At 38.5% G+C, this 48,875-nt stretch carries 43 protein-coding genes; 35 read left to right on the forward strand and 8 right to left on the reverse strand.

Features of this window, described 5'->3' with window-relative positions; all coding sequences use genetic code 11:
* Nucleotides 1-181: 181 nt before the first annotated feature.
* Nucleotides 182-814: a deoxynucleoside kinase gene (locus ACVRZH_RS04515; RefSeq protein WP_447454170.1), complete on the reverse strand. Its 633-nt coding sequence runs from the start codon at nt 812-814 to the stop codon at nt 182-184.
* 248 nt (nt 815-1,062) lie between these two features.
* Nucleotides 1,063-1,974, reverse strand: a complete 912-nt coding sequence (locus tag ACVRZH_RS04520; protein ID WP_447454171.1) for a LysR family transcriptional regulator — start codon at nt 1,972-1,974, stop codon at nt 1,063-1,065.
* A gap of 135 nt (nt 1,975-2,109) precedes the next feature.
* On the opposite strand from ACVRZH_RS04520, the gene ACVRZH_RS04525 reads away from it, so the two are divergent.
* The 12 genes from ACVRZH_RS04525 (at nt 2,110) to ACVRZH_RS04580 (ending at nt 13,654) form a co-directional block, all read left to right on the forward strand.
* Nucleotides 2,110-3,306, forward strand: a complete 1,197-nt coding sequence (locus ACVRZH_RS04525) for an acetyl-CoA C-acetyltransferase (protein ID WP_447454131.1) — start codon at nt 2,110-2,112, stop codon at nt 3,304-3,306.
* A gap of 1 nt (nt 3,307) precedes the next feature.
* Nucleotides 3,308-3,967: a CoA transferase subunit A gene (locus ACVRZH_RS04530; protein ID WP_447454132.1), complete on the forward strand. Its 660-nt coding sequence runs from the start codon at nt 3,308-3,310 to the stop codon at nt 3,965-3,967.
* Nucleotides 3,968-3,969: 2 nt separating this feature from the next.
* Nucleotides 3,970-4,611, forward strand: a complete 642-nt coding sequence (locus ACVRZH_RS04535) for a 3-oxoacid CoA-transferase subunit B (RefSeq protein WP_447454133.1) — start codon at nt 3,970-3,972, stop codon at nt 4,609-4,611.
* A 316-nt stretch (nt 4,612-4,927) separates the two neighbouring features.
* Nucleotides 4,928-5,251, forward strand: coding sequence for a hypothetical protein (locus ACVRZH_RS04540; RefSeq protein ID WP_447454134.1), 324 nt, complete (start codon nt 4,928-4,930; stop codon nt 5,249-5,251).
* Nucleotides 5,241-7,217: a V-type ATP synthase subunit I gene (locus ACVRZH_RS04545; protein ID WP_447454135.1), complete on the forward strand. Its 1,977-nt coding sequence runs from the start codon at nt 5,241-5,243 to the stop codon at nt 7,215-7,217. Before ACVRZH_RS04540 ends, ACVRZH_RS04545 begins: the two co-directional genes overlap by 11 nt.
* A gap of 1 nt (nt 7,218) precedes the next feature.
* Nucleotides 7,219-7,698 carry a V-type ATP synthase subunit K gene (locus ACVRZH_RS04550; protein ID WP_447454136.1) on the forward strand — a complete coding sequence of 160 codons (480 nt, stop codon included), beginning with the start codon at nt 7,219-7,221 and terminating at the stop codon, nt 7,696-7,698.
* 98 nt (nt 7,699-7,796) lie between these two features.
* Entirely contained in the window at nt 7,797-8,372 is a 576-nt protein-coding gene (locus tag ACVRZH_RS04555; RefSeq protein WP_447454172.1) for a hypothetical protein, read from the forward strand.
* A gap of 9 nt (nt 8,373-8,381) precedes the next feature.
* Nucleotides 8,382-9,392 carry a V-type ATPase subunit gene (locus tag ACVRZH_RS04560; protein ID WP_447454137.1) on the forward strand — a complete coding sequence of 337 codons (1,011 nt, stop codon included), beginning with the start codon at nt 8,382-8,384 and terminating at the stop codon, nt 9,390-9,392.
* Nucleotides 9,382-9,702 (forward strand): V-type ATP synthase subunit F, encoded by a 321-nt coding sequence (locus ACVRZH_RS04565; RefSeq protein WP_447454138.1) that lies wholly within the window; start codon nt 9,382-9,384, stop codon nt 9,700-9,702. The genes ACVRZH_RS04560 and ACVRZH_RS04565 overlap by 11 nt, the downstream gene beginning before the upstream one ends.
* An 86-nt stretch (nt 9,703-9,788) precedes the next feature.
* Entirely contained in the window at nt 9,789-11,579 is a 1,791-nt protein-coding gene (locus ACVRZH_RS04570; RefSeq protein WP_447454139.1) for a V-type ATP synthase subunit A, read from the forward strand.
* Nucleotides 11,566-12,951, forward strand: a complete 1,386-nt coding sequence (locus ACVRZH_RS04575) for a V-type ATP synthase subunit B (protein WP_447454140.1) — start codon at nt 11,566-11,568, stop codon at nt 12,949-12,951. The genes ACVRZH_RS04570 and ACVRZH_RS04575 overlap by 14 nt, the downstream gene beginning before the upstream one ends.
* Nucleotides 12,952-13,024: 73 nt before the next feature.
* Nucleotides 13,025-13,654 carry a V-type ATP synthase subunit D gene (locus tag ACVRZH_RS04580; RefSeq protein WP_447454141.1) on the forward strand — a complete coding sequence of 210 codons (630 nt, stop codon included), beginning with the start codon at nt 13,025-13,027 and terminating at the stop codon, nt 13,652-13,654.
* A 73-nt stretch (nt 13,655-13,727) separates the two neighbouring features.
* Here ACVRZH_RS04580 and ACVRZH_RS04585 read toward each other — a convergent pair whose 3' ends face one another.
* Entirely contained in the window at nt 13,728-14,009 is a 282-nt protein-coding gene (locus ACVRZH_RS04585; RefSeq protein WP_447454142.1) for a hypothetical protein, read from the reverse strand.
* A 15-nt stretch (nt 14,010-14,024) separates the two neighbouring features.
* Nucleotides 14,025-14,309, reverse strand: a complete 285-nt coding sequence (locus tag ACVRZH_RS04590) for a hypothetical protein (protein WP_447454143.1) — start codon at nt 14,307-14,309, stop codon at nt 14,025-14,027.
* Between the two features lie 202 nt (nt 14,310-14,511).
* On the opposite strand from ACVRZH_RS04590, the gene ACVRZH_RS04595 reads away from it, so the two are divergent.
* The 10 genes from ACVRZH_RS04595 (at nt 14,512) to ACVRZH_RS04640 (ending at nt 26,501) form a co-directional block, all read left to right on the forward strand.
* Nucleotides 14,512-16,416, forward strand: a complete 1,905-nt coding sequence (locus tag ACVRZH_RS04595; protein ID WP_447454144.1) for an ABC-F family ATP-binding cassette domain-containing protein — start codon at nt 14,512-14,514, stop codon at nt 16,414-16,416.
* Between the two features lie 145 nt (nt 16,417-16,561).
* The gene (locus ACVRZH_RS04600; protein ID WP_447454145.1) at nt 16,562-17,026 is read left to right on the forward strand and encodes an 8-oxo-dGTP diphosphatase; all 465 of its coding nucleotides are present in this window, start codon (nt 16,562-16,564) and stop codon (nt 17,024-17,026) included.
* Between the two features lie 11 nt (nt 17,027-17,037).
* Complete coding sequence (locus tag ACVRZH_RS04605; protein WP_447454146.1) at nt 17,038-17,787, forward strand: elongation factor Tu; 750 nt, start codon at nt 17,038-17,040, stop codon at nt 17,785-17,787.
* A 203-nt stretch (nt 17,788-17,990) separates the two neighbouring features.
* Nucleotides 17,991-19,823 (forward strand): translation elongation factor 4, encoded by a 1,833-nt coding sequence (lepA, locus tag ACVRZH_RS04610; RefSeq protein WP_447454147.1) that lies wholly within the window; start codon nt 17,991-17,993, stop codon nt 19,821-19,823.
* Nucleotides 19,824-19,856: 33 nt separating this feature from the next.
* Complete coding sequence (ldcB, locus tag ACVRZH_RS04615; protein ID WP_447454148.1) at nt 19,857-20,582, forward strand: LD-carboxypeptidase LdcB/DacB; 726 nt, start codon at nt 19,857-19,859, stop codon at nt 20,580-20,582.
* A gap of 17 nt (nt 20,583-20,599) precedes the next feature.
* A complete protein-coding gene (gene msrB / locus ACVRZH_RS04620) occupies nt 20,600-21,034 on the forward strand; it encodes a peptide-methionine (R)-S-oxide reductase MsrB (RefSeq protein WP_447454149.1) in 435 nt (144 codons plus the stop codon).
* Nucleotides 21,035-21,236: 202 nt separating this feature from the next.
* The gene (locus ACVRZH_RS04625) at nt 21,237-22,898 is read left to right on the forward strand and encodes a ribonuclease J (RefSeq protein ID WP_447454150.1); all 1,662 of its coding nucleotides are present in this window, start codon (nt 21,237-21,239) and stop codon (nt 22,896-22,898) included.
* A 145-nt stretch (nt 22,899-23,043) separates the two neighbouring features.
* The gene (locus tag ACVRZH_RS04630) at nt 23,044-24,117 is read left to right on the forward strand and encodes an ArsR/SmtB family transcription factor (protein WP_447454151.1); all 1,074 of its coding nucleotides are present in this window, start codon (nt 23,044-23,046) and stop codon (nt 24,115-24,117) included.
* Between the two features lie 32 nt (nt 24,118-24,149).
* Complete coding sequence (locus ACVRZH_RS04635) at nt 24,150-25,373, forward strand: MFS transporter (protein ID WP_447454152.1); 1,224 nt, start codon at nt 24,150-24,152, stop codon at nt 25,371-25,373.
* A gap of 300 nt (nt 25,374-25,673) precedes the next feature.
* The gene (locus ACVRZH_RS04640; protein WP_447454153.1) at nt 25,674-26,501 is read left to right on the forward strand and encodes a hypothetical protein; all 828 of its coding nucleotides are present in this window, start codon (nt 25,674-25,676) and stop codon (nt 26,499-26,501) included.
* 105 nt (nt 26,502-26,606) lie between these two features.
* Here ACVRZH_RS04640 and mscL read toward each other — a convergent pair whose 3' ends face one another.
* Nucleotides 26,607-26,972 carry a large conductance mechanosensitive channel protein MscL gene (gene mscL, locus ACVRZH_RS04645; protein WP_447454154.1) on the reverse strand — a complete coding sequence of 122 codons (366 nt, stop codon included), beginning with the start codon at nt 26,970-26,972 and terminating at the stop codon, nt 26,607-26,609.
* Nucleotides 26,973-27,270: 298 nt separating this feature from the next.
* Between mscL and dnaG the strand changes: the two genes are divergently transcribed.
* The 9 genes from dnaG to ACVRZH_RS04690 all read left to right on the forward strand — a co-directional run bounded on the left by dnaG (nt 27,271) and on the right by ACVRZH_RS04690 (nt 41,211).
* Nucleotides 27,271-29,049, forward strand: coding sequence for a DNA primase (gene dnaG, locus ACVRZH_RS04650; RefSeq protein WP_447454155.1), 1,779 nt, complete (start codon nt 27,271-27,273; stop codon nt 29,047-29,049).
* A 72-nt stretch (nt 29,050-29,121) separates the two neighbouring features.
* The gene (gene rpoD / locus ACVRZH_RS04655) at nt 29,122-30,231 is read left to right on the forward strand and encodes an RNA polymerase sigma factor RpoD (protein WP_447454156.1); all 1,110 of its coding nucleotides are present in this window, start codon (nt 29,122-29,124) and stop codon (nt 30,229-30,231) included.
* Between the two features lie 18 nt (nt 30,232-30,249).
* Nucleotides 30,250-30,585: a metal-sulfur cluster assembly factor gene (locus ACVRZH_RS04660; RefSeq protein ID WP_447454157.1), complete on the forward strand. Its 336-nt coding sequence runs from the start codon at nt 30,250-30,252 to the stop codon at nt 30,583-30,585.
* Nucleotides 30,586-30,603: 18 nt separating this feature from the next.
* Nucleotides 30,604-31,458 carry a dTDP-4-dehydrorhamnose reductase gene (gene rfbD / locus ACVRZH_RS04665; RefSeq protein WP_447454158.1) on the forward strand — a complete coding sequence of 285 codons (855 nt, stop codon included), beginning with the start codon at nt 30,604-30,606 and terminating at the stop codon, nt 31,456-31,458.
* 178 nt (nt 31,459-31,636) lie between these two features.
* Nucleotides 31,637-34,873, forward strand: coding sequence for an ATP-dependent nuclease subunit B (rexB, locus tag ACVRZH_RS04670; protein ID WP_447454159.1), 3,237 nt, complete (start codon nt 31,637-31,639; stop codon nt 34,871-34,873).
* Nucleotides 34,870-38,481: a helicase-exonuclease AddAB subunit AddA gene (gene addA, locus ACVRZH_RS04675; protein WP_447454160.1), complete on the forward strand. Its 3,612-nt coding sequence runs from the start codon at nt 34,870-34,872 to the stop codon at nt 38,479-38,481. Before rexB ends, addA begins: the two co-directional genes overlap by 4 nt.
* Nucleotides 38,471-39,133: a DNA alkylation repair protein gene (locus ACVRZH_RS04680; RefSeq protein ID WP_447454161.1), complete on the forward strand. Its 663-nt coding sequence runs from the start codon at nt 38,471-38,473 to the stop codon at nt 39,131-39,133. The genes addA and ACVRZH_RS04680 overlap by 11 nt, the downstream gene beginning before the upstream one ends.
* Nucleotide 39,134: 1 nt before the next feature.
* On the forward strand, nt 39,135-39,884 hold the full coding sequence (locus ACVRZH_RS04685; RefSeq protein WP_447454173.1) for a PHP domain-containing protein: 750 nt from the start codon (nt 39,135-39,137) through the stop codon (nt 39,882-39,884).
* A 307-nt stretch (nt 39,885-40,191) separates the two neighbouring features.
* Complete coding sequence (locus ACVRZH_RS04690) at nt 40,192-41,211, forward strand: serine hydrolase (RefSeq protein WP_447454162.1); 1,020 nt, start codon at nt 40,192-40,194, stop codon at nt 41,209-41,211.
* Nucleotides 41,212-41,356: 145 nt separating this feature from the next.
* Here the strand turns inward: ACVRZH_RS04690 and ACVRZH_RS04695 are convergent, their stop codons facing one another.
* Together ACVRZH_RS04695 and queA are read right to left on the reverse strand one after the other, a co-directional pair.
* Nucleotides 41,357-42,421: a YdcF family protein gene (locus tag ACVRZH_RS04695; protein ID WP_447454163.1), complete on the reverse strand. Its 1,065-nt coding sequence runs from the start codon at nt 42,419-42,421 to the stop codon at nt 41,357-41,359.
* A 17-nt stretch (nt 42,422-42,438) separates the two neighbouring features.
* Nucleotides 42,439-43,467, reverse strand: a complete 1,029-nt coding sequence (gene queA / locus ACVRZH_RS04700) for a tRNA preQ1(34) S-adenosylmethionine ribosyltransferase-isomerase QueA (protein ID WP_447454164.1) — start codon at nt 43,465-43,467, stop codon at nt 42,439-42,441.
* Nucleotides 43,468-43,691: 224 nt separating this feature from the next.
* Between queA and nagB the strand changes: the two genes are divergently transcribed.
* Nucleotides 43,692-44,399 (forward strand): glucosamine-6-phosphate deaminase, encoded by a 708-nt coding sequence (gene nagB / locus ACVRZH_RS04705; protein ID WP_447454165.1) that lies wholly within the window; start codon nt 43,692-43,694, stop codon nt 44,397-44,399.
* A 121-nt stretch (nt 44,400-44,520) separates the two neighbouring features.
* Here nagB and ACVRZH_RS04710 read toward each other — a convergent pair whose 3' ends face one another.
* Nucleotides 44,521-45,069 (reverse strand): glutathione peroxidase, encoded by a 549-nt coding sequence (locus ACVRZH_RS04710; RefSeq protein ID WP_447454166.1) that lies wholly within the window; start codon nt 45,067-45,069, stop codon nt 44,521-44,523.
* A gap of 74 nt (nt 45,070-45,143) precedes the next feature.
* Between ACVRZH_RS04710 and ACVRZH_RS04715 the strand changes: the two genes are divergently transcribed.
* The 3 genes from ACVRZH_RS04715 to pepF all read left to right on the forward strand — a co-directional run bounded on the left by ACVRZH_RS04715 (nt 45,144) and on the right by pepF (nt 48,750).
* Nucleotides 45,144-45,863 carry a pseudouridine synthase gene (locus tag ACVRZH_RS04715; RefSeq protein ID WP_447454167.1) on the forward strand — a complete coding sequence of 240 codons (720 nt, stop codon included), beginning with the start codon at nt 45,144-45,146 and terminating at the stop codon, nt 45,861-45,863.
* A 38-nt stretch (nt 45,864-45,901) separates the two neighbouring features.
* Complete coding sequence (locus ACVRZH_RS04720; protein ID WP_447454168.1) at nt 45,902-46,843, forward strand: competence protein CoiA; 942 nt, start codon at nt 45,902-45,904, stop codon at nt 46,841-46,843.
* Between the two features lie 101 nt (nt 46,844-46,944).
* Nucleotides 46,945-48,750 carry an oligoendopeptidase F gene (gene pepF, locus ACVRZH_RS04725; RefSeq protein WP_447454169.1) on the forward strand — a complete coding sequence of 602 codons (1,806 nt, stop codon included), beginning with the start codon at nt 46,945-46,947 and terminating at the stop codon, nt 48,748-48,750.
* The last annotated feature ends 125 nt before the right edge of the window (nt 48,751-48,875 follow it).

Genomic DNA, 48,875 nt, shown 5'->3' on the forward strand with positions numbered 1-48,875 from the left:
TCCATATGAGTCTTTCTAATGATGGTTTGCTTGCTTTTCATTATAGGTCATATGGGACTTTTTGATACTCAAAAGGCCCTATAATCTCTATGGTGGAGTTACCCACTACAGAAATTATAGAGCCTTTTTAATTATTCTTTTTGACTTTTAAGTCATGTGAACTGAAGTCAGATGAGCTTGTCTAAATATTTGCTAAGGCGTCTTCTATTTGGCTTAAAATCATAGTAAGGTGATTTTTATCATTAACAAAATCGAGGTTTGTTCCATCGATTTTAAGTTTAGGACTCTTATCATAATTTTCAAACCATTTTGGATAAGCTGCATGCACCTGTTTGTAGTAGGCTAAGAGTTCAGGGTTATTTTCCACTTGTTCATAATCTCTACCACGATCTTTAATACGCTTAAGCATAGTGTCAAAGTCAACATCAATGTAGATCAATAAATCTGGAGCTTTTTTGGGCATTCCTTCAAGCTCTTCTAGCATGTTTTCTAATAGCTCATGATAGACATCATGTTCTTGTTTAGTGACGTTTCCATTTTGATAATTAATATCTAAAAACAAAGCATCTTCAAAAATTGATCTATCAAGAATATTATTGTTATGTGTATAGGCTTCTTTAATACTTTTAAAGCGCTTGTTCAAAAAATAGATTTGTAATAAGAAAGCATATTTTTCAGGATTATTATAATATAAATCCAAGACAGGATTGTCGTCTACTGATTCATAGAAGACTGATGTTCCAAAATGTGCTCCAAGAGCTTCAGCGAGAGAAGATTTTCCTGCACCTATTGTACCAGCTAATACTATCAAAATAAAGCATTCCTCAACTTTCTAAAGGTCAACTCCTCAAATGTCATATGTTTAAATAGAATGTTAAACGTTCCTCACTCTTTTGGGAAACTCCATAAGTGATTGGAAGTAAACTATGTTTGATGAGAAGACATGTGGTTAACTATGCCGTTTTGTATATTCTACGGCAACTATATTGTAGTACTAAATTTGTTTATCGTCAATGCTTCTTTTTAGGCTATCATTTCATATTAGTCTATGATTAGGAATAGTTAAAAGCGTTGGTTAGAAAAGTAATCTAAAATTGTATTCTTGAGATAAGTTTTCAAGTGACTGACTTTATCTTTCTTTAATGAAGTGAGAACGACTTCCCATTTTGGACGTTCAGCTAGTTTAATTTCAACAAGACCTTCCATGTTAGCAAACTGGGTGATAGGTCTAGGTAAAATCGTTACATAAGATGAATAGCGGGTACTGTTTAGTAAAAAGTCCCAAGAAGCTGAGTAAACCTTGATAGTAGGACATATTCTTGCTTGTGTAAAAAGATTTTTTAGCTGGTGATTGATCATAAATGACTTATCAAAGGTGACTAAATTTTCACGATGCAAGTCCTGAAGAGAGAGATTTTTATTGCTATTGAATTTTTCTTTAAATGTTTCCTCACTCATATATAAGCAGAGTTGGTCGCGTAATAAAATATCTATATCAGCAATGCTCGAATCCAAGGAAGTAGGTGTTAAGAGGATAGCAAAATCGACTTCGTTTAAAATTAGTTTATTTTGAAGATCATAAGCACCTATCTCGATGATGTTAAATTTGACATCAGGATTTTCTTCGATAAGCTTTGGGATGAGTTCAGAGAAGATAACACCGGAAATGAGTTGAGGAATGCCGATAGTGATTTCTCCTTTATATTTACGCGATTCGTTACGTAAGTCAGCCATCAGTTGCTCATGGGCAGAAATGACTGATTTAGCATTTTCATAAAAACGCTCGCCTACCGAAGTCAGGCCTGTCAGACGTCCCTTTTCCCTTGTAAACAAGACAACATTCTCGTCTTGCTCCATGGATTTGATATAGCTACTTAATGCAGGTTGGGAGATATGTCTTTTTTGAGCAGCTTTTGTTAGGTTAAAATCACAGTTAACGATTTCTATAAAATAAATAAGATTTGAAAGCTTCATAGTTCCTCGTATAGTATAATAAATTTCTATATCATATATAAAAAAATCATATTTGTTTTTTATGGAATTCATTATACAATAAAACTGTAAGCGTTTCAATATCAAATCAATTTATTTTTAAATAAGGAGAAAAAAATGACAAAAGAAGTTGTTATCACAGCAGCCTATAGAACTCCAATTGGTAATTTTGGAGGAGCTTTTAAAAACGTATCAGCAGTTGATTTAGGAGTGACAGTTGTTAAAAAAATATTAGAAGAAACTAAAGTCCCTAAAGAAGCGATTGATGAAGTTATTTTTGGTAATGTCCTTCATGCAGGTCTTGGTCAGAATGTCGCTCGTCAGATTAGTATTAACTCAGGTCTACCACAAGAAGTACCAGCATTTACGATTGATATGGTATGTGGTTCTGGGCTAAAAACAGTAGAGCTTGGTGCTCAAAAAATTCAATCAGGTAATGCTGATATTGTTTTAGTTGGTGGTGCAGAAAATATGAGTCAAGCGGCATATGTGCTGCAAAATCAACGATGGGGTTCTCGTATGGGGGATACCAAAGTTGTGGACACTATGATTAGAGATGGTCTAAGTGATGCCTTTGCTGGCTATCATATGGGGATTACGGCAGAAAACATTGCAAGCAAGTATAACCTTAGCAGAGAAGAACAAGATGCTTTTGCGGCAAATAGTCAACAAAAAGCTCAAAAAGCTATCGAAGAAAATAAATTCAAAGAAGAAATTGTGCCAGTTTATGTACCACAGCGAAAAGGTGAACCTATTGTTGTGGATGCTGATGAATACCCAAAACTTGATACAACAGTTGAAAAACTTGCTAAATTAAGACCTGCATTTGTCAAAGAAAATGGAACCGTGACAGCTGGTAATGCTTCTGGTATCAATGATGGTGCAGCAGTGATTTTATTGATGAGCAGAGAAAAAGCAGAAGAACTTGGTTTGAACATCATAGCTTCAGTTGTTAGCTTTGCCAGTGCAGGTGTTGATCCAAGTATTATGGGGTGTGGTCCAATTCCTGCAACTCAAAAAGCTTTGGCAAAAGCGAATTTGACGATGTCAGATTTGGATTTGATTGAGGCTAATGAAGCTTTTGCGGCACAAGCTTTAGCAGTTGCAAGAGATTTAGGATTTGATGATGACAAAGTAAATGTCAATGGTGGTGCGATTGCTTTAGGACATCCAATAGGAGCATCTGGTGCACGTATCCTTGTAACTCTATTATCTGAAATGACTAAGCGCCATAGCACATATGGATTAGCGACATTATGTATCGGTGGTGGACAAGGACAAAGCCTTATCGTGAAGAGACAGGAGGAAGAATAAAATGAAGACAAATAAGTTGATTTCAATTGCTGAGGCTGTTGCTCAGATTCATGACGGTGCTACCATCATGGTCGGTGGTTTTATGACCAACGGTACCCCAGAAGCGCTAATTGATGCTCTTGTTGAAAAAGGTGTCAAAAATCTGACGCTCATCTGTAACGATGCCGGCTTTATCGATAAAGGTGTTGGTAAGATGGTTGCAGGTCACCAATTTAAGAAAATCTATGCGTCACATATTGGCTTAAATAAGGAAGCAGGTCGTCAAATGACAGCTGGTGAAACCGAAATTGAGTTGATTCCTCAAGGGACATTAGCAGAGCGCATTCGTATTGGTGCTTATGGTATCGGAGGTTTTTACACCCCAACTGGTGTAGGTACCCTAGTTGAAGAAGGTAAAGAAAAGAAAGTCATTGATGGTGTAACCTATCTTTTGGAATATCCTTTGAAAGCAGACTTCGCCTTGATTTTTGCTAATAAAGCAGATGAACTCGGAAATTTACAGTATAGCGGTTCTGAAAATAATTTTAACCACATTATGGCAGCTTGTGCAGATACTACCATCGTTCAAGCGAGAGAAATAGTACCTGTTGGTAGTTTGCAAGCAGAGTTTATTCATACCCCGCATATCTTTGTTGATTATCTTGTTAAAGAGGAGGCGTAATCATGGCTATTGAATTGAGTAAAGAAGAAGTTCAAAATAGAATTGCACAGCGCGTGGCTCAGGAATTGGAAGATGGGACATTAGTTAATTTGGGTATTGGTTTACCTACCAAAGTAGCTAATTTTGTTCCAGATGATATTATGGTTTATTTCCAATCAGAAAATGGTTTTGTAGGTTTGGGACCTAAGTCTGATGATACTGAATCAACGATTGTCAATGCTGGTGGCCAACCAGTGACTGTTTACCCAGGTGCAGCTTTCTTTAATAGTGCTGATTCATTTGGGATTATAAGAGGTGGTCATGTTGCCTTAACTGTTTTGGGTGCTTTGGAAGTGGCAGAAAATGGAGATATCGCCAACTATTTGATACCAGGAAAAATGGTTCCTGGTATGGGTGGAGCAATGGATTTGTTGGTTGGTGCTAAAAAAGTTATTGTAGCGATGGAACATACCAATAAAGGACGTCATAAAATTTTACCTAAATGTAGCTTACCTTTGACAGCTAAAGGTGTTGTTGATTTAATCATCACAGAAATGGGTGTCTTTAAAGTAACTGAAGAAGGAATCAAGGTTCTAGAAATCAGCGAAGGCTTCACTTTTGAGGAAGTTCAAGAAGCTACTGGTGTTCCTCTTATTCAATTGTGATATGATGAGCTAAATATGTCTAATAAAAGGTGATGCTAACATTAAAAATATAATCATCATTAGTTAACAAAATAGTACCTTTAGGCTGAGACTAAGGTCCTTGCCTAAAGGTATTTTTTCAACAAATAGATAAACTAGTTGTAAAGTTTCTAGTGAAAAGTAAAAAAATTTTTCAGGATATAGTAAATAGGAAGAAATCATTGCAAGTGAGCTAGAAACGGTTGATTCTACGGATTTTGCATGGAAAAGTCTATTCTTGTATGGTATAATTTAAGTTATATTGGGCATTTTAAAATGCTAGAAGGAGGTAGTGAAAATGGCAAATGCAACCTTAGAAGTAATGCAAGATATTGAATTTGCAGCGACATCTGTGTTAGCAGAGTATGATGATAAGATTGCAAAACTTCGTTCTCAATTGCAAGCCGAGTTAGATCGCAAGGTAAGGTCATATGAAGATGGCACGAACAGACAAGTTCAAGAGCTATCTGAAAAAGGACAACAGCACTTGGCAGATCTAAAAGAAGCTTTGGCTCTGACGATTAAGGAAAATGATGCTAAGGTTAGACGTGCCTTGACGGATAAGAAAGATGATTTGGTTCAGCAAATTGTAGACAAGGTGGTAGCACAATATGGCAATTAGTCAAATGCGAAAACTGGCTCTTGTCTTTCCGAAAGATGCTTCGGATGATGTATTGCTTAGTTTGCAGAAAACACATGGTGTTGAAATCCGCCATTTGACAGAAATGCCAGATTGGCAAACAGCTTTAGCTAGTGATGCAGTCCAGTCAGTAGGCTTATCCACAGAAGACCTATCTGACATGCAGGCTTATCAGAAGGAACTTGAGACTGTCATTAAGCAGTTGCAAAGGCATTTACCTACTCAAAGTATGTTTAAACGCTTGAAAACGCCTAAACAAAGTTTATCTTTTGAAGAGTTAGAGTTTTTTGGAGAGCATGGGCAGGGGCATGTCACTTTAACAAATGTTAGAGAGCGATTACAAACTTTAGAACGTTTGGAAGAGCAGATAGCGGATATTAATGATAAGATTGACAGCTTATTACCTTGGCAAACGCTAGAGCTTATACCTAATCAGTTAAAGACCTTTTCTCATATCAAAGCTCTTGTTGGTACAATTCCTAGTTCCAATGAAGATCGTTTTTTCAAGGCAATGCAGTCTAATCCAGACCTCGCGTTTGAGAAAATCTATAATACAGAATCAGAGTATGGTTTGGTTGTCTTTGCTTCGAGTGAGATTGTTGATTTGGAAGGTTATTTGTCTGAAACCTATGAGTTTAAGCGTTTGACTTATACTCAGTCAGTTCCGCCAGCTACTTATTTGAAGGACCTACTTGCTCAACAGGAAACTTTTGATGTTAATAGGCGTGCGCTTTTGAAAGACTTATCGCAAAGTTTTGAAGGTTTAGAGGCTTTACAATTGCAATTAGACTATCACTTGAATCATCAAGCACGTCAAATGACTAAGGAGCAATTGCTTAGCACTGCCAATCTGACAGCCTTAGAAGGTTGGGTACAGAGTGATGATGTTAGCCATCTTGAACAGCAATTGCAAAAGGATTTAGGTAATCAGGTTTTCATTAGACTTATGGATGTTGAAGAAGAGGATTGGGACGATGTTCCTATCCAATTGAAGAACAACGCCTTTGTGGCACCTTTCGAGTTGGTTACAGAAATGTATGCTCTACCTAAATATTATGAAAAAGACCCAACACCGTTTTTAGCACCCTTCTATTTCACTTTCTTTGGGATGATGGTTGCTGACTTGGGATATGGCTTAGTCTTGTTCTTAGCTACTTTAGTGGCTTTGAAAGCATTCCATTTAGACAAGGCTAGTGAGCGGTTTATCAAGTTCTTTAACTTGCTGGGGATTTCGGTCTCTTTATGGGGTCTCATTTATGGGTCATTCTTTGGCTATAATTTACCGTTCCACCTGTTAAGCACAACCAATGATGTGTTAGCTATTTTAGGCTTGTCAGTGGTATTTGGTTTTATCACTCTGATTTTTGGTCTCATTTTGGGTGGTTTACAGCACATCAGGATGAAAGCCTATGCTCAAGCCTACCATTCAGGCTTTGCTTGGGTGATGATTTTGTCAGGAATAGCCCTTTTAGCTGTTGGAAAAATACTACCAGATATGGCTATTTTAGCAACGATTGGTTCTAGTTTGGCTATTATCAATGCTCTGGGTATTTTAGTTGTCTCAGTCATTGAAAGTAAAGGGTTAGGCGGGTTAGGTTCAGGTCTCTTTAATCTGTATAATATTAGTTCCTATGCTGGAGACCTAGTTAGTTTCACACGTTTGATGGCTTTGGGCTTATCGGGAGCAAGTATTGGTTCAGCCTTTAATTTGATTGTCGATATTTTCCCGATTTGGGCAAAATTTTCGATTGGCATCTTGGTATTTATTATACTACATGCCGTCAATTTATTTCTATCACTGTTGTCAGGTTATGTGCATGGTGCACGTCTGATGTTTGTTGAGTTTTTTGGTAAGTTTTACGAGGGTGGCGGTCGTGCCTTTAACCCTTTGAAGCCTGCTGAGAAATACGTTACTATAAAAAAAGAAGTTCATTTGGAGGACAAATAAAATGGAACAGTTATCATCTTACTTTTCAACTCATGGGGGAGTTTTCTTCGCTGCTTTAGCTATCGTTTGTGCGGTAGCCTTTAGTGGTATGGGGTCAGCCCTTGGTGTTGGTAAAGCAGGTCAATCTGCAGCAGCTCTTTTAAAAGAGCAACCTGAAAAATTTGCTCAAGCACTTATCTTAGAATTGCTGCCAGGTACACAAGGACTTTATGGTTTTGTTATTGGTATGTTGATTTGGCTTAATTTAACACCAGATATGTCAGTGGAAAAAGGATTAGCTTATTTATTTACTTCTCTTCCAATTGCGATTGTCGGCTATTTCTCAGCCAAACATCAAGGAAATGTAGCAGTAGCAGGTATGCAAATCTTAGCGAAACGCCCTGAAGACTTTATGAAGGGTGCTATCTTAGCAGCCATGGTTGAGACATACGCTATCTTGGCATTCGTTGTGTCATTCCTTCTATTGACAAAAGTTGGTTAATGATTGCACGTCGCATGACGATTAAGGCGAGAAGAAGGAATTTGGTTCCTTTTGAAAGCTAATGAAGAATGTTAAATAAGGAGGCCACTGTGTCTGATATGGAACAATTAAAAGCCTCAGTCATTGCACATGCTCACGAGAAGGGACAAGCCCTTCTTGCTGAGGCTGAAGAACGTATAGCAACAGAATTTGCACTCAAGGAAAAACAGGTTCTGCAGGAAAAAGCAGCTTTGAGAGAGAAAAAGTTGCAAACGGTCAAGCGCCATTTGCAACGTGAAGAACAGCAACTTCAAAACCAAGAGAGACAGTCAACCTTGGTGACAAAAAATACTGTTTTAAAAGAATTATTTAGAGGTGCTCAAGAAAAGATGAGCTCTTGGGATGGTCAACAACAAGTTGCATTTTTATCTGCTATTCTTAACCGTTATGATAAGCAAGATATTCAAGTTCAAGTGGGTCAACTGACGAGAGAACTCTTGACACAGGCTGATTGGGATAAGTTATCTGCTGATTTTCCAAATGTCATATTTGCTGATGGGGGCATTCCAAATGAAGCAGGTATGATTATCTCTGACGGACAGGTTGATGATAATTTCTTATATAGTAGCCTTGTCCAGTCACTTTGGAGTAATGAAAGCCATCGTCTTGCTATGGCGATTTTCACTGAAGAATAGGAGGTTGTTATGGATACAAGCCTCTTCTCGCAAGTGAACACGGTACTAAGTGTCAGAGAAACAGAGCTTTTAGCTCCTACACTTTTTCAAAGTCTATTAGATGCTAAAGACCGTGAACAAATGGCGCAGTTATTACAAGGTAGCCCGTATGTGTTTAATTCTCAAGAATTAAGTCAATTAACTATTATCGAAGAACGTTTAATGAAAGAATTGATTAAGACGTACACCTGGGCTTTTGAACATAGCCCATATCCAGAGGTCGTTCAACTTTTTTCATTGAAATATACCTATCACAATCTCAAAGTCTTATTAAAAGCAAAAGCTCGTCAATCTGATTTGAAACACTTGTTAATTCCGATTGGTTATTATTCGCTTGAAGCTTTAGAACATGCTGTTTTAACACTTACTGATGAACAATGCCCAGCTGAAATGTTAGATGAAATCAGATCAACTTGGCATGAATACCAAGACTATAGGGATGTTCGAGTGATTGAAATCGGTATGGATTTTGCTTACTTTAAGCATTTGAAACGTTTGTTGCTCACGCTTGATGATGAGGTTTTTGAGCAATTAGTCAGCTTAAAAATTGATTTTTACAATCTGACAACGGTTAAAAGAGGTCTTGATCAAGATAAGCCGAGAAGTTTTATCTATCAGTTGGTTTCAGATGAGGGTCGTTTGACTGCCTCACAGTACATAGAGGTTTTGGAAGAGAAAAAACTATTATCATGGTTTAATCAGATCAATCCTGAGGTCTTTGATTTGGATTTGGCAAGTTATGAACATTCAATGTCAGAAGGAATATTATCAAGTCAGGATTTAGAGCGGTTAGAAAGCTTACTAATTTTCAAAGTCTTAGATAAAGGACGTTACGATGTTGACGGGCCAATTCCTCTTGCTCGTTATCTTTTTGGCAAGGAATTAGAAGTAAAAAATCTTCGTTTAATCTTGATTGGTCGAGATAACCAACTGACAGCAGAACAGATAGCAGAAAGGATGAGACCGATTTATGGACAATAAAACCTTTAAAATTGGCGTTGTTGGTAATCGTGATGCTATCCTGCCTTTCCAGATGATAGGTTTTCAAACCTTTCCTGTTAGTGAAACGCAAGAAACAATCAATACCTTGCGCCATTTGGCTAATAATGATTTTGGGATTATTTACTTGACAGAAGATATAGCTATGGCTATTCCAGAAACCTTAGCTTATTATGATAGTCAAGTGACGCCTGCTATTATCTTGATTCCAACACATAAGGGGCAGACAGGATTCGCCTTGAAGCGTTTGCAAGATAATGTTGAAAAAGCCGTTGGGCAAAATATTTTATAAGAATAATCAAACTAGCAAGTATTGCTATCGTTAAAAGAGTTTGAAGGAGTATCCCAAACTCGTCTATTATGTTAGGAGGAGTAACCTTGAAGCAAGGAAAAATTATTAAAGTTTCAGGTCCTTTAGTTGTTGCATCAGGAATGGAAGATGCCAATATCCAAGATATTTGCCGTGTGGGCAATCTTGGTCTGATTGGTGAAATTATTGAAATGCGTCGTGATGAGGCATCCATTCAGGTTTATGAAGAAACATCTGGTATTGCACCAGGAGAACCTGTTGTAACAACAGGTAGCCCATTGTCTGTTGAGTTAGGGCCTGGTTTGATTTCGCAGATGTTTGATGGTATTCAACGTCCTTTGGAGGCTTTCAAAGGCTTGACGCAAAGCGATTTTCTAATCCGTGGTGTTGATTTGCCAAATCTTGATCGTGAGGTGACATGGTCATTTAAACCACTCGTTTCCGTTGGTCAAGAGGTTGTAACTGGAGACATTATCGGTACGGTCCAAGAGACTCATGTTGTCGAACACCGTATCATGTTACCACACCCTATATCTGGTAAAGTGATTAGTATCCAAGAAGGTGACTTCGCCGTTGAAGAAGTGATTTATGAAATCGAACAAGCGGATGGTACAATCTATAAAGGAACAATGATGCAAAAATGGCCAGTGCGTAAGGCGCGCCCGTTTGCTCAAAAATTGATTCCCGTGGAGCCATTGGTGACTGGTCAGCGTGTTATTGATACCTTCTTCCCTGTGACAAAAGGTGGTGCTGCTGCGGTACCTGGCCCGTTTGGAGCTGGTAAAACAGTTGTTCAGCACCAAGTGGCTAAGTTCGCCAATGTTGATATTGTTATTTATGTTGGTTGTGGTGAACGTGGGAATGAGATGACGGACGTTCTGAATGAATTTCCTGAGTTGATTGACCCAGCGACAGGACAATCAATCATGCAACGTACGGTCTTGATTGCGAATACCTCAAACATGCCTGTAGCAGCCCGTGAGGCCTCTATCTATACAGGTATAACCATTGCGGAATATTTCCGTGATATGGGGTATAACGTTGCTATCATGGCTGACTCGACGTCACGTTGGGCGGAAGCATTGCGTGAAATGTCAGGTCGTTTGGAAGAAATGCCTGGTGACGAAGGGTATCCAGCTTACCTTGGTAGCCGTATTGCTGAGTACTATGAACGTGCCGGTCGTGTTAAGACCTTGGGTAGTGATGGTCGCGAAGGAACGATCACAGCAATCGGTGCCGTATCACCTCCAGGAGGAGATATCTCAGAACCGGTAACACAAAATACCTTGCGTATTGTTAAGGTGTTCTGGGGATTAGATGCGCCATTGGCACAACGTCGTCACTTCCCAGCTATTAACTGGTTGAGTTCCTACTCATTGTATGTAGATGAGATTGGTCAGTATATCAATGCTCGTGAAAAGGTAGAATGGGCAGAAAAAGTCACTAAGGCAATGAATATCTTGCAATTAGAAAGTGAATTGGAAGAAATTGTTCGTTTGGTTGGTATTGATTCGCTTTCTGAGAAAGACCGTCTCACACTAAACACGGCACGCCAGATTCGTGAAGACTATTTGCAACAAAATGCCTTTGATAGTGTGGATACATTCACATCTTTCCGTAAGCAAGTTGCTATGTTGTCAAATATTCTTCTCTTTGATGAAGAAGCTAATCGCGCTTTAGAGTTGGGTGCTTACTTAACTGAAATCATGGAGGGAACAGATGTTCTTCGTGACCGTATTGCCCGTAGCAAGTTCATCCCAGAAGAGCGTGTATCTGAAATAGAAGGTTTGGCAGAAGTGATAAAAGAGACTTTACATGACATTGTAGCAAAAGGAGGCATGACACATGAGCGTGATTAAAGAATATCGTACCGTTAGTGAAGTCGTTGGTCCTTTGATGATTGTTGACCAAGTTGAAGGTGTTCACTACAACGAGTTGGTTGAAATCAAATTGCACAATGGTGAAGTTCGTCAGGGTCAGGTCTTGGAAGTTCATGAAGACAAGGCTATGGTTCAGCTTTTTGAAGGTTCAACAGGTATCAACTTAGCAAAAGCTAAGGTAAGATTTACCGGTCGTCCATTGGAACTAGCTGTATCAGAAGACATGGTTGGTCGTATCTTTAACGGTATGGGTAAACCAATTGATGGCGGACCTGAGTTAATTCCTGAAAAATACTTGGACATTGATGGTCAAGCGATTAATCCTGTGGCGCGTGATTATCCAGATGAGTTTATCCAAACAGGGATTTCTGCCATTGATCATTTGAATACTTTAGTTCGTGGGCAAAAGTTACCTGTATTCTCAGGTTCAGGTCTGCCACATAAGGAATTGGCGGCACAGATTGCTCGTCAGGCAACTGTTTTGAACTCTGATGAAAACTTTGCCGTTGTTTTTGCGGCTATGGGGATTACATTTGAGGAAGCAGAATTCTTTATGAATGACTTGCGAGAGACAGGTGCTATTGATCGTTCTGTACTCTTTATCAATTTGGCTAATGACCCAGCGATTGAGCGTATTGCGACACCTCGTATTGCCTTGACGACTGCGGAGTATTTAGCTTATGAAAAAGACATGCACGTCTTGGTTATCATGACAGACATGACAAACTATTGTGAGGCCTTGCGTGAAGTATCAGCAGCACGTCGTGAAGTACCAGGTCGTCGTGGCTATCCAGGTTATCTTTATACAAACCTTTCAACGCTTTATGAGCGTGCGGGACGTTTGGTTGGTAAAAAAGGTTCGGTGACACAAATCCCAATTTTAACCATGCCTGAAGATGATATTACTCACCCAATTCCTGACTTGACAGGTTACATCACTGAGGGACAAATCATCCTATCTCGTGACCTTTACAATTCGGGTTATCGCCCACCGATTAACGTTTTACCATCTCTCTCGCGTTTGAAAGACAAGGGTTCAGGTGAAGGTAAAACCAGAGCTGACCATGCTGCAACGATGAACCAATTGTTTGCTGCTTACGCACAAGGTAAACAAGCTAAAGAATTAGCTGTTGTGCTTGGTGAATCGGCTTTATCAGCTACAGATAAGCTATACGTACAATTTACGAATCGTTTTGAAGAAGAATATATTAATCAAGGTTTCCAAACCAATCGTACAATCCAAGAAAGTTTGGATCTTGGTTGGGAATTGCTATCTATTCTCCCACGTACAGAGCTTAAGCGTATCAAAGATGAGATGATTGACCAATATTTGCCTAAAAAGGATAATTAGTTAATCGCTCATCATCAAATGGCATGGATATGATGTACCATTTGATCAATCGATCTTATTAAAGGAGTTTAGTATGGCACGATTGAATGTCAAACCCACCCGAATGGAATTGAGTAAGCTCAAAGACCGTTTAAAAACAGCGACACGTGGCCATAAATTATTGAAAGATAAGCGTGACGAATTGATGCGTCGATTCATTGATTTTGTCCGTGAAAATAATCGCCTCAGACAAGAGGTTGAACAAAGTTTATCAGCAAATATGAGAGACTTTGTTATGGCAAAATCTCTAGAGCATGATGCTATGGTGCAGGAGATTTTTGCGGTACCAACAAAAGAGGTTAAACTCTTTATTGAACAGGAAAACATCATGAGTGTTAATGTTCCAAAGATGCATACGACTATCGAAAATCCTTATGGCACTGATGAAGGTGATGTCGTTTATAGTTATCTATCGTCTAACAGTCAGATGGACCATACAATCAATAGTATGTCAGGACTTTTAGATAAACTTTTGCGTCTTGCTGAGCTTGAAAAGACCTGTCAGCTGATGGCAGATGAAATTGAAAAAACACGTCGTCGTGTTAATGGTTTGGAATACCTTACCATTCCACAACTAAAAGAAACCATTCATTATATCGAAATGAAGCTAGAAGAAGCGGAAAGAGCTAATCTTGTTCGTATCATGAAGGTGAAGGATAAATAATTTAAAAAGACCTTGCGTTTGAGATGCAAGGTCTTTTGATGATGTTTTGTAAAGTCTACTGAGACGAACGTGTTTAAAAATGCAAGCCCATGATTGGTAGGATAAAGCTACTCAAAGGGTAGGCTAAAATGAGTAAAGCAGATAGGAATAGGTTATAGTAATCTTTTTCTTTTGTAGCTATCGGTAAACTGATGAGACAGAGCATGGGAATAAGGGTTTTGGTAGCTAGGTTGGTAGTCACCAAGGTTTCTCCTTTATAACCTTGTAAGATACTTGGTGAAGTCAGTACAACGATGAACCAAGTCAAGAAACCAAAATAAATGAGGTAGTGATAGTATCTTTTTAATGCAATCATGATTAGCTCCTTTCGTTAACCAGTGATGAACCAACGTATGGTGAAAGTTATTGGGAAAGCGAACATGAGGACCAAACTAGCTAGACTGGCATAGGGTTGACGACGAATCAGTGTCAAAAAGAAGAACCCTAGTCCAAGTTTTGGAATGATTGTCATAATGATAAATGTCGAAAAAGGTAAGTTTGTTACTTTATTGAGATTCAGAAAATCATCTGGTGAGACAAAAGCAAAGACCCATAGGGCAAATGTTGCACAGATAAGATAAGAATAGATGTTGTTAAACTGTTTTTGTGATGTCATGGTTATCTCCTTTCAAAGTTTGCTTGCATAAATAAGTGATGCAGTGATAACTATTGTTTGTTTTTCTATCCTCCTTTTGCAATTGATTTTGTCAATCTCCTTACCCTCATTGTACTACCAGTTCCCCATGAAATGCAAGTAAAAACAGAGTTATCAATGGATTAGGCTTATCAGTTGTTTTAATTTTTGCTATAATGGAAACATGATTATATTAAGTGGAAACAAGATTGAACGCTCCTTTTCAGGAGATGTCTTATTTGAAAATATTACCCTTCAGGTTGACGAGAGAGATAGGATTGCCCTTGTGGGCCGTAATGGTGCGGGGAAATCAACCCTCCTCAAAATTTTGGTTGGTGAGGAGCAACCAACGAGTGGTGAGGTGACGACCAAAAAAGACCTATCCCTATCTTATCTGTCACAGGATAGCCGTTTTACTTCAGAAAACACGATTTATGATGAAATGTTGCATGTTTTTGATAGCTTGCGTCAAGATGAAAAACGCCTTCGTGAAATGGAATTAGTGATGGCAGACCTATCTGGAACAGACTTTGAAAAATTGATGTCTGATTATGATAGATTGTCAGAAGATTTTAGGCAACGTGGCGGATTTACCTATGAACGTGATATCAAGGCGATTTTAAATGGTTTTCAATTTGACCAATCCATGTGGGATATGCGTATTTCTGAGCTTTCAGGCGGACAAAATACACGCCTTGCTCTGGCTAAGATGTTACTTGAAAAGCCTGAATTGCTAGTGCTTGATGAGCCGACCAACCATTTGGATATCGAGACGATTGCATGGTTGGAAAATTACTTGTCTAATTATCAAGGGGCACTTATCATCGTTAGCCATGACCGCTATTTTTTAGACAAGGTGGCAACCGTCACGATGGATTTGAACCCCAACCGTTTAGATAGGTACGTTGGCAACTATTCAAGTTTTATGGAGCAAAAGGCACAAAAATTAGCGTCCGAAGAAAAACTTTATGAAAAGCAAGAAAAAGAAATTGCCAAGTTAGAGGATTTCGTTCGTCGCAATATTGTTCGTGCTTCAACCACCAAACGTGCACAAGCTAGACGCAAACAGTTGGAAAAGATAGAGCGTTTAGATAAGCCAAGTAGCCAAAGTAAGTCAGCTAATATGACCTTTAGGATAGACAAGCCTTCTGGCAATGTCGTTTTGACAGGACATGGTTTAGCTATTGGGTATGATTATCAGGTCTTGTCTGAACCGATTGACTTGGAGTTAAACAAGTTAGATGCTGTGGCGATTGTGGGTCCAAATGGTATTGGTAAGTCAACGCTTATCAAAACTCTTGTCGGACAATTAGATCTTATTAAAGGCGAGATTAAGTTTGGGGCAAATGTTCAGACAGGCTACTATGATCAAACACAGTCTCATCTGACACGGACTAATACGGTACTTGATGAATTGTGGAATGCCTTTCCGACGACACCAGAGCTGGAGATTCGCAGTCGTCTAGGAGCTTTTCTCTTCTCGGGCGATGATGTCAAGAAGTCCGTTGCTATGTTATCAGGTGGCGAGCGTGCGAGACTGTTGTTGGCCAAATTATCCATGGAAAATAATAATTTCCTTGTACTTGATGAGCCAACCAACCACTTGGATATTGACAGTAAGGAAGTGCTAGAAGATGCCCTGTTAGATTTTGAGGGAACCCTCTTATTTGTCAGTCACGACCGTTACTTTATCAATCGTATTGCGACAAAAGTTATTGAGATTTCGGAAACAGGAAGTACCCTTTATCTCGGTGACTATGATTATTACCTGATCAAAAAGGCAGAATTGGAGAGCATGTTAGAGGAGACGCCTAATGATTTACCAGTAGTCCATTCAGCAGGTGCTCAAGACTATCAGGAACAAAAGAATACTCAAAAAGAACGTCGCAAATTAACGCGTCAATTAGAAGATATTGAAACACAATTAGAACAGATTGAAACGGCTATAGAAGAGCTGAATCAAGCCATGCTAGTCACTAATGATACTAGTGAACTCATGCGTTTGCAATCAGAACTTGAACGCTTGACATTGGAACAAGATGAGTTGATGCTTAGTTGGGAAGATATTTCAGAACAATTGGAAGCTTAGATTAGCTAAAGGCTTACCGTATAACACTTGTTTGGTATCTTTTTCAGAATATAATAAATAAGGTGTGATATAATAAATAAGGTGTGTAGTGAGAGCTCTCATGACTTGAACCAGCTGATAGTGTTGTAAATAAGGAGAACGATAAATGCCTAGAACAGAAGAAGTGATTTTAACCAATATGTGTTTGATTGAGGACAAGGACGGCAATGTGGTTGTCCAAATCCGCGACCCTAAACGCTATCGTTGGTCAGGAGCAGCCTTACCAGGTGGCCACATTGAAAAAGGTGAGAGTCTGCATGATGCTGTGGTACGTGAAGTTTTAGAGGAGACTGGTTTGACCATATCCTCACCTAAGTTGGTTGGTATGAAGCACTGGCAAACAGATGAAGGCATTCGTTACCTCGTCTTTCTCTACAAGACAAATCAATTTTCAGGTGAGTTGGTATCTAGTGATGAAGGTGAGGTTAAATGGGTTAAAAAGGCTGATTTGCCCCAAATGGAGCTTGCTTTTGACTTGCTTGCTTTACTAGAGGTTTTTGATAATGATGACCTGTCAGAGTTTTATTATGACAGACAGGCTGATGAGGATTGGACTAGGGTCTTTTATTAGGTGATGATTGAGTGAAATATGCTTTTGGAGTAGCTACCCAAGAAGAGTGGCAACTTTATCAGGAATTTTTAGCCAAGCATCAAGGGAAAATAATGGGGTTTATGCGTTTTTTAGCAGATGAGTATGCTGTGAGTGATTTCCCTGAGTATTTGGTTTTATCTAACTTTGAGATGGCAACACAGGTTTTTCGAGAGAGTGTTGTCCCAGCCTACACCAATGATACGAGGATGGTTATGACGCCTGACTTAAAGGTTTGGCAAACCCTTTATTTGGAACAACTCGCAATCTATGAGGAAAGTCCAGTTGTGTCAGAGCTTCGTGAGTACTATGAAAAGAACTTGTCGGATGATCATCTCTTACAGATTATCGGTCATGAGTTGGCGCATAATAGTGAATTGTTCCTAGATGATGCTTATGAAAAAGGCATTTGGTTTGAAGAAGGGATGGTAGAGTACATTAGCCGGCGTTATTTCTTAACACCAGAGTCTTTTGAGGCGGAAAAACAGGTCAATCAGCAGTTGATAGCCTTATTTGAAGAGGTTTATGGGACAGTTGATGTTGAGCAGTTTGGTCAGAGCACGTATGAGGAAAATATGGCAACTATCTTTGTTCATTATTGGAAAAGTGTGTTACTGATTGATGACCTAGTGACAAAATTGGGTAGTGTTAAGGCAGTCTTTGCGACTTATCATGCTTGGGTTAAAGCAGGTCAGAAACTTAGCTTGAGTGAATGGTTTGACCAATATAGTGACTTTTCTTAGTTAATTTTTGAGATGTAATTATTATTCATTCTATTTGCACGAGAATTAGTAATGAGTGATGCAATAGCAGCTATATTTTGAGCGATGTTTTAGGTTACAGTCGCTCTTTTTTTTGGTATAATGAAGTATTGATAATGGGGGATTTTGTCCTAGAATCTTTAAGTAAGACCTCCTGAGATAGAAAAGAACGGAAAGTAGATAAGATGGATTTACAAGCCTTAAAAAAACGTCAAGAGAAAATTAGAAATTTCTCGATTATTGCCCATATTGACCACGGAAAGTCAACCTTGGCAGACCGTATTTTAGAAAAGACAGAGACTGTCTCAAGTCGTGAAATGCAAGCTCAATTGCTTGATAGCATGGATTTGGAGAGAGAGCGTGGCATTACCATCAAGCTAAACGCGATTGAGTTGAGTTACACGGCTAAAGACGGAGAAGATTATATTTTCCACTTGATTGACACACCGGGGCACGTGGACTTTACTTATGAGGTGTCACGCTCCTTGGCTGCCTGTGAGGGCGCGATTTTGGTTGTTGATGCGGCACAAGGTATTGAGGCTCAAACCCTTGCCAATGTTTATTTGGCTTTGGACAATGATTTGGAAATTCTTCCTGTGATCAACAAGATTGATTTACCGGCAGCTGACCCTGAGCGTGTTCGTGCTGAGGTAGAAGATGTGATAGGTCTTGATGCCAGTGAAGCAGTTCTTGCTTCAGCTAAGGCTGGTATTGGTATTGAGGAAATCTTAGAGCAGATTGTTGAAAAGGTTCCTGCACCAACAGGTGATGTTGAATCACCTCTAAAAGCTTTGATTTTCGACTCTGTTTATGATCCTTATCGTGGTGTCATCTTACAGGTACGTGTCATGGATGGTTTGGTTCGTCCAGGTGATAAGATACAGATGATGAGTAATGGCAAGACCTTTGATGTGACGGAGGTTGGGATTTTTACACCAAAAGCTGTTGGGCGTGATTTCCTTGCCACCGGTGATGTTGGCTACATTGCAGCATCTATCAAAACAGTTGCTGACACTCGTGTCGGTGATACAGTCACCATAGCAACAAATCCAGCAGATGCCCCGCTTGATGGCTACAAGCAAATGAATCCAATGGTTTTTGCAGGGATTTACCCGATTGAGTCCAACAAATACAACGACTTGCGTGAATCTTTGGAAAAACTGCAATTAAACGATGCTAGTCTTCAGTTTGAGCCTGAAACTTCACAAGCCCTTGGTTTTGGTTTCCGTTGTGGTTTCTTGGGACTTTTACACATGGACGTTATTCAAGAACGTTTAGAGCGTGAATTTAACATTGACCTGATTATGACGGCACCATCGGTAGTCTATCATGTCAATACAACAGATGGTGATATGCTTGAAGTAGCCAATCCATCAGAATTTCCAGATCCAACCCGTGTGGCAAGCATTGAAGAGCCCTATGTGAAAGCACAAATCATGGTACCACAAGAGTATGTTGGTGCAGTGATGGAATTAGCGCAACGCAAACGTGGTGATTTTGTCACAATGGACTATATTGATGACAATCGCGTTAATGTGATTTATCAAATCCCACTAGCTGAAATTGTTTTTGACTTCTTTGATAAATTGAAATCATCGACACGTGGCTATGCTAGCTTTGATTATGAAATCTCAGAGTATCGCCAGTCGAAACTAGTGAAAATGGATATTCTTCTTAACGGAGATAAGGTTGATGCGCTTAGCTTTATCGTTCACAAGGACTTTGCTTATGAACGTGGTAAGATTATTGTTGAAAAATTGAAGAAAATCATTCCTCGTCAGCAATTTGAAGTACCAATTCAGGCGGCGATTGGTCATAAGATTGTGGCTCGTAGTGACATCAAGGCTCTTCGTAAGAACGTATTGGCCAAATGTTATGGTGGTGACGTCTCACGTAAACGTAAGTTGCTTGAAAAACAAAAAGCTGGTAAGAAACGTATGAAGGCTATCGGATCAGTTGAAGTCCCACAGGAAGCCTTCCTATCAGTGCTTAGCATGGATGAGGATGAGAAGAAGTAGGATTAATTGTTTAAGCCCTAGGAGGTCGAATTTATGAAAAAATATTTACAAATGTTAGTCTTAGCTGTTTTGGTTTTAGTTAGTTTATCTGCTTGTCAGTGGATAGATAGTCAAGAAGATTATTCGAAAGTAACTTCAGTAACGACGGAGAAACCATCAAAGAAAGCAACTAAAGAAGAAGTTTCATCTGAACCGGAGAATCAGACAAAGGTTGACTACAATGGCTCTTATTACAGTGTGGAGGGCAAATATGGTCCAATCATCATTGTCAATAAAAAATACCCTTTAGCATCAGATTATAATCCAGGTGAAGATATTACAGCAAGTCAAGCCTTTCAACGTTTACTAGCAGATATGCAGGCAATGGGTTTCCCTGTCTCTAGTCAGTATAGTGGTTTTAGAAGTTATGATACTCAAGCTGGTTTATATGAAAATTATGCGGCTAGAGATGGTCAATTGGAAGCAGATCGTTATTCTGCTAGACCTGGTCATAGTGAACACCAAACAGGCTTAGCTTATGATTTTATTGATACTAACGGTGAACTGTTGACCGAAAAAACGTCAACGACATGGTTGGCAGAAAATGCCCATCACTATGGTTTTATCGTTCGTTATTTGCCTGGTAAAGAAGCTATCACAGGTTATATGCCAGAGACATGGCACGTTCGTTATATTGGTGATGAAGCGGAAGATATTTATGAATCAGGGCTAACACTTGAAGAATATTTAGGTATTGAAGGTGGCGATTACCTTCAATAAGGTATAAGGGAGAAAAAATGGAAAGCAAAGAAGAATTACGCCAACGAATTGGTGATTTAGCTTATGAAGTCACCCAGAATGCAGCAACAGAGCGTCCGTTCACTGGGCAATATGATGATTTTTTTGAAGAAGGCATTTATGTTGATATTGTCAGTGGTGAAGTGCTTTTCTCCTCTCAAGATAAATTTCAATCAGGCTGTGGTTGGCCAGCTTTTAGCAAGCCAATTCAAAATCGCATGGTGACTAATCATGATGACTCGTCTTATGGCATGCGACGTGTAGAGGTTAGGAGCCGTCAAAGCGGCTCACATCTCGGGCATGTATTTTCAGATGGACCACAAGATAAGGGAGGTTTACGCTATTGCATCAATTCAGCAGCTCTTCGCTTTATTCCAAAAGCTGAGTTGCAAGAGCAAGGCTACGAAGCCTATATGGACTTGTTTGCTGACTAAACAGTTTCCCTTATGAGGTGATACTAACACATTTTCACATTTAACAGCAGATTATATTATTTTTGTATTTAGAGTGAGTTGAATATCGGGAAAGCTTAGAGACGCTTTCCTTTTTTTGTGGTATAATAGAATAGCTTAGGTAGAGTTATTATGTTGTAACTTTAGATATTTAGATAAACGATTGAATAAAAGGAGAATTATCGTGAGTGATATTAAAATCATAGCCTTAGGAGGTGTTCGCGAAAATGGTAAGAACTTCTATATTGCTGAAGTCAATGATGCCATTTTTATCCTCGATGCAGGTTTGAAATACCCCGAAAATGAACAACTTGGAGTAGATGTGGTGATTCCAAATTTGGATTATTTGGAAGAGAATAAAGATAGGGTACAGGGTGTCTTTTTGACACATGGTCATGCAGATGCTATTGGTGCTTTGCCTTATTTATTAGCCAAGGTTAAGGTCCCTGTATTTGGGTCAGAATTAACAGTGGAATTGGCTAAGTTAGTGGTTAAGAAAAATGATGCAACCAAGCATTTTAAAAATTTCCATATTGTTGATAGTGATACAGAGATTGAATTTACTGATACAGTTGTTTCGTTCTTTAAAACGACCCACTCTATCCCAGAAAGTTTAGGGATTGTGCTAAAGACCACTGAAGGAAATATTGTTTATACGGGTGACTTTAAGTTTGACCATGCGGCTATGCCAAATTATCAAACAGATTTGGCGCGTTTAGCAGAAATTGGTCGTGAGGGCGTTCTTGCCCTTCTGTCTGATTCGGCTAATGCAGACAGCATGGTTCAAGTGGCTAGTGAATCTGAAGTTGGTACAGAGATTGATTCAGTTATCGCTGACTCTGAGTCACGTATTATTGTGGCGGCTGTAGCAAGTAACCTTGTTCGTATTCAACAAATTTTTGATTCTGCTGCTCGTCATGGTCGTCGAATTGTGCTTACGGGATTTGATACAGAGAATATTGTCAGAACAGCGATTCATTTGAAAAAATTAGATGTAGCTGATGACAGTATCCTAATTAAACCTAAAGATATGGTTAATTTTGCTGACCATGAGTTGATTATTTTAGAAACAGGTCGTATGGGCGAGCCTATCAATGGTCTTCGTAAGATGGCTGTTGGTCGTCATCGCTATGTTGAAATCAAAGAGGGTGACCTTGTTTACATTATCACGACACCAAGTATTGCCAAAGAGGCTGTTGTGGCACGTGTTGAAAATATGATTTATAAAGCTGGTGGTAGCGTTAAATCAATCACTAAGAATCTACGTGTATCAGGACATGCTAATGGTCGTGATTTACAGCTCATGCTGAATCTTTTGAAGCCTAAGTATCTTTTCCCAATTCAAGGAGAGTACCGCGAACTGTCAGCTCATGCCCATTTAGCTCAAGATTTGGGTATGCCATCAGAAAATATTTATATTTTAAAACGTGGCGATGTCATGACTTATAGTGCAGATGGTTTCCTACATGAAGGTGCTATTCCTGCAGGTGATGTCTTGATTGATGGCAACGCTATTGGAGATGTTGGTAATGTGGTCATGAGAGACCGTAAGGTGTTATCAGAAGATGGTATTTTCATCATTGCAATGACTGTTAATAAACGACAAAAGAAAATAATTTCAAAAGCAAGGGTTCACACACGAGGCTTTGTCTATGTTAAAAAGAGTCGAGATATTATCCAAGACAGCTCAGACTTAGTGAATACATTGGTTGAGAATTATTTAGCACAGGATAATTTTGATTGGGCTGAATTAAAAGGATCAATCCGAGATGAGCTCAGCAAGTTCCTATTTGAACAAACCAAACGCCGGCCAGCTATTTTACCAGTAGTGATGGAAGTAAGGTAATATAAGGTGATAATAAAGAGGCTGAATGTGTTTAGCCTTTTTATTTAAATCAAAGAGAATCCTCCAAATGCAAAGACGCTTTTCAGAGTGTACCTATATCATCTATAAATCGTATACAGTCATTTAGAGTATAGAAAGGGAAACTATGGCTTTTACAATAGCACATCATCGCAGTAGACTTTTTGATTTTTTAAGAATACCCTCCATTGTTTTGTATCCAACTCATCAGATTGATGGTTTAAGTGCTTCACAACAGCGTATTGTTAAAGAATTTGAAGAAACCTATCATTTGATTTATCAACAATTTTCTCCATTTAAGGAGGACCTAGTAAGATGTTATTTGTTAGATAACCATTCCATAGGTTTTGGTGTTATATTATACTATTATTTATTGAGTAAAGGAGAGGATCCCAAGGATATAGATGAGCTACTTACCTTAATTAAACAGCTAAAACATCATGAAATCGTAAAATGTTTGGCTATAAAGTTATCTGGTAAGGATAGCCAAAATAATGATTTAGAAGAGCTAATGCTAATCCTTGAGAACAGTGATAAAGAGTCACGACAAAAATGGGACTGGTATCAAGCCTTAAAATATCCTGAACGTTTAATCAATGATCTATGTCAACTTATCAAAATCACCTCTAACTTATATGAGCCTTTTTATCAAACGATCGAAGAAGAAGTCAGGTTATTCGAGAAAAACTTTCAATTAGAGCACTGGCTTGAGGGGGATGAGGTTGTAGAAGAAAAACTGAGGGAATCAGGCAGTCAGCTATTTGCTTTGGCTCCTTGGGCAGTTGAATATTTCATTGAAAAACATGACTTCTTTAGCCCTCTTTCTTATTCACTTGTGATTGGTACTCGAGTTGGAGATATGCTATATGACAAATCTCAGCTTGATGATGAAAGATTGGTTTTACTCCTTAGAATGTTAGCAGACGAAACAAGATATAAGGTTTTATTGGAGTTAGCCAAGTCGGGTTCTAAAAATAAAGAGATTGCTCAGAAATTAAATCTCAACAAAGCTTCAATTTCTTTTCATACTAAAAAACTACTCAATTCAGGTTTATTAGATATGATTTTAGATGATGGTAAAGTCAATTATCGCCTTAATGAAGAATTAGTTAGATTATTATTAAACAAACTGGACTCAGATTTTGGGATAAACCAGAATTTGGTTGACAAAACACTAAACGAAACGCTAAAATATAGTTAGATATGTATCTAACTATATTTTTGAGGTGTTTTATGTCCATTTTTAGAACAAATGTATTGTTTAGACGTCTCCTTATCAATTCTTGGGTATCAAGTTTTGGAGATATTATCTTTTATTTAGGATTAATGGCTTATGTATCACGGTATTCTTTTGTGAGTATTGCCATTCCAATGATAACTGCTTCGGAAGTTTTGCCTATTATGACGAGTGTGTTGACAGGTGCAGTAGCGGATTTTCAAACGAGACGGATTCAAAAATATATTTCCATAGCCTTTATCAAATTCGCTTTGTATTTCTCATTGTTTGTCATATTGTTATGGACTGAATTTAGTTTGCTATCAGTCGTCATCATTTGTGTAACGAATGTTTTATCCGATAGCTTATCTTATTTTGCTTCTTCAATGTTAACCCCTATTTATTTTAGAATTATAAAAGAAGACGCTTCTGTTGCTATGGGGTTTCGTCAAGCGACACAAAGGATAGTATCGTTTTTAAGTCAGGCTATTGGTGGATTGTTAATAGGTTTTGTTGGTATTGAAAGCTTTGCTTTGTTTAATGCAGCGACCTTTTTACTGGTTTTTATTGGTTTATTAATGATAAAAAAAGAATTATCCACATTTGAGACTGTTCCAGTGATTGAAAAGCGACCTCATTCTTTAAATCATCTGTTTAAACATATTACAACCTCAGTAAGGGTTTTATTAGGTTTTAGACGTTTATGTTTGACCTTATTAACTTTAAGTTTTGGTAGTGTCATTGGTAATATTGTCATACCTGTTGTGACCTTGTTACTCGTTCATCAGTCATTTTATGATTTTGACAATGGTAAGGTTCTATCGGTTCTCCTTGCATTATTTACTATAGGCGGTATGATTGGTTCTTTATTAGTATCGAAATTTAAGCATATCAGTATAAAGCGGCTGGTTTTCTCCAGACAAATTGTCTTGCTGCTGATTGTTCTTGGTTTTGCCATTAGAAATATTCTTTTAATTGCTATTGGTGTTTTTTTGTTCTCTTGTTTTGTTGGCATTTTAATGCCAAGACTACAGGAAATAGTCTATCGTCTGATGCCATCAGAGCGAATCGGCACTATTGAGTCGGCGATTCAATTGATTGATATGTTATTGCCATCCTTATTATCAGTTGTGATTGTCGGTATGATGTCCTTATATGGACATCTCTTGGTTTCATTGTTTTTAGGAATGGTTTTGATTGCTATGTTAATCCTTTTAAATCAGTTTAAAATTTTGGATTGAACTTGATAGCTAGCTGAAATATTACTCAGAAACACTCAAGTAGATAACTTCCAATTTGTAAAATTAAGCTAGACAGAAAAGGGCATCTATGTTAGGCTTAGATAAACACCCAATTTATCTGAAAGGAACTAACATAAATGACCTATACTCATGAACCAAAAATGAGCTCGTTATGATAGAGGCATATTACCACAAAGGCACAAAAGTGATACAATCGTTGGTGAAAAGTATAGAAGTGCAGCGATTTACTTTGTATATGCTGTTTGTTATAATAAAATAAAAAATTTAAAAGGAGTTTTTATGTTCGCTTATAAATCATTTTTGGCTGATCGTCAAAGGCTCATTTTCTTGAGTATAATAGTAATTGTTGGTTTTTTGTCTTTTTTTGTGATTGCTGAATCAGATTGGGTCTTAAAAATGAATACCTCGTCTCTTCATTATTTGAATGAAAAGAGAGAACAAGTCATGAAGCTAACGGCTTTATCTGGTGGTTTATCGACTCTGATAACCTTAATTCCTGGAGAGGTAGGTATCCCGATTGCAGAAAATATTGCAGATATTGCAGATTACTTACTGATTGTTTATGCTGGTATTTGGGTTCAAAAATACATCATTATTGTAGCCTCATCATTTGCTTTTAAGGTATTTATCCCTATCGCATGTTTCTTATCTGCTATCAATCTTTTCACACAAAGTAAGACTTTATGGTTTTTAGTGAAACGAATGATGTTACTCAGTCTCTTATTGCTTACTATTATTCCTGCTAGTGTTAGTCTTGGAAAAAGCATTGAGGACGCCTATCAATATTCTATTGAAGAACGTATGGAAGAAATAGACAAACTTGAAAAAGAACAGAAAAAAAATAAAGGTATTTTCGATAAAGTAACTGGCTTTTTTAGCAATCCGATTGAAAAATTTGAGACTGCATCAGCAAATATGATTGATGCTGCTGTTGTCTTAATTATCACCAGTTGTGGTATTCCAATAATGGTTCTATTTATTTTTATAGCTGGTATAAAATATTTATTCGGTAGGGAATTTGAAGTTGAGACGATAAATCCCAGACTATTTAGACGAATGACAAATCATCTAAAAGAGAAAAAATCCAGTCATGCCCAAGATTTTTAACTATCCCAAGTTATCCAAGGAAATCTATTAACACGACCAATAAAAAAGCTTAAAGCCATGTTATTTATGAGCGTGGCTTTAAGCTTTTAATTATTATGTAACTGATTATTTTTTCAATAAGTCGCGAATTTCTGCAAGAAGTTCTTCTTGAGTTGGTCCAGCTTCAACAACTTCTTCAACTTTTTTAGGCATTGCTTTTTCAGCTGCTTTAACAACGAAGAACAAGCTAGTACCCACAACAAGGAAGTTGATAACAGCGCTTAAGAAGTTACCATATGCAACACCATTCCAAGATAATTCAGCGATTTTCTCAACATTTGCTGCTTTTAAGGCAGGGTTAAGGATAAGTGGAGTAATGATATCATTAACAAATGATGTAATGATAGCGCCAAAAGCACCCGCGATAATCACAGCAACAGCAAGGTCGATAACATTGCCTTTAAACAAAAAAGCTTTTAATTCTTTAATCATGAGATTTAGAATCCTTTCAAAATTAATTTCCTTTGGTAGTATAACGCATATGTTGATAGAAAGCAAGTGATTTGATTGCTAATAGTAGTGTTTTCTTTGTTATTTCAGAAAAAATAATGTTTTTCATTTTTTAATGTTAATATTGTTATCACGGGATATTTTCTAACAGCATAAAATGAGAGATATAGTCACGACAGACATGTGTGAAGAGTTAAATGTTAAAAATTTACATTAGGGCTAAAAAATGGTATAATCAACTACAAAACTAAACTGGGATTTTCTGTCTAGAGGTGATGATTTGGCAATAGATAAGGCTTTGATTTCTGAGATTAAGCATAGCACGAATATTGTGGATGTCATCGGTGAAGTGGTGCAACTGACTAAGGCAGGTCGACATTTTCTAGGCTTGTGTCCTTTTCATAATGAAAAAACACCGTCTTTCAATGTTTTGGAAGATAAGCAGTTTTATCATTGTTTTGGCTGTGGTAAGTCAGGAGATGTGTTTAAATTTTTAGAAGAGTATCGACAAATCCCTTTCTTAGAAAGTGTTTCTATTCTGGCAGATAGGCTAGGGATGTCTGTGCAGGTAGCTAGTCCTGCTGTATCTACTAATATGGCTTCCCCTCACCAATCTTTGTATGATATCAATACTGATGCAGTGAATTTTTATAGTGCTGTTTTGATGACAACAAAGGCTGGTGAAGCTGCTCGCCAGTATCTTTATAATAGAGGCCTTACTGATGATGTGATTAGATACTTTCATATTGGTTTAGCACCAGACGAATCTGACTTTCTTCATCGCTCGATGGTAGATAAGTATGATGAACAAACCCGCATGACATCAGGGCTTTTTACCTTAACAGAGCATAATCAGATTTATGATAGCTTTCGAAATCGGATTATGTTTCCTTTAACAGACGATAAAGGGAGATACATTGGCTTTTCAGGACGTATTTGGGCAGAATCTGACAGTTCGTCTCATCAAGCAAAGTATAAAAATACGCGATCCACACCGATTTTTAATAAGTCTTACGAATTATATCATTTGGATAAGGCAAAGCCCGTTATTAAAAAGACTCATGAGGTCTATTTGATGGAAGGCTTCATGGATGTTATTGCAGCTTACCGTTCTGGTATCGTTAATGTTGTTGCTTCCATGGGGACATCTCTGACGCTTGAACATGTCACTCATTTAAAATCTTTAACGAAGAAGGTTGTCCTTACTTATGATGGGGACTCTGCTGGTCAATCAGCCATTGCTAAATCTTTGGATATTTTGAAAGATGTGACGACTGAGATTGTTAGGCTTCCTAATCAGATGGACCCTGATGATTTTTTGAAAGCGACCTCTGAAGAAGAATTGGCACGTTACTTGACAGAGTCTCGTGTTAGTAGTACAGAGTTTTGGTTAGATTATCTAAAGCCAGAAAACATTGATAATTTACAAGCTCAGATTACTTATGTGGAGAAAGTTGCTAAGCTAATCGCCCAAGTGCCGTCTATTACAGCACAAAACACCTATATCAACAAGGTGGCTGAAGATTTACCTGATTTTGATTATTTTCAGGTGGAGCAAGCTGTTAACAACGAGCGCTTGCAGTCGCGTGCTCAGATAAAACAAACTCACGTCAAGCGGTCACCGACCTTATCAGCATTACCTGTCTCCAAAATGCTGTCAGCACTTGTCCGAACGGAAAACCAGCTATTTCATCGTTTTCTTCACCATCCGTTTTTGCTCAACGAATTTCGCTTACGTGAGAACTTTGTTTTTGAAACGGAGCAATTGCAATACTTGTATCTGTTATTGAAGGAGCAGGGCGAGATAAGCAGTCTGGACTTAGCTAATATGCCAGAGCAGTATCAACAGGCTTACTATTTGGTTTTGGAGGAGCATTTACCAGAAGAGGTGGCTGATGGTGAGATACAAGACCTTGAAATGAAGCGTGAGCAATTGATTTCAGAACAGGATATGCGCAAGCAAAGTAAGTTTATTCGAGAATCTAGTAATCATGGTGATGTTGACACAGCCGTTGAGGCTTTGGAAGCGTTGATTGCACAAAAACGTCGCTTAGAATAGGTGGTGTCCTGTTCTAATCACATAACTCCTAGGAAGTTTCTTCCTCATGTTCTTAATGAAAGAAAGGTAACTATGACAACTAAAAAACAAAATACAGCCTTCAACGTTCAAGTTGCAGACTTTATCCGTAACCATAAAAAAGAAGGGACAGCTGTTGATGAAGAAGTGACTGAAAAGCTGGTTATTCCTTTTGTCTTGGATGCTGATCAAATTGATGACTTGTTAGAGCGCTTGACAGATGGTGGTATTTCGATTACAGATAAGGATGGGAACCCATCAACCAAATATGTTGTGGAAGAGGTTCAGCCTGAAGAATTGACTGATGAAGAGCTTTTGGGCAGTAATTCAGCTAAGGTTAATGATCCTGTTCGTATGTATTTGAAAGAAATTGGTGTTGTTCCACTTTTGACCAATGAGGAAGAAAAAGAGCTCGCAGTTCTTGTCGCTGAAGGTAATACGGAAGCTAAACAACGTTTGGCAGAGGCCAATCTTCGCCTAGTTGTCTCTATTGCTAAACGTTATGTTGGGCGTGGTATGCAATTCCTTGACCTGATCCAAGAAGGTAATATGGGGTTGATGAAGGCAGTTGATAAGTTTGACTACTCAAAAGGCTTCAAGTTTTCGACTTATGCGACATGGTGGATTCGTCAAGCTATTACGCGTGCGATTGCTGACCAAGCAAGAACCATTCGTATTCCAGTACACATGGTTGAAACCATTAACAAGCTAGTTCGTGAACAACGTAATCTCTTACAAGAGCTAGGACAAGATCCAACACCAGAGCAAATTGCTGAGCGTATGGATATGACACCTGATAAGGTTCGTGAGATTTTGAAAATTGCTCAAGAACCTGTATCTCTTGAAACGCCAATCGGTGAGGAAGACGACAGTCACTTGGGTGATTTCATCGAAGATGAAGTGATCGAAAATCCAGTTGATTACACGACTCGTGTAGTTTTACGTGAACAACTTGATGAGGTACTTGATACCTTGACGGATCGTGAGGAAAATGTACTCCGTCTGCGTTTTGGTCTTGATGATGGAAAAATGCGTACGCTTGAGGATGTAGGTAAGGTCTTTAATGTTACTCGTGAGCGTATTCGTCAGATTGAGGCTAAAGCTCTTCGTAAACTACGTCATCCGAGCCGTAGTAAGCAATTGAAAGACTTTATTGAAGATTAAAGATAAAGAGAGACAACGATGACAGAAGAAAAATACACGCCAGAAGAAATTGGAAAAATTAAAGATCGTATCCTAGAGGCACTTGAAATGGTCATCGACCCTGAGCTGGGAATAGATATTGTTAATTTAGGCTTGGTTTATGAAATCCGTTTTGAGCAAGATGGGCATACTGAGATTGATATGACTTTGACAACAATGGGCTGTCCACTGGCAGACTTATTGACTGACCAGATTCATGATGCCATGAAGGATGTGCCAGAAGTGACCTCAACTGAGGTCAAGTTAGTTTGGTACCCAGCTTGGTCTGTGGATAAAATGAGCCGCTATGCACGAATTGCCTTAGGTATTCGCTAGAAGGATTGGGAGACAAAAATGATTTTAATTACAGGAAGCCGTGGTCAACTTGGTACAGAGTTGCGTCACTTGCTTGATGAACGTTCGACAGATTATGTTGCTGTTGATGTGACAGAGATGGATATTACTAATCCTGATAAAGTTGATGAAGTCTTTGAACAGGTGAAACCTAGCCTAGTTTATCATTGTGCTGCTTATACGGCTGTTGATGCTGCAGAAGATGAGGGTAAAGACCTCAATTATGCCATCAATGTGACAGGTACAGAAATTATTTCCAAGGCTTGTGAAAAATATGGGGCGACCTTGGTTTACATTTCAACTGACTATGTTTTTGATGGTCAAAAACCCATTGGTGACGAATGGTTGGAAACAGATGTACCAGCTCCTCAAACGGAGTATGGACGTACTAAGCGTCTTGGTGAAGAAGCAGTTGAAGCTTATAGCAGTCAATTCTATATTATTCGCACAGCTTGGGTATTTGGTCACTACGGTAAAAATTTTGTTTTTACCATGCAAAATCTTGCCAAAACTCACCCACGATTGACAGTTGTTAATGACCAGCATGGTCGTCCGACATGGACGAGAACCTTGGCGGAATTTATGTGTCATTTGGCAGATAATCGTAAACCTTATGGCTATTATCATTTGTCAAATGATGCCAAAGAAGATACAACATGGTATGATTTTGCTAAGGAAATCCTCAAAGACACAGCTGTTGAGGTTGTGCCTGTGGATTCTAGTCAATTCCCAGCCAAAGCTAAACGCCCATTTAACTCGACAATGAGCTTAGAAAAGGCTAAAGCAACTGGATTTGTTATTCCAACATGGCAAGAAGCACTACATGAATTTTACCGACAAGAAGTCAAAGATTAAATGAATAAACTGGGGCGCGGGTCTCAGTTTTTTCTTGTACAGTCATAAATCAGTGAATGGCTATTTTTGTAAGTTTACAGTGCTAATTTCAGACTAGCTTAACCTTACTGGAGGAATATTATGAGTCGATTGCTTTTTTTGTTATAATAGGTCTAAGAGATATTGAGGTGATAAGCTTATGAAATTATTATATACAGAGATGGACCAAGATTTGACGGCCTTTTTAGCAGAGCAGGCCAAGGCGTTCTCAAATAAGCAGAAACGGGTCTTTTATCTTGCTCCAAACTCACTATCCTTTGAAAAAGAGCGAAAGGTTTTGGAATTCCTACCTCGAAAGGCATCTTTTGAAATAACGATTACGCGCTTTGCACAAATGGCAAGGTATTTTATCTTAAAAGAAAACGAAAGCTCTAAACCGATAGATGAAAAAGCCTTGAGTATGGTTTTTTATCAAGTGCTGTCTAAGATAGCGGATGGTGAGTTACAACGCTATGGTAAACTCAAAGAAGATGCAGCTTTTATCAAGCAGTTAGTATCACTCTATCAAGAGTTGAAAAAATCACAGATGACGATTACGGATTTAGAAGGTGTTGAAGAAAAGAAAAAAGCTGATTTAGTTCAGTTATTTGCTGGAGTTGAAGTATTTTTACGTGATAATAATATGGCTTTACAGTCTCCATTAGCTCGTTTTTCTGCAGCTATTTCATCAGGGCATTTAGATGATCAGTTATCTGATGTTGTTGTTATTGTGGATGGTTTTACGCGTTTTTCCGCAGAAGAAGAAGAGGTTATTTGTCTCTTAAATCAACGGTGCCATGAACTGGTTATTGGGACTTATGCTAGTCAAAAAGCTTATAAAGCCACTTATCGACAAGGAAATGTTTATGAAGCGAGTGTCGATTTTTTACGCTATATGGCAGAAACCTTTCAAACGAAACCGGAATTTGTGTCGTCAACCGTAGCACCAACAGCTTTCTCGGTGATTTCTAATCGGGTAGAGGATAGTTATGGCTTTCATCAAGAACTAAAGGATGTCGAGTTATCAGAATCTCCAGTAATTGTTTGGGAAGTTAGTACACAAAAGGCAGAACTAGAAGCTGTTGCCCGTGATATTCGTGCCAAATTATTTGAAGGTTATCGTTATAAAGATATTCTGGTTTTACTAGGAGATGTTGACGCCTATCGTTTGCAAATGAGTCATCTTTTTAAACGGTATGATATTCCCTACTATCTCGGTAAAGCTGAATCAATGGCTCATCATCCACTAGTTCATTTCGTTGAATCATTAGAGCGATTAAAACGTTATCGTTTTAGAGCTGAGGATTTGATTAATCTTTTGAAAACAGGCTTATATGGTTCATTGTCTATGGATGAGATTGATAATTTTGAGCAGTATGTCCGTTTTGCAGATTTAAAGGGATGGTCTCGTTTTGAAAAGGCATTTACTCACAATAAGGATAATCGTTTTGACCTAGAGCAACTCAATCACTTACGTCTACGGATTATGGAGCCGTTAATTTCCTTTTTAAAGCCTAATACCTCACGGAGCATTAGTCAACTATTGACGAAGTGGGCAAATTTTTTAGAGCAAGTAGAGTTGACGGATCGTTTAGCTGAGTTGGTTAATAAGGATAGCGCACTTCAGCTAGAACAACATGACGAAGTGTGGCGAACGTTTACGCAGATTTTAGAAACGATCAATACCGTTTTTCAATCAGAAAAGTTGACTGTCTCAGCCTTCTTATCATTATTGACCACTGGTTTGCAAGGGGCAGATTATAGGGTTGTTCCTGCAACGGTTGATGTGGTTACTGTGAAATCCTATGATTTGATAGAGCCACATACCACTAAAATCGTTTATGCTATTGGATTGACACAAGGCAATTTTCCAAAACAAACAAAGCAGCTGTCTCTTATCACAGATGAGGAGCGCCTAAAGACCAATGAGAGTCTTTCAAAAAGACGTTTGGATATTCCAAGTCAAGATAACCAAAAGAAACATCATTTTGTGTTGATGTCTTTATTAAATGCTGCATCAGACCAGTTAATACTGTCTAGCCCTCGTCGCTATCAAGAAGGGGAAGAAGGTTCGTCCAGCTATTTGCAGTTACTGGTTAAACTTGGTTTACCCACGGAGGAAAAAGGATCTAGAGGGACAGCTGTTGATGATCTGGGATCTTATTACGGTCTATTATCCCGTTTGATTGATTTTTACCAATCTGATTTAACCCTTGGAGATTTTAGCAAGGAAGAACAGACCTTCTGGTCGGTTGCCATTCGAACCTTGAAGAAACGCCTAGCTAAAGAGGGTCTTTCTTTGCCGGAAGTGACAGATGACTTATCTTTGGGTCCTGTATCTCAGGAAGCTATTTTAGTGAGATACCCGAAAGACCAGCTATTCCAATTATCCACTTCAGCCTTGACAGAGTTTTATAATAATGAATATGGCTTCTTTTTACGTTATGTTTTAGGGTTACAAGAGGATATTTCGATACACCCTGATGCAAGGTCCTATGGTAACTTCCTACATCGTGTGTTTGAGTTAGTTTTATCAAATCCATCAGCTCAAGATTTTGATGCTAAATTACAGCAGGCTATTGAGACGACTAAACAAGAACCAGATTATAATGCTGTTTATAATTATGATGAACAAAGTCAATATACACAACGTATTTTAGAAGATATTGCTCATGCTACCAGTTTGATTTTACGTGATAACTCGGTAATTGATATTGTCGCTGAAGAAGCGGTTTTTGGAGGTGACAACCAAAATATAATTGATCTAACCAATGGCTATCAGCTTAGTATTCGAGGAAAGATTGACCGTCTTGATCGCTTAAAAGATTTGGCTAGTTATGGCGTTGTCGATTATAAGTCAAGTGACAGGAGTTTTAACCTAGGTGAATTTTATAATAAGATCAGTCCACAATTGATGACCTATATTACCGCTTTGACAAAAGACCAGTCGCTACAGGCTCATTCTATTTTTGGAGCTATGTACTTGCATATGCAGGAGCCACATATTCATTTAGCAAAGACGAAGTCAACAGATGAGGTTTTGGCTCAAGCCCATAATGATCTTCGTTACAAGGGGCTTTTTCTAGATAGTCAGACCAATCGTCTTAATCAACATTATGCGAGCCAAAAATCTCAGTTTACAGCGGAAGAGTTTGAAGTGATGATTGCTTATACCTTTAAATTGTATCAAGAAGCAGCTGAGAAAATTCTTTCTGGACATTTTTCTATCAATCCTTACACCAAGGATGGTCAATCTGTTTTAGGTAGACAGTTTAAAGCGATTACTGGATTTGAAGCGAATCGCCACATGTCATATGCTCGTCTATTGACAGATTTTCCTAGAAAAGATAATAAAGAAGTCATTTTACAGACGATGAGAGGAGAGCTTGATAAATGAGTTTTAAATCATTTTTAACGCCACAAGAGATAAAAGAGTTACAGGTTTTAGAAGCAACAAGTGATAAAGCTCAAAAGCGAACACCAGAGCAAATTCAAGCTATCTACACCTATGGTCATAACATTCTTGTGTCAGCCTCTGCTGGATCTGGAAAGACCTTTGTTATGGTTGAACGTATTGTTGATAAACTGCTTAGAGGTGTCTCAATCAAGGCTTTATTTATATCAACATTTACAGTTAAAGCTGCAGGAGAGCTAAGAGAGCGTCTTGAAAAAGAGTTGAAAAAAGCTATCCGTAATACTGATGATGAGGTGCTTAGACAACACCTGTCGCAACAGTTAGTTGATTTACCTGTTGCTGATATTGGGACTATGGATGCTTTCACTCAAAAACTTGTTTCGGAGTATGGTTATCTGCTAGGAATTTCGCCACAGTTTCGTATCTTAACGGATAAAAGTGAGCAAGATGTGATGCAACAGGACATCTATCAAGATTTATTCACATCTTACATGAGCGGCAAAGACCATCTACTATTTGATCGTTTAGTGCGTAATTTTTCAATTGGTCGTAAGGATGATAAGGGCTTTCAAGACGCAGTTAAACGTATTTACCAGTTCATTCAATCAACGGCTAATCCAAGACGGTGGATGGAAGATGTTTTCATGTTATCAGCAAGGGAACAATCCCAAACAAGAGTCTTACCAGATGAGATGATTCAAGGTTTTTTAGATAGCATTTCAATGACAGCAGATGCTTTGGAAGATATAACGAACTTACCTGATTATAAACAAACCACAGCTAAAGGAGCTCCAACAGCAACATACAAAAAACACCAGGTAATGATTATTCAATTACGGGAATGGGTTGCTGATTTTTCAATTCACTATGGTAAAGAGGGGCTAGGGCGATTAGCTTTAGAGGTTTCTGAACTCTTACCTTCCAGTTCAGAGATTACAGTAGCTGGGACTAAATACCCTGTGTTCAAAGAGTTGCAAACCCAGTTGTCTGAATTTAGGCATTTAGACACTATTTTGGATTATCAACCAGAAATGTTGCCACTGTTAGACTTATTAAAATCCTTTGTATTGGATTTTCAAGCCCAATACTTCGAACGTAAAAAGGCTGAAAATGCGTTTGAGTTTGCTGATATCAGTCATTTGGCGATTGCTATTTTAGAAAATGATGCCGATGTGCGACAGTCTTATCAGAATCGTTTTCATGAAGTTATGGTGGACGAGTATCAAGACACCAACCATACCCAAGAAGCCATGCTAGACTTGCTGTCTAATGGTCATAATCGTTTTATGGTTGGCGATATTAAGCAGTCTATTTACCGTTTCCGTCAAGCAGATCCTCAATTATTTAATCAAAAGTTTAAGGACTATCAACAACCAGATAGTCAAGGTGAGTTAATTTTACTTAAGGAAAATTTCCGTAGTCAAAATGAGGTTTTAAAAGCAACAAACAGTATTTTTTCACGTCTGATGGATGAAGCGGTTGGTGAGATTACTTACGATGATAAGCATCAATTGGTAGCTGGTAGTGCTGGTCAAATGGTTGCCAATCCCAAAAATGAAACAGAGTATTTGATTTATGATACGGATAAGGTGTCTGATGATACTGAACAATTGATCAGTAAAGGAGAAGTGGAGTTAGTCATCAAAGAGATTATTAGGCTTCACCAAGAAGAAGGAGTTGCCTTTAAGGATATCACCTTATTAGTAGCATCTCGATCACGTAATAAGGCTATTTTGTCAGCTTTTGAAAGACATGGTATTCCATTAGTTACCGATGGTGGGCAGCAAAACTACCTACAGTCTTTAGAAGTCATGGTTATGCTTGATACGCTACGAACTATCAACAATCCATTAAATGATTATCCGCTTATAGCGCTTCTGAAATCACCCATGTTTCAATTGACGGAAGATGACTTGACACGTCTGTCATTACAAGGTCAGCGTATGGCATTTTATCATAAATTACATTTAGCTCAAACGAAGACTGGCAAAGAGCCGGACTTGATCACTGATGAGTTGATGAGCAAGATTGATCGCTTTATGTCTACCTTAACCCAATGGCGAGATTATTCAAAAATCAATCGTTTACATGATTTGATATGGAAAATTTATCAAGATAGGTTATATTATGATCATGTCGGTGCCATGTCTAATGGTGAAAAACGTCAAGCTAATCTATATGCCTTGGCTTTGAGAGCAGATAGCTTTGAAAAAACAGGTTTTAAAGGTTTATCTCGATTTATTAGCATGATTGACCGTATTTTAGCTAGTCAAAATGATCTAGCCGATGTCGAGATACCTGTGCCAAAAGATGCAGTCAATCTGATGACTATACACAAATCAAAAGGCTTACAATTTAAGTATGTGTTTGTCTTAAATATGGATAAACCATTTGATAGACCAGATGAGATGGCACCGCTTATTTTGAGTCGACATAAGGGGATTGGTATCAAGTATGTAGCGGATATGAAAGAAAGATTTGCTGATAGCACTGATTTGCCACATGTCAAAGTGTCTATGAATACTTTATCTTACCAATTTAATCAACGTGAAGCCAAACTAGCCCGTCTTTCAGAACACATGCGCTTACTTTATGTAGCTATGACACGCGCTGAACAGAAGTTGTATTTGGTTGGTAAGGGCAGTAGGGAAAAATTGGAGAACAAGTATTCTAATGAAAGTAAGGGTGGTCGGTTGACGGTTAAGGCGCGTGAGACTATGACGAGCTTTCAAGATTGGTTTTTGGCTATTTTTGAAGCCTTTCCAAGTGCAGATTTGGGTATCAAACTTTCTTATGTCACAGATGCTGATTTGACAACTGAGCAAATTGGTCAATTACAACCTGTTTTGCCAATTAAGATAGATGACTTAACAGAGAACAGACAGTCAGATACCATTAAGCGAGCCCTTGATATGATGGAAAGTGTTGATCGCTTAAACCAGACTTATGAAAAAGCGATTAAGTTACCAACGGTTAGAACACCTAGCCAGGTTAAGGCTTATTATGAACCTGTTTTAGAAACAGAGGGTATGGACATTATCGAGAAAAAGCCTCTTAAAGCTAGCTTTACATTACCAGATTTTTCCAATAAGGTTAAGGTAACAGGTGCTGCAAAAGGTTCTGCCTTACATGAATTGATGCAGCGCCTTCCTCTCGAACAAGAGGTGACATTGGATATCATTCAGTCTACTTTAGATGAAGTCAAGGCAGATGATAGTGTTAAAGAAAGTTTAGACCTCACCCATGTTCAAGCCTTTTTTTCGACAGACTTAGGACAAACCATTCAAAAGCATTTAGATAGGTTACACCGAGAAGCACCTTTTGCCATGTTACATCCGGATAAGGAATCAGGTGAGTCATTTGTGATGCGAGGTATTATTGATGGCTACTTACTTTTTGATGACAAGATTGTCCTCTTTGACTATAAGACAGACCGTTTTGAGCATAGTGGCGAATTAAAAGAACGCTATAAAGGGCAAATGGCGCTCTATGCCCAAGCTTTGCGACAGGCTTATGGTATTGAAAAGGTGGAGACTTATTTGGTACTTTTAGGTGGAAAAGAGCTTGACGTGGTAAGCTATGACAGTTGATTTCATTTTACAAAGACTGGAAACACAGAAAAATCCAAGTGTTATCAAGCGTTATGAAAAAGCTGGCGAAAAACAACCATACATTGGGGTGTTGATGGGGACTATTAGGTCACTAGGCAAAGAGTATCGTAAACGTCCAGAATTAGCTATCCCTCTATGGCGGACAGCCATTTTAGAAGCACAATTACTGGCTATAGAAATCATGTCTCCCCCTCATATGACTCTCTTAGAGATTGAAGAATTATTGGACACAAGTTTATCTCTCCAAGTACTGGATAAACTTGTCGACAGGGTTTTGAGTCATCATTCGGAAAAAGTTAGCTTGAAAGAAGTTTTATTTGCTTCAGATGATAGTGTTAAAGAGCGTTTGGCTTGGCGTATAGAGATTGATAGGGTGAAACATAAAGAACTTGCTACTGATGAAGTATCAGAGAAGTTAACCTATATCTTTGACCACTTGGCAGATAGTCCTGAAGTGACCCGTTGGGTTATGAATCACTGTTTGGTTGAGATTGCTGTGAATTATCCTGAGTATTGTGATGATATTATTAGACGCTCCACTGCACTAGGTGTCTATCGTGATATGATTGTCGCTAAAGGTTGTACATCAGCCTATGCACCAGATTGGATAGCAGCTAGACTTAGGAGGTGATATTTTGCTACAAGATTGTCATTTACATAGTTCCTTTTCATTTGATTCTGACCAAAGTTTAGAGGAGTATCTTTTACATAGTAATGGTCTTGTGGTGACCACTGAGCATTTTGATTTGTCCAATCCTTATACAGGATCGGACGATATTCCAGATGCTGAAGCTTATTTTAGAGAAGTAGATCGTCTCAATAAACAGTATCATTATCGTCTTAGAAAAGGGATTGAAATTGGGTACTATGAACCTAGAGAAGCAGATATCCTAGCTTATCTGAACGGTAAGGCTTACGATTTAAAACTGTTGTCCATTCATCACAATGGGCGTTACGATTATTTACAGTCGGATGTTTTTGATGAACCTTGGCAAGATGTTCTGACGGATTATTTATCCCGCTTAGAGTATGCGATTGGTCGAGTAGATGCAGATGTTTTAGCTCATTTTGATTATGGGTTTAGAAAGCTAGGGTTAACGGTTAATCAGTTAAGTCAGTTTGAAGAGCAACTGAAAGCCATTTTTCAAAAAATGGTCCACTACAATCTTGCCTTTGAATTGAACACTAAAAGTCTTTTTTCTTATGGCAATGAAGCTCTATATGTATATGCTCTAGGTTTATTGAATGACATTGAAGGTGTGACTTACACAATTGGTTCTGATGGTCACCATTTAGCTCATTATCGCTTGGATTTTGATAGGTTAGAAGATTGGTTAGATCGTTTGGGGTTTGATCGAAATCACCTAATGATATTGTCCTAGTCAATGTTCTCAAACCTTATTAACACCACTAAATAACACTCAAAATAAAAACGTTTACACATTGTGAAAATAGTTGAGATTTTAATCAATATAGCCTATAATACTAGAGATAATAAATGATGTTATGGCATCAACAACCTGCCGTTTTCAAGGTTGACTAGGTTGGTTAATCGTCTACCACTAATTGGTTAAGAGGTTGGTGACTTTGCTCCAATCTTTATTAGTGTTGATTGTGTGATTAGGACTTGATAGTAAATATCTAAAAATCAACTGGGCGTGGCTGTCCAGAGCTATGATGGGGATCGTAATGAAACAAAAATTAATGGCGGTGTTAACAGGTTTAGTTTGGTTAGGGCTTCTGTGTGCTGTTATAGCCACAAAACCTCAGTCAAAAGAGGAGCCAAAGAATAAGGATACTGTTAAAAAAGAGATCAAACCGATAAAAATACCTGAGAAAAGTCAGGCGGCTAAGCAAAAGGTTATGGATGAAGATTTGGCGATAATGGATTATTATGGTCTATACTATGATTATCCTAATCTCAGCTTAGAAGAAACGGTTAAGGCTTATTTAGATGAATTTGGTATTCCGTATGACAGTGTTGCCTTTTCTTATAAAAACATGGAAACAGGGCAAATGTTTAGCATGAATGACGAGCAACCGATGACTGCGGGTTCAACATATAAATTACCATTGAATATGTTGGTAGTAGATGGCGTGCGTTCAGGTCGGTTTTCCATGACTAAGGAATACGATATCTCCAAGGTTCAGTATGAAAATGAATATGAATTTTTAGCTTATTTGGGACAATTTGGTGAATCGATGACTATCCCAGAAATGCAACGGTATTCTTTGGTTTACTCTGAAAACACGCCAGCACATGGTTTGGTGCAAATGCTAGGTGGTTTTTCAAAAGCCTATAAGGCCATGGAACGTTATGGCAAATCTAAGTCAGATTTGAAAACGATTGATATCAACAATGGTAACAAGACGACTACAGATTTCTACATTCAGGTGTTAGACTATTTATGGCATCACCAAAAGGAATATGAGGATATTTTAGCATTTATTGGTGAATCCTTTCCAAATCAATATTATAAAGCTTACTGGCCGAATTTAACCATTTACCAAAAACCTGGTTATGTTGCAGAAGCTCTAAATATTGATGCCATTGTTTATGAGGAAACACCTTATTTGATTGCCCTTTATACGGCTGGTTTAGGAGGTGCTTCGGCAGCTGATACAGAAGTAAATCCTTACGGCTATCATCTCTTAACACAATTGACTTATGTCATTAACGAGTGGCATAGAGTTAATCAAAACCCTTAGATAAAACTCTCTGAAGAAATGACGTTCACCACAGAACTTTATGAGATTGGAGAAGCAAAAAACCTACCAGATTATCATATCTATGATGGACTGGTAGGTTTTTTGTATAGGGGATAACGAATCTTGTTTGCATTCATGTTTTCGCTTATCGGTTTAAGGATATAAAAGCTGCTAAATGATTTTGTTGGATAATGGGAACTAGTAGCACACTTAAAACATAGCCAATCATTAAAAGGATGAATAGGCCTAACAAAATAATCATATGCTTTTTACGGCTAATGGATAGATAAGCGATAAATTCACGGATAAAGGCATTTAAACTAAAATAGAATTTAGATGATGCCCCATAACCGATACACTTGACGCCCTCTTGTCGAGCGATTAATAAGGCTCTGAAAATATGATAAGAATTCGTTACAATGGCAATCTTACTAGGTTTTGGTATTAAATCGTAGCTAAACCTGACGTTCTCTTCAGTGGTAGTTGCCTTATCTTCTAAGAGGATATCCTGTTTTGGAATACCTTGTCTTATGGCATAGTTACTCATGGCGAGAGCTTCTGAAATCACTTCGTCATGGCCTTGTCCACCAGACATGATGAGTTTGGCACTGGTTTGTTTCCGATAAAGTTTGATAGCCTTGTTGATACGACTAGCTAAAAGCGGTGTCACCTCTGTTCCCATCAGACCAGCACCTAAAACAATAATGTAATCAATATTCTTTTGAGGGAGATTAATCATGTTAATCAAGCTTGAGACAGTATACAGTGAGGCTTGGGCGATGAGATAGAAAATGACTAGACCGATGTAAACTTCAATTATTGCTAAGAAGCTATTTGGTTGAATATGCTTAGTGATTATCGGAAAGATAATAAGATATAGTGGTATGATAATCCCCAAGCCTAGCGACAACATATTTCTAAAGGAAAAGCCTTCACGTCTCAGGATTTTGACCCCGTTGTAGAGGAAAGTAAGATTTAACAAGAGGGGACCTGCTAAGAGAGTCATGGCTATGGCGACAACGATAATCATGACAATGGTTCTTAGCCAGAACAGGTTTTTGAAGGCTTCACTCATTTCCACGGAGATAAGAAGGTAGAGCAGAGTTGTCCCACTAGCTAAGCCGAAGGTAAAGCCAGACAGTAGATTACGTCGTTCAATGACAAGATTGGCGATAAAAAGAGCAATGGATAACAGTGTTATGTAAAGCATCGTTAGTCCTCACGCGCTTATTTCACGAACATGGCGTCACCAAAGCTGAAAAATCGGTATTTTTCAGTGACAGCATGTTTGTAGGCTTCTAAGACAAATTCCCGTCCAGCAAATGCTGATACCAACATGACCAAAGTTGATTTTGGTAAGTGGAAGTTCGTTGAAAAAGCATCAACTATGGTAAATTGGTAACCAGGTTTAATGAAAATATTGGTCCAACCAGAGTCTTCTTGCAGTTTTCCCTTAAATTTTTGACCGATGGTTTCAAGCGTACGAATGGATGTTGTACCGACGGCGACGATGCGACCGCCATTTACTTTGACCTCGTTTAGCGTTTCTGCTGCCTGTGTTGATAGACTGTAAAACTCAGAGTGCATATCGTGGTCATCAAGATTGTCAACAGAGACAGGACGGAAGGTACCAAGTCCTACATGGAGGGTTAATTCGACCAATTTTACCCCTTTGGCTTCAATTTTCGCCAATAATTCTTTGGTGAAATGAAGGCCCGCAGTTGGAGCAGCAGCAGAACCGTTCTCTTTAGCATAGACAGTTTGATAACGATCACGGTCAGCTAGTTTTTCATGAATGTATGGTGGTAAGGGCATCTCACCTAGACTTTCTAGCACTTCTAAGAATATTCCGTCGTAAGTGAAAGTCACAATGCGACCACCATGTTCTAATTCTTCAGTGACAGTAGCCATCAAGCGACCATCACCAAAGCTGACTTTTGTCCCGACTTTCAATCGTTTAGCAGGTTTGGCTAGCACTTCCCATTGATCCCCAGTGATATTTTTTAAGAGTAGGAATTCGACGTGACCATGCGTATCAGGTTTTTCACCATAAAGTCTAGCAGGCAGGACGCGGGTATTGTTCATCACCAAAGCATCACCAGGGTTTAGCTCATTCAAGATATGATCAAAATGGTGATCGACCATTGTTTTTTTCTCTCTATCAATGACTAAGAGTTTAGAGCTATCTCTCTGCTCAAGCGGTGTTTGGGCAATCAGTTCTTCTGGTAAATCAAAATCAAAATCGTTTGTATGCATATCTTCTCCTTACAGTTGTCAATCTTACTTATTATATCATAGAAAGGCTGTCAAATGAGGTCTGATGTGTCAAGATTTATCTAAAAACAGCTATTATAGCTATTAGATGTAGGAAATTAATTGGTTATTTTATTATAAAAGGGTTCGACATTTCATTGACAAATATTGGTCTATACCGTATAATAAAGGTAAGATATTTGGTATATACCAAACAGGAGGGAAATATGAAAGTTATCAGAGTTCAGTCGCAAGAAGAAGGTGCAAAGGTTGCTTTTGAGTTATTGTCAGAAAAGATTGCTGCTGGGGCAAAAACACTTGGTCTAGCAACAGGAAGTTCACCAATTCATTTTTATCAAAAAATCATTGCCAGTGATCTTGATTTTTCAGATATGGTCAGTATCAATTTGGATGAGTATGTAGGTTTGTCAGCAGATAACGACCAATCTTACCATTATTTCATGGCACAAAACTTATTTAACGACAAGCCCTTTAAAGTGAGCTATCTTCCAAACGGTAAAGCTGAAGATCTTGATATTGAGGCTAAGCGCTATAATCAGGTGATTGCAGACAACCCGATTGACCTACAAATTTTAGGTATCGGACGTAATGGACATATCGGCTTTAATGAGCCAGGGACACCTTTTGATAGTCAGACACATTTGGTTGCTTTGGCTGAGAATACGATTGAAGCCAACGCACGTTTCTTTGAGAAAGAAGAAGATGTGCCTAGACAGGCTCTGTCAATGGGGATTGCGTCAATTTTATCAGCTAAGACGATTGTTCTTTTTGCTTATGGTAGTGAAAAAGCAGATGCCATTTATGGTATGGTAGAAGGTGAGATGACCGAAGATTTACCAGCTAGTGCCTTGCAACAACACCCAGATGTGATTGTTATTGCAGACGAAGCTGCAACTAGTCGTTTATCACTGTAAAAGATTAATTAGCCATATAAAGATTTGTTACACTTTAATAAATGACCCGTCAGAACTGTCTTGTCATGTGACAGCCTTGACGGGTCGTTTTTTGTTTTTGTAATGTTTTCAATTAATCTTGTTAAAGCAAGTCTGTGATAGCCTTCTCAACAGTTGTCATGTTTACAGTTGGTTCAAAGCGAGCAACAACATCTCCATCACGAGATACTAAAAATTTTGTGAAATTCCATTTGATGTCAGGGGTATTTTTATAGTTGCTATCTAAGGTTTTTAAAAAGGCTGACATAGCAAGCCCTTTGGGGCTGATACCGAATCCTTTGAAGGCTTGCTGGCTTTTTAAATAGGTATAGAGAGGTAGAGCATTGTCACCGTTGACATCTGATTTGGCCATTTGCTCAAACTGGGTTTGGTAGTTCAATTGGCAAAACTGATAGATATCCTCGTCGCTACCAGAGGCTTGTTGGTTAAACTGATTACAAGGGATATCAATGATTTCCAAACCAACGTCGTGGTATTTGTCATATAAGGCTTGTAAATCCTTGTATTGTGGTGTGAAGCCGCATCCCGTTGCAGTGTTGACGATGAGGAGGACTTTGCCTTTGAAGGTTTTTAGAGAAATCTCATCTTCGTGACGATTGTTGAGTGAGTAGTCATAAATCATAGTGGTCATTCCTTTCTAGGTAAGTTTATTATAGCATATCCCATTAGCTGACGCATGATGACTGGATATGATAAAATAGACTTATGAGATTAGATAAGTGTTTAGAAACCGCAGGTTATGGTTCACGTAATGAGATTAAAAAACTCATCAAAGCCAGACAGGTTACTGTTAATGGTTTGGTAGCTCATAAAGGTAGCCAGATTGTCGATCCTGTTTTGCAAGAGATTTGTGTCAAAGAACAGCGTCTTCAAGCCCAAGGGGCTGTTTATTACCTTTTAAACAAGCCAAGTGGAGTGGTGACGGCAGTATCAGATGAGTTACATCAGACTGTTGTCGATTTAATTGCTGAACCAGACAGACGAGAAGGTCTCTACCCGATTGGTCGCTTGGATAGAGATACAGAAGGACTGATTGTAATGACCAACAACGGTCCATTGGGTTATCGCATGCTACATCCCAGTTATCATGTGACTAAGATTTATGAGGTGACGGTCAATGGCTTTCTCGCATATGATGCCGTTGCTTTCTTTCGAAAAGGAGTTGTCTTTTTAGATGGGACACGTTGTCAACCAGCAGAATTGACCATCTTAGCTCAAGGTAATCAGGAGAGTAGAGCCAGACTGATGATTTCTGAAGGGAAATTTCATCAGGTCAAAAAGATGTTTTTGGCTTATGGCTTAAAAGTTACTCACCTCAAGCGAATTTCCTTTGGTCCTTTTAAGTTAGATGAGACATTGGCATTGGGGACTTATCGGACATTGACAGAAAAAGAAGCAGATGATTTATTGGCCTTTTTTGATTAAAAGGCTTTTTTTGACGAATAATAAAGTAAGGGGGGAATATGTTATCAGCTTACGATGAAACAGGTGCCTTGATATGTCTGGTTGATAACCCTACTGTCAGGGGGAAATTGTTTTCTTGTCCAGCTTGTCGGGGTCAGGTTATTTTGAAACGGGGAACACGCTATCGTCCACATTTTGCCCATAAGCGCTTAAAAGACTGTACATGGTATCAGGAAAATGAAAGTGCTGAGCATTTGAATTTAAAAGCATCTTTATATCAATCCTTATCACTCACAGAGGATGTTCACATTGAGTATTTATTTGCCGATATCCAGCAGATTGCAGATGTGCTCGTTAACCAGCAACTGATTTTAGAGGTTCAGTGTAGCCCATTATCACATGACCGCTTGCGAGAACGGACACAGTCATATCTCGAAGCTGGTTTTCAGGTTCGGTGGCTATTAGGCGAAAAGCTATGGTTGGGAAAAAAGTTAACGCAGTTACACAGAGACTGTCTTTATTTCTCCAAAAACATGGGCTTTCACTTGTGGGAACTGGATGATAAGAAAGGGCTTTTGCGCTTAAAATACCTTATTCATGAAGATTTGGAGGGGCAGGTACACCATCTCACAAGGATTGTTCCTTTTGATGAGCTTACTTTGTCGGATTTCCGTTTGCCTTTTTTAAAGCAAAAATGCCATCATCTAAAGGTCTATCAAAATCAAGCTATACACACCTATATCCAAAAGCAACTCTATTATAAATCAACTTTTTGGCTAAAGGAGCAGGCAATGGCTTACGAACAAGGCGACAATCTCTTGACCAGACCACTAGAAGCTTTTTACCCTCAAGTGAGATTGCCCAGATTGGTAGCATCAGACTTTCCTCAAATCACAGAGGATTTAACGACATATTACCAGCATTTTGACAGGTTTTACCAAGCACAGGAGGATAAAACCTATCAAATCCTATACTCACCTGCTTATATCCTGAGAAACTAGCAAGATGATGAGGGATTTGGTAGGAAAATACTCACGAAAATCCTCCCTCCTGGCTTATTTTATGGTAAAATAGGGTATATTTATCAGAAAAGAGGAATAAAATGTCAGAAAATCGTCGTCATTTAGATGAAAAATACACATGGGATTTAACGACTGTTTTCCCAACAGATGAAGCTTGGGAAGCGGGATTTGAAACCTTATCGGCCGATGTTGAAGCGGGTCGTGCTTATGAAGGTCAGTTAGTCACATCAAGTGAAAACCTATTGAAAGCCACTGAGTTACAACTTGATCTGATGCGTCGTCTTGAAACATTATATGTCTATGCATCAATGAAAAATGACCAAGATACAACAGTTGCTAAGTATCAAGAATACCGTGCCAAAGCCACAGCTCTCTACGCTAAGTTTTCAGAAGTGTTTGCTTACTTTGAACCAGAATTTATGGCGATGAGTCAGGAAACGCTTGAGCAGTTGATGGCAGATGAGGAGGGCTTATTACCTTATGCTCATTACTATGAACGTTTGATGCACCAAAAAGAGCATGTCTTGTCCAAAACAGAAGAAGAGTTATTGGCGGGAGCAAGTGAGATTTTTGGAGCTGCTAGCGAGACGTTTGGTATTCTTGACAATGCTGATATTCGTTTCCCTTATGTGCCGGATGGTGAGGGAGATGTTATCGAGTTGACGCATGGTAACTATATCAGTTTGATGGAAAATCCTAATCGTGAAGTGCGTCGTGAAGCCTACGAAGGCATGTATAGCACCTATGAGCAATTCCAACACACTTATGCAAAGACCTTACAGACGAATGTTAAGGTGCATAATTTCAAGGCAAAGGTACGTCGTTTTAGCTCTGCACGCGAAGCAGCATTAGCAGCAAACTTTATACCAGAATCTGTTTACGATACCTTAGTTGAAACAGTTAATAAACATTTACCGTTATTACATCGCTACATCAAATTGCGCAAAGACATTCTTGGTTTGGATGATTTGAAGATGTATGATATGTACACGCCGTTGTCACAGACAGATTTGAGCTTTACCTACGATGAAGCATTGGCTAAGTCTGAAGAAGTCTTATCTATCTTTGGTAAGGACTACGCAGACCGTGTTCATGCGGCATTTACAGAACGTTGGATTGATGTTTATGAAAACAAAGGTAAGCGTTCGGGAGCTTATTCGGGAGGTTCTTATGACACCAAAGCCTTCATGCTCTTAAACTGGCAAGATACTCTGGATAACCTTTATACTTTGGTACATGAAACAGGTCACAGCTTACACTCGACCTTCACTCGTGAAAATCAACCTTATGTTTACGGAGATTATAGCATTTTCTTAGCAGAGATTGCGTCAACAACAAATGAGAATATTTTGACAGAAACCTTGCTTAACGAAGTGACTGATGATAAAGTCCGTTTTGCGATTTTGAACAATTATCTTGATGGTTTCCGTGGTACAATCTTCCGTCAAACCCAGTTTGCCGAGTTTGAAGATGCCATTCATAAGGCAGACCAGGCAGGTGAGGTCTTGACAAGTGAATTCCTAAATAACCTTTATGCTGAGTTGAATGAAAAATACTATGGTCTGTCTAATGAAGACAATCCAGAAATCCAGTATGAGTGGGCGAGAATTCCACATTTCTACTACAACTACTACGTTTACCAGTATTCAACAGGTTTTGCGGCCGCTAATTTCTTGGCAGATAAGATTGTCAATGGCACGCAAGAAGACAAGGACAAATACCTTGATTACCTCAAGGCAGGTAATTCAGACTACCCATTAAATGTTATTAAAAAAGCTGGAGTTGACATGTCTGAATCAGCTTATCTTGAAGCTGCATTTGCTGTCTTTGAAAAACGCTTGGCAGAACTTGAGAGCCTCGTTGCAAAGGGAGCGCATTTAAATTAGGCTCTTTGTCAACTGTAGTGGGTAGATGAAAAGCTAACATCTGGAGAGAATCAGATTGGTTCTCTCCTTTTTGATGTTCAAGGCAATCAAAATCCTTCTTTTAAAGTTGTCAAAGTTTCGGAATC

Source organism: Streptococcus fryi, from assembly GCF_053206505.1.

Coding starts and splice junctions, on each gene's coding strand:
- ACVRZH_RS04520 (WP_447454171.1), bottom strand. CDS start 1,974: ATGAAGCTTTCAAATCTTATTTATTTTATAGAAATCGTTAACTGTGAT.
- ACVRZH_RS04525 (WP_447454131.1), top strand. CDS start 2,110: ATGACAAAAGAAGTTGTTATCACAGCAGCCTATAGAACTCCAATTGGT.
- ACVRZH_RS04530 (WP_447454132.1), top strand. CDS start 3,308: ATGAAGACAAATAAGTTGATTTCAATTGCTGAGGCTGTTGCTCAGATT.
- ACVRZH_RS04535 (WP_447454133.1), top strand. CDS start 3,970: ATGGCTATTGAATTGAGTAAAGAAGAAGTTCAAAATAGAATTGCACAG.
- ACVRZH_RS04540 (WP_447454134.1), top strand. CDS start 4,928: ATGGCAAATGCAACCTTAGAAGTAATGCAAGATATTGAATTTGCAGCG.
- ACVRZH_RS04545 (WP_447454135.1), top strand. CDS start 5,241: ATGGCAATTAGTCAAATGCGAAAACTGGCTCTTGTCTTTCCGAAAGAT.
- ACVRZH_RS04550 (WP_447454136.1), top strand. CDS start 7,219: ATGGAACAGTTATCATCTTACTTTTCAACTCATGGGGGAGTTTTCTTC.
- ACVRZH_RS04555 (WP_447454172.1), top strand. CDS start 7,797: ATGGAACAATTAAAAGCCTCAGTCATTGCACATGCTCACGAGAAGGGA.
- ACVRZH_RS04560 (WP_447454137.1), top strand. CDS start 8,382: ATGGATACAAGCCTCTTCTCGCAAGTGAACACGGTACTAAGTGTCAGA.
- ACVRZH_RS04565 (WP_447454138.1), top strand. CDS start 9,382: ATGGACAATAAAACCTTTAAAATTGGCGTTGTTGGTAATCGTGATGCT.
- ACVRZH_RS04575 (WP_447454140.1), top strand. CDS start 11,566: ATGAGCGTGATTAAAGAATATCGTACCGTTAGTGAAGTCGTTGGTCCT.
- ACVRZH_RS04580 (WP_447454141.1), top strand. CDS start 13,025: ATGGCACGATTGAATGTCAAACCCACCCGAATGGAATTGAGTAAGCTC.
- ACVRZH_RS04585 (WP_447454142.1), bottom strand. CDS start 14,009: ATGATTGCATTAAAAAGATACTATCACTACCTCATTTATTTTGGTTTC.
- ACVRZH_RS04590 (WP_447454143.1), bottom strand. CDS start 14,309: ATGACATCACAAAAACAGTTTAACAACATCTATTCTTATCTTATCTGT.
- ACVRZH_RS04595 (WP_447454144.1), top strand. CDS start 14,512: ATGATTATATTAAGTGGAAACAAGATTGAACGCTCCTTTTCAGGAGAT.
- ACVRZH_RS04600 (WP_447454145.1), top strand. CDS start 16,562: ATGCCTAGAACAGAAGAAGTGATTTTAACCAATATGTGTTTGATTGAG.
- lepA (WP_447454147.1), top strand. CDS start 17,991: ATGGATTTACAAGCCTTAAAAAAACGTCAAGAGAAAATTAGAAATTTC.
- ldcB (WP_447454148.1), top strand. CDS start 19,857: ATGAAAAAATATTTACAAATGTTAGTCTTAGCTGTTTTGGTTTTAGTT.
- msrB (WP_447454149.1), top strand. CDS start 20,600: ATGGAAAGCAAAGAAGAATTACGCCAACGAATTGGTGATTTAGCTTAT.
- ACVRZH_RS04630 (WP_447454151.1), top strand. CDS start 23,044: ATGGCTTTTACAATAGCACATCATCGCAGTAGACTTTTTGATTTTTTA.
- ACVRZH_RS04635 (WP_447454152.1), top strand. CDS start 24,150: ATGTCCATTTTTAGAACAAATGTATTGTTTAGACGTCTCCTTATCAAT.
- ACVRZH_RS04640 (WP_447454153.1), top strand. CDS start 25,674: ATGTTCGCTTATAAATCATTTTTGGCTGATCGTCAAAGGCTCATTTTC.
- mscL (WP_447454154.1), bottom strand. CDS start 26,972: ATGATTAAAGAATTAAAAGCTTTTTTGTTTAAAGGCAATGTTATCGAC.
- rpoD (WP_447454156.1), top strand. CDS start 29,122: ATGACAACTAAAAAACAAAATACAGCCTTCAACGTTCAAGTTGCAGAC.
- ACVRZH_RS04660 (WP_447454157.1), top strand. CDS start 30,250: ATGACAGAAGAAAAATACACGCCAGAAGAAATTGGAAAAATTAAAGAT.
- rfbD (WP_447454158.1), top strand. CDS start 30,604: ATGATTTTAATTACAGGAAGCCGTGGTCAACTTGGTACAGAGTTGCGT.
- rexB (WP_447454159.1), top strand. CDS start 31,637: ATGAAATTATTATATACAGAGATGGACCAAGATTTGACGGCCTTTTTA.
- addA (WP_447454160.1), top strand. CDS start 34,870: ATGAGTTTTAAATCATTTTTAACGCCACAAGAGATAAAAGAGTTACAG.
- ACVRZH_RS04680 (WP_447454161.1), top strand. CDS start 38,471: ATGACAGTTGATTTCATTTTACAAAGACTGGAAACACAGAAAAATCCA.
- ACVRZH_RS04690 (WP_447454162.1), top strand. CDS start 40,192: ATGAAACAAAAATTAATGGCGGTGTTAACAGGTTTAGTTTGGTTAGGG.
- ACVRZH_RS04695 (WP_447454163.1), bottom strand. CDS start 42,421: ATGCTTTACATAACACTGTTATCCATTGCTCTTTTTATCGCCAATCTT.
- queA (WP_447454164.1), bottom strand. CDS start 43,467: ATGCATACAAACGATTTTGATTTTGATTTACCAGAAGAACTGATTGCC.
- nagB (WP_447454165.1), top strand. CDS start 43,692: ATGAAAGTTATCAGAGTTCAGTCGCAAGAAGAAGGTGCAAAGGTTGCT.
- ACVRZH_RS04710 (WP_447454166.1), bottom strand. CDS start 45,069: ATGACCACTATGATTTATGACTACTCACTCAACAATCGTCACGAAGAT.
- ACVRZH_RS04715 (WP_447454167.1), top strand. CDS start 45,144: ATGAGATTAGATAAGTGTTTAGAAACCGCAGGTTATGGTTCACGTAAT.
- ACVRZH_RS04720 (WP_447454168.1), top strand. CDS start 45,902: ATGTTATCAGCTTACGATGAAACAGGTGCCTTGATATGTCTGGTTGAT.
- pepF (WP_447454169.1), top strand. CDS start 46,945: ATGTCAGAAAATCGTCGTCATTTAGATGAAAAATACACATGGGATTTA.